Annotated in this window: 50 protein-coding genes, 3 tRNA genes and 7 pseudogenes (1 of these 60 running past the window's edge); 39 read left to right on the forward strand and 21 right to left on the reverse strand. The window is 65.9% G+C overall.

Annotation, left to right across the window (positions count from 1 at the left end; translation table 11 throughout):
- Positions 1-226 precede the first annotated feature (226 nt).
- The 11 genes from dnaA (at position 227) to O159_RS13535 (ending at position 12,521) form a co-directional block, all read left to right on the forward strand.
- Positions 227-1,642, forward strand: a complete 1,416-nt coding sequence (gene dnaA / locus O159_RS00005) for a chromosomal replication initiator protein DnaA (RefSeq protein WP_043993383.1) — start codon at positions 227-229, stop codon at positions 1,640-1,642.
- A gap of 437 nt (positions 1,643-2,079) precedes the next feature.
- Positions 2,080-3,225, forward strand: a complete 1,146-nt coding sequence (dnaN, locus tag O159_RS00010) for a DNA polymerase III subunit beta (RefSeq protein WP_021753733.1) — start codon at positions 2,080-2,082, stop codon at positions 3,223-3,225.
- 37 nt (positions 3,226-3,262) lie between these two features.
- The gene (gene gnd, locus O159_RS00015; protein WP_021753734.1) at positions 3,263-4,150 is read left to right on the forward strand and encodes a phosphogluconate dehydrogenase (NAD(+)-dependent, decarboxylating); all 888 of its coding nucleotides are present in this window, start codon (positions 3,263-3,265) and stop codon (positions 4,148-4,150) included.
- 6 nt (positions 4,151-4,156) lie between these two features.
- A complete protein-coding gene (recF, locus tag O159_RS00020) occupies positions 4,157-5,317 on the forward strand; it encodes a DNA replication/repair protein RecF (protein WP_021753735.1) in 1,161 nt (386 codons plus the stop codon).
- Positions 5,314-5,790, forward strand: coding sequence for a DUF721 domain-containing protein (locus tag O159_RS00025; protein WP_021753736.1), 477 nt, complete (start codon positions 5,314-5,316; stop codon positions 5,788-5,790). The genes recF and O159_RS00025 overlap by 4 nt, the downstream gene beginning before the upstream one ends.
- A 123-nt stretch (positions 5,791-5,913) precedes the next feature.
- Positions 5,914-7,911: a DNA topoisomerase (ATP-hydrolyzing) subunit B gene (gene gyrB / locus O159_RS00030; RefSeq protein WP_021753737.1), complete on the forward strand. Its 1,998-nt coding sequence runs from the start codon at positions 5,914-5,916 to the stop codon at positions 7,909-7,911.
- A gap of 43 nt (positions 7,912-7,954) precedes the next feature.
- On the forward strand, positions 7,955-10,531 hold the full coding sequence (gyrA, locus tag O159_RS00035) for a DNA gyrase subunit A (RefSeq protein ID WP_021753738.1): 2,577 nt from the start codon (positions 7,955-7,957) through the stop codon (positions 10,529-10,531).
- The gene (locus O159_RS00040) at positions 10,521-10,934 is read left to right on the forward strand and encodes a DUF3566 domain-containing protein (RefSeq protein WP_021753739.1); all 414 of its coding nucleotides are present in this window, start codon (positions 10,521-10,523) and stop codon (positions 10,932-10,934) included. The genes gyrA and O159_RS00040 overlap by 11 nt, the downstream gene beginning before the upstream one ends.
- A 57-nt stretch (positions 10,935-10,991) precedes the next feature.
- Positions 10,992-11,068 (forward strand) — tRNA-Ile (locus tag O159_RS00045).
- 12 nt (positions 11,069-11,080) lie between these two features.
- Positions 11,081-11,153: transfer RNA gene (locus O159_RS00050), tRNA-Ala, on the forward strand.
- A gap of 129 nt (positions 11,154-11,282) precedes the next feature.
- Complete coding sequence (locus O159_RS13535; protein WP_081689766.1) at positions 11,283-12,521, forward strand: DNA cytosine methyltransferase; 1,239 nt, start codon at positions 11,283-11,285, stop codon at positions 12,519-12,521.
- Here the strand turns inward: O159_RS13535 and O159_RS00060 are convergent.
- Positions 12,518-13,516: pseudogene (locus O159_RS00060) on the reverse strand (IS481 family transposase). The gene O159_RS13535 and the pseudogene O159_RS00060 overlap by 4 nt on opposite strands.
- 125 nt (positions 13,517-13,641) lie before the next feature.
- Here O159_RS00060 and O159_RS00065 point away from each other — a divergent pair.
- The gene (locus tag O159_RS00065) at positions 13,642-14,703 is read left to right on the forward strand and encodes a restriction endonuclease (protein ID WP_144267480.1); all 1,062 of its coding nucleotides are present in this window, start codon (positions 13,642-13,644) and stop codon (positions 14,701-14,703) included.
- 51 nt (positions 14,704-14,754) lie between these two features.
- Here O159_RS00065 and O159_RS13540 read toward each other — a convergent pair.
- Positions 14,755-15,619: pseudogene (locus O159_RS13540) on the reverse strand (Fpg/Nei family DNA glycosylase).
- Positions 15,620-15,668: 49 nt separating this feature from the next.
- On the opposite strand from O159_RS13540, the gene O159_RS00075 reads away from it, so the two are divergent.
- Positions 15,669-16,091 carry an NUDIX hydrolase gene (locus O159_RS00075; protein ID WP_021753746.1) on the forward strand — a complete coding sequence of 141 codons (423 nt, stop codon included), beginning with the start codon at positions 15,669-15,671 and terminating at the stop codon, positions 16,089-16,091.
- Between the two features lie 80 nt (positions 16,092-16,171).
- On the opposite strand, the gene O159_RS00080 is transcribed toward O159_RS00075, so the two are convergent.
- The gene (locus O159_RS00080) at positions 16,172-16,729 is read right to left on the reverse strand and encodes a hypothetical protein (RefSeq protein WP_021753747.1); all 558 of its coding nucleotides are present in this window, start codon (positions 16,727-16,729) and stop codon (positions 16,172-16,174) included.
- A gap of 121 nt (positions 16,730-16,850) precedes the next feature.
- Between O159_RS00080 and O159_RS00085 the strand changes: the two genes are divergently transcribed.
- Together O159_RS00085 and O159_RS00090 are read left to right on the forward strand one after the other, a co-directional pair.
- Positions 16,851-17,390, forward strand: a complete 540-nt coding sequence (locus tag O159_RS00085) for a peptidylprolyl isomerase (protein WP_021753748.1) — start codon at positions 16,851-16,853, stop codon at positions 17,388-17,390.
- 23 nt (positions 17,391-17,413) lie between these two features.
- On the forward strand, positions 17,414-18,271 hold the full coding sequence (locus tag O159_RS00090) for a rhomboid family intramembrane serine protease (protein WP_043993385.1): 858 nt from the start codon (positions 17,414-17,416) through the stop codon (positions 18,269-18,271).
- A 98-nt stretch (positions 18,272-18,369) separates the two neighbouring features.
- On the opposite strand, the pseudogene O159_RS13545 reads toward O159_RS00090, so the two are convergent.
- Positions 18,370-19,228, reverse strand: a pseudogene (locus tag O159_RS13545) (IS5 family transposase).
- Positions 19,229-19,392: 164 nt separating this feature from the next.
- Positions 19,393-19,653 carry a cell division protein CrgA gene (locus tag O159_RS00100; protein WP_021753751.1) on the reverse strand — a complete coding sequence of 87 codons (261 nt, stop codon included), beginning with the start codon at positions 19,651-19,653 and terminating at the stop codon, positions 19,393-19,395.
- A gap of 107 nt (positions 19,654-19,760) precedes the next feature.
- Between O159_RS00100 and O159_RS00105 the strand changes: the two genes are divergently transcribed.
- Genes O159_RS00105 through O159_RS00115 form a run of 3 tightly spaced genes read left to right on the forward strand, consistent with a single transcriptional unit; the run spans position 19,761 to position 21,377 of the window.
- Positions 19,761-20,579: a class E sortase gene (locus O159_RS00105; protein WP_236609501.1), complete on the forward strand. Its 819-nt coding sequence runs from the start codon at positions 19,761-19,763 to the stop codon at positions 20,577-20,579.
- A 4-nt stretch (positions 20,580-20,583) separates the two neighbouring features.
- Positions 20,584-20,742 carry a hypothetical protein gene (locus O159_RS14785; RefSeq protein WP_043993386.1) on the forward strand — a complete coding sequence of 53 codons (159 nt, stop codon included), beginning with the start codon at positions 20,584-20,586 and terminating at the stop codon, positions 20,740-20,742.
- Entirely contained in the window at positions 20,739-21,377 is a 639-nt protein-coding gene (locus O159_RS00115; RefSeq protein WP_021753753.1) for an anthranilate synthase component II, read from the forward strand. Before O159_RS14785 ends, O159_RS00115 begins: the two co-directional genes overlap by 4 nt.
- Positions 21,378-21,403: 26 nt before the next feature.
- Here O159_RS00115 and pknB read toward each other — a convergent pair whose 3' ends face one another.
- The 7 genes from pknB to O159_RS00150 form a co-directional block, all read right to left on the reverse strand.
- Complete coding sequence (pknB, locus tag O159_RS00120) at positions 21,404-23,101, reverse strand: Stk1 family PASTA domain-containing Ser/Thr kinase (RefSeq protein ID WP_144267482.1); 1,698 nt, start codon at positions 23,099-23,101, stop codon at positions 21,404-21,406.
- Positions 23,102-23,173: 72 nt separating this feature from the next.
- Complete coding sequence (locus tag O159_RS00125; RefSeq protein ID WP_043993387.1) at positions 23,174-24,889, reverse strand: serine/threonine protein kinase; 1,716 nt, start codon at positions 24,887-24,889, stop codon at positions 23,174-23,176.
- Entirely contained in the window at positions 24,886-26,340 is a 1,455-nt protein-coding gene (locus O159_RS00130) for a peptidoglycan D,D-transpeptidase FtsI family protein (protein WP_021753756.1), read from the reverse strand. The genes O159_RS00125 and O159_RS00130 overlap by 4 nt, the downstream gene beginning before the upstream one ends.
- A gap of 1 nt (position 26,341) precedes the next feature.
- The gene (locus tag O159_RS00135) at positions 26,342-27,736 is read right to left on the reverse strand and encodes an FtsW/RodA/SpoVE family cell cycle protein (RefSeq protein WP_043993388.1); all 1,395 of its coding nucleotides are present in this window, start codon (positions 27,734-27,736) and stop codon (positions 26,342-26,344) included.
- Positions 27,723-28,967 (reverse strand): PP2C family protein-serine/threonine phosphatase, encoded by a 1,245-nt coding sequence (locus O159_RS00140; protein WP_021753758.1) that lies wholly within the window; start codon positions 28,965-28,967, stop codon positions 27,723-27,725. The genes O159_RS00135 and O159_RS00140 overlap by 14 nt, the downstream gene beginning before the upstream one ends.
- A gap of 3 nt (positions 28,968-28,970) precedes the next feature.
- Positions 28,971-29,525, reverse strand: coding sequence for an FHA domain-containing protein FhaB/FipA (locus O159_RS00145; RefSeq protein ID WP_021753759.1), 555 nt, complete (start codon positions 29,523-29,525; stop codon positions 28,971-28,973).
- Positions 29,522-30,238, reverse strand: coding sequence for an FhaA domain-containing protein (locus O159_RS00150; RefSeq protein WP_021753760.1), 717 nt, complete (start codon positions 30,236-30,238; stop codon positions 29,522-29,524). The genes O159_RS00145 and O159_RS00150 overlap by 4 nt, the downstream gene beginning before the upstream one ends.
- Before the next feature lie 152 nt (positions 30,239-30,390).
- Here O159_RS00150 and O159_RS00155 point away from each other — a divergent pair.
- Together O159_RS00155 and O159_RS00160 are read left to right on the forward strand one after the other, a co-directional pair.
- Positions 30,391-30,474, forward strand: a tRNA-Leu gene (locus O159_RS00155).
- Between the two features lie 497 nt (positions 30,475-30,971).
- Complete coding sequence (locus O159_RS00160; protein WP_021753761.1) at positions 30,972-31,187, forward strand: hypothetical protein; 216 nt, start codon at positions 30,972-30,974, stop codon at positions 31,185-31,187.
- Positions 31,188-31,205: 18 nt separating this feature from the next.
- On the opposite strand, the gene O159_RS00165 is transcribed toward O159_RS00160, so the two are convergent.
- The gene (locus tag O159_RS00165) at positions 31,206-31,643 is read right to left on the reverse strand and encodes a MarR family winged helix-turn-helix transcriptional regulator (RefSeq protein WP_081689908.1); all 438 of its coding nucleotides are present in this window, start codon (positions 31,641-31,643) and stop codon (positions 31,206-31,208) included.
- A gap of 74 nt (positions 31,644-31,717) precedes the next feature.
- On the opposite strand from O159_RS00165, the gene O159_RS16115 reads away from it, so the two are divergent.
- From O159_RS16115 to O159_RS16650, 3 genes and pseudogenes are all read left to right on the forward strand, one after another.
- A complete protein-coding gene (locus O159_RS16115; protein ID WP_144267484.1) occupies positions 31,718-32,698 on the forward strand; it encodes a glycoside hydrolase family 10 protein in 981 nt (326 codons plus the stop codon).
- Complete coding sequence (locus tag O159_RS00175; protein WP_269078396.1) at positions 32,592-33,464, forward strand: glycoside hydrolase family 10 protein; 873 nt, start codon at positions 32,592-32,594, stop codon at positions 33,462-33,464. Before O159_RS16115 ends, O159_RS00175 begins: the two co-directional genes overlap by 107 nt.
- 142 nt (positions 33,465-33,606) lie before the next feature.
- Positions 33,607-33,723: pseudogene (locus O159_RS16650) on the forward strand (hypothetical protein); the annotation flags it as partial.
- Here the strand turns inward: O159_RS16650 and O159_RS00180 are convergent.
- A pseudogene (locus O159_RS00180) lies at positions 33,684-34,406 on the reverse strand (shikimate 5-dehydrogenase). The pseudogenes O159_RS16650 and O159_RS00180 overlap by 40 nt on opposite strands.
- Before the next feature lie 154 nt (positions 34,407-34,560).
- On the opposite strand from O159_RS00180, the gene O159_RS00185 reads away from it, so the two are divergent.
- The 4 genes from O159_RS00185 (at position 34,561) to O159_RS00200 (ending at position 39,990) form a co-directional block, all read left to right on the forward strand.
- A complete protein-coding gene (locus O159_RS00185) occupies positions 34,561-35,751 on the forward strand; it encodes an ROK family transcriptional regulator (protein ID WP_043993391.1) in 1,191 nt (396 codons plus the stop codon).
- Between the two features lie 200 nt (positions 35,752-35,951).
- Complete coding sequence (gene mmsA, locus O159_RS00190; RefSeq protein WP_021753765.1) at positions 35,952-37,499, forward strand: multiple monosaccharide ABC transporter ATP-binding protein; 1,548 nt, start codon at positions 35,952-35,954, stop codon at positions 37,497-37,499.
- 2 nt (positions 37,500-37,501) lie between these two features.
- Complete coding sequence (gene mmsB, locus O159_RS00195; RefSeq protein WP_021753766.1) at positions 37,502-38,851, forward strand: multiple monosaccharide ABC transporter permease; 1,350 nt, start codon at positions 37,502-37,504, stop codon at positions 38,849-38,851.
- A gap of 44 nt (positions 38,852-38,895) precedes the next feature.
- On the forward strand, positions 38,896-39,990 hold the full coding sequence (locus tag O159_RS00200) for a substrate-binding domain-containing protein (protein ID WP_021753767.1): 1,095 nt from the start codon (positions 38,896-38,898) through the stop codon (positions 39,988-39,990).
- A gap of 269 nt (positions 39,991-40,259) precedes the next feature.
- Here the strand turns inward: O159_RS00200 and O159_RS00205 are convergent, their stop codons facing one another.
- Positions 40,260-40,910: a GntR family transcriptional regulator gene (locus O159_RS00205; RefSeq protein ID WP_021753768.1), complete on the reverse strand. Its 651-nt coding sequence runs from the start codon at positions 40,908-40,910 to the stop codon at positions 40,260-40,262.
- Between the two features lie 145 nt (positions 40,911-41,055).
- Here O159_RS00205 and O159_RS12960 point away from each other — a divergent pair, with 145 nt between their 5' ends.
- Positions 41,056-41,490 carry a GntR family transcriptional regulator gene (locus O159_RS12960; protein ID WP_021753769.1) on the forward strand — a complete coding sequence of 145 codons (435 nt, stop codon included), beginning with the start codon at positions 41,056-41,058 and terminating at the stop codon, positions 41,488-41,490.
- 213 nt (positions 41,491-41,703) lie between these two features.
- On the opposite strand, the gene O159_RS00215 is transcribed toward O159_RS12960, so the two are convergent.
- From O159_RS00215 to O159_RS00225, 3 genes are all read right to left on the reverse strand, one after another.
- Positions 41,704-42,198, reverse strand: a complete 495-nt coding sequence (locus tag O159_RS00215; RefSeq protein WP_043993392.1) for a DUF6328 family protein — start codon at positions 42,196-42,198, stop codon at positions 41,704-41,706.
- A 125-nt stretch (positions 42,199-42,323) separates the two neighbouring features.
- Entirely contained in the window at positions 42,324-43,505 is a 1,182-nt protein-coding gene (locus O159_RS00220; protein WP_021753771.1) for a MarP family serine protease, read from the reverse strand.
- 85 nt (positions 43,506-43,590) lie between these two features.
- Complete coding sequence (locus tag O159_RS00225; RefSeq protein WP_021753772.1) at positions 43,591-43,995, reverse strand: copper resistance CopC family protein; 405 nt, start codon at positions 43,993-43,995, stop codon at positions 43,591-43,593.
- Positions 43,996-44,104: 109 nt separating this feature from the next.
- Between O159_RS00225 and O159_RS00230 the strand changes: the two genes are divergently transcribed.
- From O159_RS00230 to O159_RS13555, 10 genes and pseudogenes are all read left to right on the forward strand, one after another.
- Positions 44,105-45,343, forward strand: coding sequence for an ROK family protein (locus O159_RS00230; RefSeq protein WP_021753773.1), 1,239 nt, complete (start codon positions 44,105-44,107; stop codon positions 45,341-45,343).
- 154 nt (positions 45,344-45,497) lie between these two features.
- Positions 45,498-46,685 (forward strand): extracellular solute-binding protein, encoded by a 1,188-nt coding sequence (locus tag O159_RS00235; protein WP_330216827.1) that lies wholly within the window; start codon positions 45,498-45,500, stop codon positions 46,683-46,685.
- On the forward strand, positions 46,682-46,855 hold the full coding sequence (locus O159_RS16385) for a hypothetical protein (RefSeq protein ID WP_330216828.1): 174 nt from the start codon (positions 46,682-46,684) through the stop codon (positions 46,853-46,855). The genes O159_RS00235 and O159_RS16385 overlap by 4 nt, the downstream gene beginning before the upstream one ends.
- Before the next feature lie 2 nt (positions 46,856-46,857).
- Positions 46,858-47,178, forward strand: coding sequence for a hypothetical protein (locus tag O159_RS16655; protein WP_407929751.1), 321 nt, complete (start codon positions 46,858-46,860; stop codon positions 47,176-47,178).
- Complete coding sequence (locus O159_RS00240; RefSeq protein ID WP_021753774.1) at positions 47,121-47,837, forward strand: carbohydrate ABC transporter permease; 717 nt, start codon at positions 47,121-47,123, stop codon at positions 47,835-47,837. The genes O159_RS16655 and O159_RS00240 overlap by 58 nt, the downstream gene beginning before the upstream one ends.
- Positions 47,834-48,670 (forward strand): annotated as a pseudogene (locus tag O159_RS00245) (carbohydrate ABC transporter permease). Before O159_RS00240 ends, O159_RS00245 begins: the two are co-directional and overlap by 4 nt.
- A gap of 26 nt (positions 48,671-48,696) precedes the next feature.
- Positions 48,697-51,679, forward strand: a pseudogene (locus tag O159_RS00250) (alpha-mannosidase).
- 163 nt (positions 51,680-51,842) lie between these two features.
- Positions 51,843-52,469: a response regulator gene (locus O159_RS00255; RefSeq protein ID WP_236609502.1), complete on the forward strand. Its 627-nt coding sequence runs from the start codon at positions 51,843-51,845 to the stop codon at positions 52,467-52,469.
- Positions 52,466-54,154 (forward strand): sensor histidine kinase, encoded by a 1,689-nt coding sequence (locus O159_RS00260; RefSeq protein ID WP_043993393.1) that lies wholly within the window; start codon positions 52,466-52,468, stop codon positions 54,152-54,154. Before O159_RS00255 ends, O159_RS00260 begins: the two co-directional genes overlap by 4 nt.
- Before the next feature lie 53 nt (positions 54,155-54,207).
- Positions 54,208-55,482, forward strand: coding sequence for a hypothetical protein (locus O159_RS13555; RefSeq protein ID WP_236609503.1), 1,275 nt, complete (start codon positions 54,208-54,210; stop codon positions 55,480-55,482).
- Between the two features lie 9 nt (positions 55,483-55,491).
- Here O159_RS13555 and O159_RS00270 read toward each other — a convergent pair whose 3' ends face one another.
- From O159_RS00270 to O159_RS00280, 3 genes are read right to left on the reverse strand one after another with little or no spacing between them, the layout of a single operon-like run.
- Entirely contained in the window at positions 55,492-56,535 is a 1,044-nt protein-coding gene (locus tag O159_RS00270) for a YihY/virulence factor BrkB family protein (RefSeq protein WP_021753780.1), read from the reverse strand.
- On the reverse strand, positions 56,525-56,731 hold the full coding sequence (locus O159_RS15350) for a hypothetical protein (RefSeq protein WP_021753781.1): 207 nt from the start codon (positions 56,729-56,731) through the stop codon (positions 56,525-56,527). The genes O159_RS00270 and O159_RS15350 overlap by 11 nt, the downstream gene beginning before the upstream one ends.
- Positions 56,728-57,177, reverse strand: coding sequence for a phage holin family protein (locus O159_RS00280; RefSeq protein WP_021753782.1), 450 nt, complete (start codon positions 57,175-57,177; stop codon positions 56,728-56,730). The genes O159_RS15350 and O159_RS00280 overlap by 4 nt, the downstream gene beginning before the upstream one ends.
- Positions 57,178-57,280: 103 nt before the next feature.
- Here O159_RS00280 and O159_RS00285 point away from each other — a divergent pair, with 103 nt between their 5' ends.
- Positions 57,281-57,671, forward strand: the 5' portion of a protein-coding gene (locus tag O159_RS00285) for a universal stress protein (RefSeq protein ID WP_021753783.1). 134 nt of this gene lie beyond the right edge of the window; only the first 391 of its 525 coding nucleotides appear in the window; its start codon is at positions 57,281-57,283; its stop codon lies off the right edge, out of view.

Raw genomic sequence — 57,671 nt, forward strand, 5'->3', positions numbered from 1 at the left:
CGAATTTGATCCTCAACCTGTGGACAAGTTACCGTGAGGACCGAAGTTATCCCCAGCCCAACCCAAAAAGGGCGCAGATCGCTCCGGTATCTGCACACGCAGCAGTGGATAACTCTGTGAATAATCATCAGCGGCATCCGTGCCTCAACCGACGCGAGTTCTCCGAGGCCCGGCTCTCGCTCCCGTCGGGGGTGACGGTATCCACACGACACGAAGACGGGGAACGATGGCAGGCGGCGAAGAGTCCATTTCTGCGGCATGGCAGAGCGTGCTCGACAAGCTCGAGACCGATGACCGCATCACCCCGCAGCTGCACGGATTCCTGAGCCTGGTCGAACCCAAAGGCATCATGGCCGGCACCTTCTACCTGGAGGTGCCGAACGAGTTCACGCGGGGGATGATCGAGCAGCGCAGCCGGGTCCCCCTCCTCAATGCGATCGGCACGCTCGACAACACTCTCTCCGTCACGACGTTCGCGATCGTCGTCAACCCGGAGATCCAGCAGGAATTGCTCTCCACGATCGGCGAACCTGAGCCAGCGCTGGCCCCCTACCTGGATGCAGCGGCCCTCGCCGTCGCACCACCGGCCGAGACCCCACTCCGGAACGGCGACACCCGTCTCAACTCCAAATACAGCTTCGACAACTTCGTCATCGGGCAGTCGAACCGCTTCGCCCACGCCGCCGCCGTGGCCGTAGCGGAGGCGCCGGCGAAAGCGTACAACCCACTGTTCATCTACGGGGACTCGGGCCTCGGCAAAACCCACCTCCTCCACGCGATCGGTCACTACGCGATGAGCCTGTACCCGGGCATCCGCGTGCGATACGTGTCGAGCGAGGAGTTCACGAACGACTTCATCAACTCCATCGCCAACAACCGGGGATCGTCTTTTCAGGCTCGATACCGCAACATCGACATCTTGCTGATCGATGACATCCAGTTCCTGCAACGGGCGGTGGAAACACAGGAAGCGTTCTTCCACACGTTCAACACACTGCACGATCACAACAAGCAGGTCGTGATCACGAGCGATCTGCCTCCGAAGCATCTGACGGGTTTCGAGGACAGAATGCGGTCTCGCTTCGAGTGGGGGCTGATCACCGATGTCCAGGTTCCGGACCTCGAGACGCGCATCGCGATCCTGAGGAAAAAAGCCCAGAGCGAGAAGATCCAGGTTCCGGACGACATCCTGGAGTTCATGGCCTCGAAGGTCTCGAGCAACATCCGGGAACTGGAGGGGACGCTCATCCGCGTCACCGCGTTCGCGAGCCTGAACCGGACGCCGGTCGATATGCCTCTCGTGCAGACGGTCCTGAAAGACCTGATCACGCTCGACGACGACAATGTGATCGCACCGACCGACATCATCACCAACACCGCGGAGTACTTCAAGCTCACCGTGGACGATCTGTACGGTTCCAGCCGTTCGCAGGCGGTCGCGACGGCGCGGCAGATCGCGATGTATCTGTGCCGCGAGCTGACCAATCTGTCGCTTCCCAAGATCGGTCAGCTCTTCGGAGGACGGGACCACACAACAGTGATGTACGCGAACAAGAAGATCAGCGAACTCATGAAAGAGCGACGCTCGATCTACAACCAAGTGACCGAGCTCACCAGCAGGATCAAGCAGAACCATCGCTGAGAGAAGCAGTCACTGCTCCGCAGCCGACAGACCGGTACGCCGAGTCGAGTTATCCACAGATCCATCCACAGAGTGGGGACAGCCCGTTATTAACATCTGGGGATAACTTGTGGAAAAGTTCCGGAAAGTCGTCCGATTAATGGGGACGGATTCGGGGGAGCTGTGAGGAGAACGCCTCGTGTGCTCGGACACCGCGGCATTGTGAACAGGCGGATTCCCCAGGCTATCAACACCTCACATCCTTGTTGTTCCCTGTGCTGGCCTGGAATCTCCAGAGTTATCCACAGTTTCCACAGCGGTTAAGAACATTAATCGTTAACTCTTCTCTTAAGCCCCAGGCGATAATCTCAAGGCCCGAGAGAATCACAACCTCCCGGTCTGAGCCCAGGGGCTAGGATTTGTGTCGTTCGTATCCACTTCGCCAGCAGGGAGAGTTCGTGAAGTTCCAAGCCAACCGGGATGTGTTCAGCGAGGCCGTCTCCTTCGCTGTGAAACTTCTCCCGCAGCGCACGACTTTGCCCATCCTCAGCGGAGTGCTCATCGAGACCACGGAAAACGGACTCCAGCTCTCATCGTTCGACTATGAGGTCTCAGCCCAGACCGAGATCGCGGCCGAAGTGGAGGAACCGGGTCGAGTCCTCGTCTCCGGCCGGCTGCTCGCGGAAATCGCGGCCAAACTTCCGAACGCGCCCGTCCAGTTCTCGACGGAAGCGTCGAAGATCACCGTGAAGGCCGGTTCGGCGAATTTCACGCTGCTTTCCATGCCTGTGGAGGAATACCCGAGCATTCCCGATGTCAGCGGCGAAGCCGGACTCGTGCCAGCAGAGGAATTCGCCGAGGCGGTCGCCCAGGTCGGCGTGGCCGCATCCCGGGACGACGTGACACCGGTGATCACCGGTGTTCAGCTCGAAGTGGGCGACAACACCCTCGGGCTCGTGGCGACCGACCGCTACCGTGTGGCTGTCCGGGAGATCGACTGGGACAACGGCACGACGTCAGGCGAGGCCAAGACCGCGCTGGTTCCGGCACGGACGCTCACCGAGATCGGCAAGACGTTCGGGCACTCGGGCACCGTCTCGATTGCGATCACCAATCGCGACGATCGCGAACTCATCGCGTTCACGGCTGAGAGGAAGACGGTCACCTCGCTCCTCATCAAGGGCAATTTCCCTCCGGTCCGCCGGCTCTTCCCCGACCAGGTCGACAACCACGCGGTGATGAACACCGCCGAGCTGATGGAAGCCACCCGACGCGTCTCACTGGTCCTCGAACGGGAAGCCGCGCTCCGCTACACCTTCACCGCCGATGGACTCACGCTGGAGGCGATCGGTTCCGAACAAGCCCAGGCATCGGAGAGCATCGATGCTCTTCTCACAGGACAGGAGACGATGGTTTCGCTGAAGCCGCAGTTCTTGCTCGACGGTCTCGGCGCCGTGCATTCGGAGTTCGTGCGCATCTCCTTCACGAAGACCGAGAATCCCAACAAGCCGGGTCCGGTTCTCATCACGAGCCAGACCTCGAAAGACCAAGCGGGGGCAGACTCCTACAAGTACCTGCTCCAGCCCAACCTGCTCCTGCGATAGGACCCGGTTCCGCATCCACGAGAGAAGAAAGACAATCATGCATATCGGTCTCATCGGTCTCGGACGCATGGGCAACAACATGCGCGCCCGTCTGGAGAAGAAGGGCATCGAGGTCACCGGGTACGACACCAACCCCGCGGTTTCCGATGTCGCTACGCTGGCCGATCTGGTCGCCGCGCTGCCCGCGCCCCGCACGGTGTGGGTGATGGTTCCGGCCGGCCAGATCACCGATTCCGTCATCTCTGACCTCGAGCCCCTGCTGGAGAAAGGCGATCTCGTTATCGACGGCGGCAACTCGAAGTTCACCGAAGACTTCGCACACGCCGCGCTGCTCGCGCCGAAGGGCGTGGATTTCATGGATGCCGGGGTCTCGGGCGGGATCTGGGGGCTGGAGAACGGCTACGGTCTGATGGTCGGCGGTTCCAAAGAACAGATCGAGCGTGTCATGCCGGTTTTCGACGCTCTGCGTCCGGAGGGTCCGCGCGATGAGGGCTTCGTCCACGTCGGGGAGGTCGGTGCGGGGCACTACGCCAAGATGGTCCACAACGGGATCGAGTACGCACTCATGCAGGCGTACGCCGAGGGGTACGAGCTGCTCGATACCCGCAAGGACATCATCAAGGACGTCACCGGCACGTTCAAGGCATGGCAGCGTGGCACGGTCGTGCGCTCCTGGCTCCTCGACCTGCTGGTCCGCGCTCTCGAAGAGGACCCGGAGTTCGAGCACATCGAGGGTTTCGTGCAGGATTCGGGCGAAGGTCGCTGGACCATCGAAGAGGCTCTGAACAACGCTGTCCCCGTTCCCACGATCAGCGCGTCGATCTTCGCTCGGTTCGTCTCGCGTCAGGATGACTCGCCCGCGATGAAGGCCGTCGCCGCGCTGCGCAACCAGTTCGGCGGGCACGCTGTGAAGGCCGTGGACTAACCCTCCTTGAGAGTTACGTACCTCTCCCTGACCGACTTCCGCAACTATCGCACCGCGGAGGTTCCTTTCGCGGCCGGTGCGAATCTGTTCGTCGGCCGCAATGGCCAGGGAAAGACCAACCTGGTCGAGTCGCTCGGCTACCTGAGCGCTCTCGGATCGCATCGGGTGTCGAGCGAACAGGCCATGATCCGCCAAGGGGCTAAGTCCGCCATTGTCCGGGTGCGCATCCAGCACGACGGGCGGGAGCTTCTGGTCGAGGTGCAGCTAAACCGCGGGGCGGCCAATCGTGCTCAGGCCAATCGTGCCGCGATCAAGCCGCGGGAGCTACCGCGGTACTTTTCGAGCGTGTTGTTCGCTCCGGAGGATCTGGCGCTCGTTCGTGGGGAACCCGGTGTCCGCCGGCGCTTTCTGGACCAGCTCCTCATCCAGCGGAATCCGCGTTTGTCAGCGGTGATCGCCGAATACGAGCGGGTGCTGAAACAGCGGAACACTCTGCTGAAGTCGGCGCGCGCGTCCCGTGTCCGTGAGGATCAGCTGGGCACTCTCGACATCTGGGACGATCGGCTCCTGACACTCGGCGCGGAACTCATCACTGCGCGACTCGATCTCGTGGCTCGACTCAGTGATCCCCTTGTCGCGGCGTATCGGTCCGTCGCCGGAGACGACCATCATCCCCGGCTGCTGCCCCAGCTGACCATCCGCGGCGCACGCGTCGAAGACGAGGAGGATGACGACTCCGTCGCCGACATAACCTCCGTAGCTGGCGATACGACCGAGGTGTTCCGTCAGGCTCTCGCCGGTGTGCGCCGCAAAGAGCTCGAGCGCGGTCTCACACTGGTCGGGCCGCACCGCGACGATGTACTCTTCGAGCTGAACGGACTCCCGGCCAAAGGCTATGCGAGCCATGGTGAGTCCTGGTCGTTCGCTCTCGCGCTCAAACTCGCGTCGGCCGAGCTTCTCCGCCGGGAGTCGGTGACAGGCGATCCCGTGCTGATCTTGGACGATGTTTTCGCCGAACTCGATCGGGCCCGTCGCCGGATGCTCGCAACCGCCGTCGCCGGTTACGAGCAGGTGCTCATCACGGCGGCCGTGTACGAGGATGTGCCGGCCGAGCTCGCCGCGCACACCGTCCGCATCGAGGCGGGCGCCATCGTGGAGCCGTCATGAGCGAGGCTTCCAGCGTCTACCTCCGGATGAAAGCGCTCTTCACCGGAACCGTCTCACGATCGCGCCGCAGGCGGGAGGCCGAAGCGGACTCCGCAGCGACTAAGCCGTTCGGAGCCGGCCGGGACCCGCGCGGCCTCGGGGAGGTCGTGGACTCGCTCGCTTCGCAAATGGGCTGGACGAGCGCGCTCGCCAAGTCCGACCTCATGGCGGGCTGGGTGGAGCTCGCCGGTGAGGAGAACGCGAAGCACTCGTATCCGGAGGGGATCACCGATGGCGCCCTCGTCATCCGCTGCGAGACGACGGCCTGGGCCACACAGCTCGGCATGCTGCGAACCGAACTCCTGAGGAAGGCCGCAGAGCGCTTCCCCGATGCGGACATCCAGACGATCCATCTTCGCGGTCCCCACGCCCCCTCGTGGAATCACGGCTCCAGGTCGATTCCAGGGCGCGGTCCGCGCGATACTTACGGCTGAGTGCATAAAAGAAGTCGTCCGAGCGAAGAAAACGCGTCAGACGGGCGATTTCGGGCAATTACTTCCGACATGCTTGGTAGAATGGACAGTCACTGTTGAGTGCGGTCAGGAGCCTAATTTCATATGACGATGGAACCGAACAGGGCCGAGGCGGAACACGACTACGGCGCGAATGAGATCCAGGTCCTCGAAGGTCTCGAAGCCGTCCGCAAGCGACCCGGTATGTACATCGGTTCCACCGGCCCCCGCGGTCTTCACCATCTGGTCTACGAGATCGTCGACAATTCCGTCGATGAGGCTCTCGCCGGTCACGCTGACAACATCGAGGTGACGATCCTGCCGGACGGCGCGGTCCGTGTCTTCGACAATGGACGCGGAATCCCGGTGGACGAGCATCCGGTGCAGAAGAAGTCGACCGTAGAGGTCGTGCTCACTATCCTGCACGCCGGAGGCAAGTTCGGCGGTGGCGGCTATGCCGTCTCCGGCGGGCTCCACGGCGTCGGAAGCTCCGTGGTGAACGCGCTGTCGACACGGCTGGACGTCGAGGTCCGTCGGCAGGGACATGTCTGGCGGCAGAGCTACCGCAATGGTGTTCCGCAGGCGCCGCTCGAACAGGGGGAGGAGACGGAAGCGACCGGAACGACCATCGTCTTCTGGCCGAGCCCGGAGACATTCGAGACCGTCGAGTTCGACTACGACACACTCCGCACCCGCTTTCAGCAGATGGCGTTCCTCAACAAGGGCCTCCGTATCGCGATCACCGATCAGCGCACGGCACTGGGGAGCCTCGAGGGACAGGTGGACGAGGAATCCGAACCCCGGGGCGAGGTGTTCCTCTACGAGAAGGGCCTGACCGACTACGTTCATTACCTCAACGCCGCGAAGAAGGCGGAGGTCGTGCATGACGAGATCATCTCGTTCGAGCTGGAGGACACCGATCGCAAGATCGCTCTCGAAGTCGCCATGCAGTGGACGACGAGCTACAACGAGTCTGTTTTCACCTATGCGAACACGATCAACACCCACGAGGGCGGCACGCACGAAGAAGGCTTCCGCGCCGCGCTCACCACGCTCGTGAACCGGTATGCCCGCGAGAAGAACATCCTCAAAGACAAAGATGACAACCTCTCCGGCGACGATGTTCGCGAGGGCCTGACCGCCGTCATCTCGGTGAAGCTCTCCGAACCGCAGTTCGAGGGGCAGACCAAGACCAAGCTCGGTAACACCGAGGCGAAGGCTTTCGTGCAGAAAGTGGTCGGCGATCAGCTCGCCGACTGGTTCGACCGCAACCCGAACCAGGCCAAAGAGATCATCCGCAAGGCGCTTCAGGCTGCGACCGCGCGCATCGTCGCGCGCAAAGCCCGCGAGACCGCCCGACGCAAAGGTCTGCTGGAAAGCGGCGGGATGCCGGGCAAGCTCAAAGATTGCCAGTCCAAGGACCCGACACTGTCGGAGATCTTCATCGTCGAGGGCGATTCGGCCGGCGGTTCGGCTGTGCAGGGCAGGAACCCGGAGACACAGGCCATCCTCCCCCTCCGCGGCAAGATCCTGAACGTGGAGAAAGCCCGCCTCGACCGCGCGCTCGCGAACAATGAAGTACAGGCGATGATCACGGCCTTCGGCGCCGGTATCGGCGAAGACTTCGACCCGGAGAAGGCGCGCTATCACAAGATCGTGCTGATGGCTGACGCCGATGTGGACGGTCAGCACATCACGACCCTGCTGCTCACCCTACTGTTCCGCTACATGCGCCCGCTCATCGAACTCGGGTATGTGTATCTCGCCCAGCCGCCGCTCTACCGGCTCAAGTGGTCGAACGCCGACGACGAGTACGTTTACTCCGATCGCGAACGCGACGCCTTCCTCGCCGAGGGCCTCGCCGCAGGCAAGCGCATCCCGAAAGACAACGGCGTGCAACGATACAAGGGTCTGGGCGAGATGGACTACAAGGAGCTGTGGGAGACCACCATGAACCCGGAGACCCGCACGCTGCTCCAGGTCACGCTCGACGACGCAGCCGCGGTCGACGAAATCTTCACCACGCTGATGGGCGAGGATGTCGAGTCCCGCCGTTCGTTCATCCAGAAGAACGCGAAGGATGTGCGGTTCCTTGACATCTGACCAATCAGCATCTGATGAGACGGGACTCGCGGGAGAGAACATCGTGACCGACGAAGAGAACGCCGGCGCCGCTTTCGGCATCCACGGCAAGATCGACCAGGTCGACCTGCAATCGGAGATGCAGCGCTCGTACCTCGACTACGCCATGAGCGTGATCATCGGCCGCGCGCTGCCGGAGGTCCGAGACGGGCTGAAGCCGGTTCATCGACGCGTGATCTACGCCATGTTCGACGGTGGATACCGGCCCGACAAGGCGTTCTCGAAGTGCGCGCGCGTCGTGGGCGATGTGATGGGGCAGTTCCACCCGCACGGCGACTCCGCGATCTATGACGCCCTCGTGCGGCTGGTGCAGCCGTGGAGCCTCCGCTATCCGCTCGCGCTCGGTCAGGGCAACTTCGGCTCACCGGGCAATGACGGCGCGGCCGCCCCTCGGTACACCGAGACCAAGATGGCCCCGCTCGCCCTGGAGATGGTCAGGGACATCGACGAGGACACCGTCGACTTCCAGGACAACTACGACGGTCGCACGCAAGAGCCTTCGGTGCTCCCCAGCCGCTTCCCGAACCTGCTGGTCAACGGCTCGGTCGGCATCGCGGTCGGCATGGCCACCAACATCCCGCCGCACAACCTCCGCGAGGTCGCCGAGGGCGCGCTCTGGCATCTCGCCCACCCGGAGGCTTCCCGCGAGGAGCTCCTGGAGGAGCTGATCAAGCGGATCAAGGGACCGGATTTCCCGACCGGCGCTCAGATCCTCGGCGTCAAGGGCATTCAGGACACCTACCGCACCGGCCGCGGCTCCATCACGATGCGGGCCGTCGTGAGCATCGAGGAGATCCAGGGCCGGGTGTGCCTGGTCGTCACGGAACTCCCTTACCAGGTCAACCCGGACAACCTCGCGATCAAGATCGCCGAGCTCGTGAAGGACGGCCGTGTCGGCGGAATCGCGGACATCCGCGACGAGACCTCCGGCCGCACCGGTCAGCGCCTGGTCATCGTGCTCAAGCGAGACGCTGTAGCCAAGGTCGTGCTGAACAACCTCTACAAGCACACCCAGCTGCAGGAGAATTTCGGCGCGAACATGCTGGCGATCGTGGACAATGTTCCGCGTACGCTTGCGATCGACGGCTTTATCACCGCATGGGTGGACCACCAGATCGAGGTCATCGTCCGCCGCACCCGCTTCCGGCTGCGCAAGGCGGAAGAGCGGGCGCATATCCTGCGGGGTTATCTCAAGGCGCTCGATGCGCTGGATGAGGTGATCGCCCTCATCCGCCGGTCGGCGACCGTGGACGAAGCACGCGAAGGGCTGAAGTCGCTCCTGGAGGTGGATGACATCCAGGCCGACGCGATCCTGGCGATGCAGTTGCGCCGCCTAGCCGCGCTCGAACGCCAGAAGATCATCGACGAGCACGGCGAGATCGAGCGTCAGATCATCGAGTTTAAGGCGATTTTGGCGGATTCTAACCGTCAGCGCTCCATCGTCAGCGAGGAGCTGACCGAGATCGTCGACCGCTTCGGCGACGACCGCCGCACCGAGATCATGCTCGGCTTCGACGGCGACATGAGCATCGAAGATCTGATCCCCGAAGAGGAGATGGTCCTCACCGTCACCCGCGGCGGATACATCAAACGCACGCGAAGCGACAACTACCGCTCCCAGCATCGTGGCGGGAAGGGCGTCAAAGGCGCGCAGCTGCGCGGTGAGGATGTGGTCGACCACTTCTTCGTCACCACAACGCACCACTGGCTCCTCTTCTTCACGAACAAGGGCCGTGTCTACCGTGCGAAAGCCTACGAAGTCCAGGAGGCCGGCCGCGACGCGAAGGGCCAGCACGTCGCCAACCTGCTCGCGTTGCAGCCGGACGAGGAGATCGCGGAGATTCTGGACATCCGCGATTACGAGGCCGCCCAGTATCTCGTGCTCGCCACCCGGGATGGACTGATCAAGAAGACGGCGCTCCGCGAGTACGACACCAACCGCTCCGGTGGCATCATCGCGATCAAGCTGCGTGACGAGGACGAACTCGTCTCCGCGCTGCTGGTGCAGGAGGATTCCGACCTTCTGCTCGTCTCCCGCAAGGGCATGTCGATCCGGTTCACCGCGACCGATGAGGCGATGCGACCGATGGGGCGCTCGACCTCCGGTGTGATCGGGATGCACTTCCGCGGCGGCGACAGTCTGCTGGATGCGTCGGTCGTCTCCGACGAGGGGTACGTCTTCGTGGTCACTGAAGGCGGCTATGCGAAGCGCACCGCCGCCGACCAGTACCGCCTCCAGAACCGTGGCGGACTCGGTATCAAGGTCGCCAAGCTGAGCGACGATCGGGGAGATCTGGTGGGCTCCCTCATCGTGGAGGAAGACGACGAGGTCCTTGTGGTTCTTGCTAGTGGCAAAGTGGTACGCTCTGCCGTGGCCGAGGTACCCGCCAAGGGCCGCGACACGATGGGTGTCGTCTTTGCGCGCTTCGCTGAGACCGACAAGATCATCGCTTTGGCGAAAAACACCGAACGCAACCTCGATTCCCAGGTAACTGATGCAGACTCGTCTGCCGACACGGAAACGGTCACCGGGGAGGACGCTGGTGACGGCGGGAAGGAAGAAACCGTAGATGAGCAGTAGCGTCGCCGAGAAGCTCGCGAAGAAGTCGTCGCGACGACCCGCATCCGCCAAGCAGGTGCGGCTCAAGCTCGTTTACATCGATTTCTGGTCGACCGTGAAGCTCTCCTTCCTCGCCGGGATCTGTCTGGCGATCATCGCGATCGTCGGGACGTTCCTCATTTGGACCGTGCTCGACCGTACGGGGATCTTCGACCAGATCAACAGCCTGGTGAAGGACGTCTCCGGCGCGGGTGGCGGAGACCTGCGCTCCGTTCTCGGTCTGGGGCAGATGATGGGCTTTGCGTTCGTCGTGGCCATCCTGGACGTCGTCGTGGTCACAGCCCTCGGTGCCGTGTTCGCCCTCCTCTACAACCTGTCGGTGAAGATCACCGGCGGGCTCCTCGTGGGCTTCACCAACAACTGATCGGCGCGATTTCGTGCCGACGGGCATTTCGGGTATTCTCTTGTCTGTTGCTCATTCGGGGATATAGCTCAGGCGGTTAGAGCGCTTCGCTGATAACGAAGAGGTCCGAGGTTCAAGTCCTCGTATCCCCACCATTCACCATTCCCGGGGCCTTAGCTCAGTTGGTAGAGCGCCTGCTTTGCAAGCAGGATGTCAGGAGTTCGAATCTCCTAGGCTCCACACTTGTTCTCTTTCGGGCGCCCATAAATATGTCGCGCTCCTTCTTCCTGCCTCGAACCGTGTCAGAGACACTGGGCAATGGCCCCGGTAGACCCGGGATCGAGAGACCTCCCTCGATAGACTCAAGCCATGTCCACCGTCTCACCCTTTTCATCTGAGACAGCAGTTCCCCTCCGGTCGGTCGATTTGTTCTCCGGTGCCGGGGGCTTGACCTATGGGCTGACCAGCAGAGGCTTCGATGTATGCCTGGGCTCTGATGTGTGGAAGCCTGCGGCCGAGACGTATCGGGCGAATTTTCCGGGCCACACCTTCGCAGAGGCGGATGTGCGCGACCTCTCGGCTGCAGACCTGATCGCTGCCAGCGGCGGTACGCAACCCGATCTCGTCGCAGGCGGGCCACCCTGCCAGGGTTTCTCTTCGGCAGGGGCACGCTCTATGAACGACGAGCGCAACACATTAGTGGGATGGTACTCACGGTTGGCCGCTGAGGTTCGGCCGCCCGCTATTGTCTTTGAGAATGTCGAAGGATTCCTCACAGCCTCGGAAGGAAAATACGTCGTCGATCTGCTCGACCCACTCATTGAGGCAGGCTATGTCATACGCCTTGAGAAGCTCAATGTGGCTAACTTCGGCGTTCCTCAGCTGCGTAAGCGCGTGCTCGTTATCGCTGCGCTCGGGCGCGTTCCACAGCAAATGCTACCGACGAACAGCGCGTTAGGCGCTCCCGGTGCCTGGAGGGTGGGCCATGGTCTCCCTCCCACTGTGACTGCTGCGGAAGCGCTTGCGAAAGTCTCCACGAGTCGGAGTGATCCCTTGGCTGTCGTCCGAGAGCCCGGTGAGCTTGAGCTGGCTCGAATTCGAGCCCTTGAGCAGGGTAAGACGATGCGCGATCTTCCCGAACATTTGCAGCATCGGAGTTGGGCAGCGCGGGCAAACCGTCGTGTTCGCGATGGGATGCCAACGGAGCGTCGTGGTGGCGCCCCCATCGGTCTGCGTCGATTGCGAGCGGATGAGCCCTCCAAGGGGATCACAGGTGCTGCAATGCGAGAGTTCGTCTATCCCTCAAGGGATCGGACACTCACGCTCCGTGAGGCGGCGGCGCTTCAGACTTTCCCCGACGCGTTCAGGTTCATCGGTACAAAAGCGGATGTGGCCACGATGATCGGCAATGCGATCCCTCCGAAGTTTGCTGCGGAACTGGCCTCAGCAGTGCAGGCTACAGTGGCACAGCCTTTGGATTCCTTAGATCCCGGAATCATCGACTTTCGAAGCACGAACGCTGAAGCGATGAGCCCAGCGCTCGCCCCTGTCGTCAAAATGGTTGACCAGCGTTACAGGGTCGCAAAGTCCGCGCTCGCACTCTTCTAGGTGTGTTTCTCAGGGACGTTGGTCAATCTGCTGATGGGTGGCTGGCTGCCGATGGCGGTGTGGGGCCTGTGGTGATTGTAGGAGTGCAGCCAGGCCGGGAGTGCGTTGCGGCGGGCTGATTCGGAGTTGTAGTGCCGGGCGTATGCCCAGCCGTCGGCGAGGGTGCGGTGGAAGCGTTCGATCTTGCCGTTCGTCTGCGGATGGTAGGGCCGGGTGCGTTTCGGTTGGATGCTGAGCTCGGCGCAAGCGTCGCGCCAGGCGTATGAGCGGTATGCGGAGCCGTTGTCGGAGAGCACCTGTTCGACGGTGACGCCACGGCTGGCGAACCAGCCGACCGCTCGACGCAGAACAGCGATTGCAGTGGCGGCGGTTTCGTCGTCGTGGATCTCGGCGTAAGCGACACGGGAGTGATCGTCGATGACGGTATGAACGAACGCTGTGCCGGTGATCATGTCGCCGGTGATCCCGTGTTTCCCGGTCCGCTTCGCGGTGATGGCCTTGTTCCGCTCTCCCTGGAGACGTCCGACGTAGCGCCAGCCGCCACCGTCGGGGATGTTGCCGAGTTTCTTGATGTCGACGTGGATCATCGATCCGGGATGCTCGTGCTCGTAGCGGCGGGCGGGTTCGCCGGTGCGGACGTCGACGTGGCTGGGCCGATTGATCCGGCACCGGGAGAGGACCGTGTGAACGGTCGAGGCGGGCATGCCGAGCTGGGCGCCGATACCGACTGGTCCCAGCCGCTTCTTCCACCGCAGATGCACGACCTTGCGGACCAGTCTTCGCGGGGTCTTGTTCGGGCTGTGATGCGGCCGTGACGAACGGTCCAGCATTCCCGCCTCGCCCATCTCCACGTAACGACGAGCCCATCGGTCCGCGGTGCGTCAGGACACTCGGAAGTAGGTCGCCGCCGCAGCAACGGACCAGCCGTCGTCGACGACTTGGCGGGCCAGGCGGAGGCATTCGCGAGGAGTCAAAGCAGCATTAGCGTGGGTCACGAGGACCTCCTAAGTCATCGAGTGCAGGGAAACTAGACAGCCCCACTCTCGACCGGGAGGTCCTCACCCATCTATCGCGTCACACCTCAACCAACTGCCCTGAGCAGCACACCTAGGACAGAACCATGGCTTTGACAACGGCACAATCAGCCGCATACACCATGCTGCGTCAGACGTCATCGTCGGGGCAAGCGGTCTCCCTGTCGGAGGACGCAGTTCGAGGATTGATCTTTATCGCTGCGTCCGAATTGGGGCTTGGGGATGTGGTTGACATCCCTCGTGCGGGGGTGCCGAACTTATACGATCCAGAGTTCACTGCGGACTTCGCATTGGACGGTGAAGATCCGCGTGTGCTCTTCGAGCGCGTCATTCGCGCAAACCCTGAGGCGGAGACGTTTATCGCTTGCGCTGCCGCTATCCACAAGGCACGCTTGAAATATCAGCGCGTTCTGTCCAGTCAGCCCCTCGATTCGATGGATCAAGTCGCCCCGAGAGGCCTCCTCCAGTACGGTCAGATGACACCGCACTCGCTGGCGACAATGCTCGTGTGGCGAAAATGGCTTTATGATTTGGACAATAGAGCTGCGCAAGAAACGGGATACCTCTTCGAGCCCGTCATTGCCGGGGCAATTGGCGGTGTCCCCTATTCGGCAGCGAAGAGTCCGGTGCGACGGGAATCCGGCAAGGGAGGCCGCCAGGTCGACAGCCTCAAGGAGCGACGCGCATACGAGATCAAGTTGCGAATGACGATCGCGGCAAGCGGCCAGGGCCGCTGGGGCGAAGAACTGCTGTTTCCCACCGAAGCGAGAATGTCGGGATATGTTCCTGTCCTTGTCGTTCTCGATCCCACTCCGAATCCAAAGCTCGACGAGTTGGTCCGTGCTTTCACGTCCAATGGTGGCGAAGCCTATCTTGGCGATGAAGCGTGGAACCACCTCAAGACCGAGGCAGGGCCAGAGATGGCTGTCTTCTTGGAGAGGTACATACGCGAGCCACTCGATGACATCTATCGCGCGCTCGATGGTGGCCCGCTGCCTGCTCTGTCGCTCACAGACAGAGGAAATGACATCGATATTGCGGTGGGCCGGTCCGTGATCACGATTCGCAGAGACAAAGCCGAGATTTCGTCTGAAAGCCTCGACGCCATCCCGGATGAAGGCGGCGATTTCCTTCCGGGGGTCGACTGAGAGGCCGCCAAATGACGTGCTGGGCATCGTGTTGCGGTTCCTGGTGGACTCTTACTTGAGCAGCCGGGAGAGCACGCGATCCGCCAGTGGTTTTGCCGCTGGTCTGACAGGTCGGGCAGTACTGCAGCGTGGAGTCTGCGAAAATCACCTCGCGGATGGTGTCTCCGCAGACGGGACAGGGTTGGCCCGTTCGCCCGTGAACACGGAGGCCGGACTTCTTCTCGGTCTTGAGTTCCGAGGCGGCGAGGCCGTCAGCACGGGCGAGCGCCTCCCGGAGCGTCGATTGGACGGCGGCATAGAGCCGATCGAGTTCGTCATCGGTCAGAGCGGCGGGCTTGAAGGGGGACATCTTCGCGACATGCAGGATCTCGTCGGAGTAGGCGTTGCCGATTCCGGCGATGAGGCTCTGGTTGCGGAGGACGCCTTTGATCTGGGCACGACCCTGTTCGGCGAGGATGGCGGCGAAAACGTCCCGTGTGAATGCGGGGTCGAGCGGATCGGGTCCGAGCCGGGCGATGCCGGGGACCTCGGCGGGATTGCGGACCACGGAGATAGACAGGCTCTTCTTGGTGCCGGCCTCTGTGATGTCGAGTCCGCTCCCGTCCTCCAACACCAGGCGGGCCGCCAGCGGTCCCTTCGACGGTCGGCCGGTGGGTGCTGGCGGCGGACCCTGACGCCAGCGGACCCAGCCCGCGCGGGCGAGGTGGATGACGAGGTGTAGTTCCCCCGCCGCGATGTCGAGGAACTTACCGTGACGTGAGACGCCGGTGATCGTGGCATCGTGAAGAGCATCAGGTGAGGGATCGAATGTTTTCAGAGCGGCGAACGCGACGACACTGAGCCGATCTATCACATGCCCGCTCAGCCGCTTCTCAAGGTCGGCGGCGAGGGCTGTGACTTCCGGCAGTTCGGGCACGTGCCCATCCTGCCTCCATTCACGGAGATCCGGCAGTAGTGTGACCAGAGTGGATATCAGGATCGCTGCCTATAGCGTCATCGTGGACGGGGACCGTATTCTGCTCGCCCACTGGAACGAGCGCGGCCGATCGGGGTGGACGCTCCCCGGTGGCGGCATCGAACCGGGTGAGGACCCGGTGGACGCTGTGGTGCGCGAGATCGCAGAGGAGACCGGCTTCGAGGCCGAAACGGAGGAACTCCTCGGCCTCGACTCCAAGGTCATCCCGGCCGAGGAGCGGTTCGCACTGCGCTCAGGACCCCTCCACGCGCTCCGGATCGTCTACCGGGCCAGGGTGATCGGCGGCATCCTCACCAACGAAGTCGGCGGTTCCACCGATGAAGCGGCGTGGTTTCCGCTCGACGGCATACCGAGCCACCGCGTCGACCTGGTCGACGCAGCTCTCAGCATGGCCGGGCTGACCCGCGGATGACTGCGTAGCGCCCGGTCGCCGGCGCACCGTGAGCGGTTTCCTTCCGAAAGGGCTGGCGAGGCCGGCGCAGACGCCGCACTCTACTCGGAGACCGGCGGTGTGGTGGGCTCCTCATCGGAGACCCAGAGTTCGTCGTCGGCACGGAATGTCTGCCAGACCGCGTAGAGGAGCCCGGCCGCGGCGATCACACCGAGGCCGACCGCGATGATGGTGCCGCCGTCGGGGCCGGACCTCTGTTTCGCGACCGAAGTGCGGCGGGTGAGCTCCCTGCCGGCCCTTTTGATGTCGCCGGCGAAAGCGGCCGAGCGAGCCGCTCGGGCGTGGTCCACGACCGAGAGCGCGGTGCCGACCGCGGTGCCGACCGCGGGGATGACATCGCCCACGATGCGGTCACGGGCGATGCCGATGTAGCGGTTGGCGCTCGCGCGGGTAGACTCCGCCGCGGGACGCACATAGCTGTCGTAGCCGTCACGGACGCGCGGCGCGATCTCCTCGCGGGTGTAGTGGGCGGCCTGCTTCTTGGCCTCGCTGGCGAGAGCGTTCGCGCTCGACAGCACCTCTTGCTGACGACCCCACAGCTCCTCGGCGCTTCTGCGCAGTCGCTTGAGCTCCTTCTTGCGCTTCCGTGTCAGGCTCATCCTGGACCTCCATTGCGTCGGTGGCGAACTGACTCCATCTTGCCACCGAAAGCCCTGGGGATGGTCCGAGAGCCCGGACCGGGCCCCGGGCTTCCACAGGCCCTGTGCAAGAATTGATGCCATGTCTAAGCACACCGCTGTCGCCACGCTCCACACTAACTACGGAGATATCAAGGTCAACCTCTTCGGCAACCACGTTCCGAAGACGGTCGGGAACTTCGCGGGGCTGGCGACCGGTGAGATCGAGTGGACGCATCCGGCCACGGGCGAGAAGACGAACACTCCGCTTTACGACGGCGTGATCTTCCACCGAATCATCCCCGGCTTCATGATCCAGGGCGGCGACCCGCTCGGACAGGGCATCGGTGGGCCGGGCTACCAGTTCGACGACGAGATCAACCCGGAACTCGACTTCACCCAGCCCTACATGCTCGCCATGGCCAACGCAGGAAGCCCGGGGGGACGCGGCACCAATGGCTCGCAGTTCTTCATCACCGTCGGTCCGACGACGTGGCTGCAGGGCAAACACTCCATCTTCGGCGAGGTCGCGGACGACGCTTCGCGCAAGGTCGTGGACAAGCTCGCCGAGGTCCCGACCGATGCCGGTGACCGCCCGCTCGATGACGTCGTCATCGAGTCGGTCGAGATCGAGCAGGTCTGAGAGCGGACAGGCGGAGCTGAACGATGTCTCAGCCCGTCGGCGTGCCGGTGAGCACCTGCTACCGGCATCCCGATCGTGTGAGCTATGTGCTCTGCCAGCGGTGCGGACGGACGATCTGCGGGGAGTGTCAGACGCCGGCCGCCGTCGGCGTCGTGTGCCCCGAGTGCATGGCCCAGCAGCGCGCCACAGCACCGCGTACGAAACCAGCCTGGCTCACCCGGGCGACCGCGCCGGGCGCCCCGGTCGTCACCTACGCGATCATCGCCGTCTGCGTGGTGGTGTTCCTCTTGCAGAATGCGCCGATCGTCGGCGGGCAGATCATGAACGCACTGGTCTATGCGGGTGCGTACTCCTACCCGTCCGGTTCGCTGTCGCCGCTGATCGCGTTCGAGCCGTGGCGGATGCTCACGTCGCTCTTCGCGCACGCGAACCTCATCCACTTGGCGCTGAACATGTACACGCTGTGGGTCTTCGGGATGGTCCTCGAGCCGATGCTCGGCCGGCTGCGCTACGCCGCGCTCTTCCTCATCGCCGGTTTCGCGGGTTCGCTGGCTGTCCTGCTGATCACTCCTCCCGGTCAGGAGGTGCTCGGCGCCTCTGGCGCGATCTTCGGGATGTTCGGGGCGTTCTTCATCATTCAGCGGCGGCTGGGGGGCAACGCGACGCAGATTCTTGTGCTGGTCGCCATCAACTTGGCGGTCGGCTTCATCCCCGGTCTCAACATCTCTTGGCAGGCACACGTCGGCGGATTCATCGGCGGCCTGCTGCTCGGACTGATCTACGTCGAGACGCGGAAGCCGAGCGGCCGGCGCTGGCAGCTGCCGATCACCGTTCTGCTCTGCGCGCTGCTCATCGTGGTCAGCCTGCTGCATTTCTTCTAAGCGAGCGGGTTCCCACAAACGTGGATAAGTTATCCACAGCCTTATTAACAGTGGGGATAATTACACGGTTGTAACTCTCCACAGGCTTAGAGGTGGTTTCAGTAGTCGTTTTTGGTGAGTTTGCGGGCGCTGGTGATCGCGATTGCTAGAGCGACGAGCGCCGTGATCGTTGAGGCGGTGCGGTCGTAGCGAGTGGCGAGTTTCCGGAAGGCGAGGATCCAGGCCATGGTGCGTTCGACTACCCAACAGTGTTTACCCAGTCACTGTTTGGAGTCGACTCCGATTCGTGCGATGCGTGCCTTGATCCCACGACAACGCAGGTAACAGCGGACGCGGCGGTTGTCGTAAGCCTTATCGGCGTGGAAGATAACCGGGCGGCGTCTGGGCCGACCGCGGCCGACGCCCTTGATCGCGGTGATGTTGTCTAACACAGGTTCCACGAGCATGGAGTCGTGTCGGTTGGCGCCGGAGATCTCCACATGCAGCGGGAGTCCGTTGCGGTCGGTCAGGACATGGTACTTGGTGCCCCGTTTCCCACGATCCGTGGGGTTAGGTCCAGTGAGATCGCCCCCCTTTTCGCCCGGACACTTACGGAGTCCAGGCAGGTTCTTGACCAGTCGATCATGCCAGCCTGGCCGAGTTCGTCGAGCATGATCTTCCGCAGTGCATCCCACGCGCCCGCTTCGGACCATTCACGCAGACGCCGCCAACAAGTGACCCCGGACCCATACCCCAACTCGGGCGGGAGCTTCTCCACGGGATCCCCGTCAGCAGCACGAACACGATCCCAGCGAACACCTTCCGGTCAGGAACCCGAGGCTGCCCAGCCCGCCCATTGACCACAGGCGGCCGAGGCGGAATCAACGGCTCCAGCCGCTCCCACAACATATCCGTAATGAACCGATCCTCAGCAAGCGTCGACACTCGACCAGCATCCCCGCTAACCAGCCACAACAACCACCGCCACGCCGACTACTGAAACCACCTCTTATTAACAGTGGGGAGAACGAGTTCCCCTGGCTCTTAACAGTGTGGATGAGCGCTGTGAATAATTGGCTGGAACCGGTGAGAGCCCGGTCGATCTCGCGGATCGACCGGGCTCTCACCGGCAGCGGAGGCGGCTAGCGCCACCGAGTGGTCATGAGGAAGCCGATGAAGGCGATGCCGAAACCGACGAGGATGTTCCACGGCCCCAGCGCGGGAACCGGGTACTGGTTCTGACTCACGTAGAAGACGATGATCCAGACCAGGCCGAGCAGCATGAAGCCGAACATGACAGGCTTGAACCAGACCGGGTTGGGCGCTTCTTCGCCGGAGGCCAGCGAACTGCGCTCGGGGCGGGCGGAGCGCTCGAGCTTTGTCTTCGACTTGCTGCGTGCCATAGCACACAAGTGTAGCGGGACCGGTCTGAGGGTTTGCTAGTCCGATCGACTGCTGTTCCCGGGGAATACCCGGCTTGCAGACCCCCGGGCATCGTAGAATTTGCTATATGACCACTCCGACCGAGCCCGAACCCGAGCTGCGACGGCCGCGCGGCGGCCGAGCGAGCAGAAGGTCCATGCCGGAGAAGACCCGCCCCGCGCCTCGAATCACCTTCCTCGGGGTCATGGGCGAGATGCTGATCACGGCCGGTGTCCTCGTCGGGCTCTTTCTCGGCTGGCAGCTCTGGTTCAACAATCTGGTCATGGCGGGCAAGCAGACATCGGCAGCGGCCGACCAGAGCCAGCAATGGATCAACGATGCGCTCACGGCCCCAGCGCCCACCTCGACGCCCTCGGAGGACGGAACCATCACCCCGCCTGTGATGACGAAACCGGCGGACTACGAGACCTTCGCGGTGCTCTACATCCCGAGGCTCGGTGTCGAGTGGAAGCGGAGCATTCGCCAGACCGTCGACGTGCAGCGAGTGCTCAACAGCTACACGGCCGGTGTCGGGCACTACGCGGACACGCAGATGCCGGGCGAGATCGGCAACTTCGCCGTCGCAGGGCACGACTCGGGATGGGGCAACGCCTTCATCGACCTGTCGAAGCTGCAGATCGGCGACCGGATCTATGTGCAGACGAAAGACGGCTGGTACACGTATGTGTTCCGCAATTTCGAGTATGTCCAGCCGTCGGCCATCCAGGTGATCGCTGCGGTTCCACGGCATCCCGAGGTGGAGCCGGTGGAGCGGCTGATGACCATCACGACCTGCAACCCGCCCTTCCACGCGGGGGAACGCTTGATCGCATACAACGTGTTCGAGAGTTTCGCTCCCGCTCAAGACATTCCGACTGAGATCGTGGCAGCGGTGAACGGAGGCTGAAAAAATGTATGGAGCTCTCTGGCGCATCCTGCCCGGGCCGATCTGGCTGCGTGTTCTGGTTCTGCTCGTCCTGATGGCGGCGGTGCTTTTCTGCCTTGTGATGTGGGTCTTCCCCTGGGTGGATTCGCTTCTGGGCCCTCAGGAAGGTACCGTGGGGCCGTGACTCGTGTTCTCGTCATCGACAACTACGACAGCTTCGTATACACACTGAATGGCTACCTGCTTGAGCTCGGTGCCGAGACAGATGTTGTCCGCAACGACGACATCCCTGTAGAAAGCCTCACGGCCCGGCTGGCCGAGTACGACGCTGTGCTCGTCTCACCCGGCCCGGGCAAACCCTCGGACGCCGGTGTGTCCATTCCGGCTGTGACAGCAGCCTTCGAGAGCGGGCAGCCGCTGCTCGGCGTCTGCCTCGGACACCAGGCCATCGCGGAGGCCTTCGGTGGCGTCGTCACCAACGCAGAAGAGCTGATGCACGGCAAGACCTCGTTGGTCGAGCACGACAGCAGCACTCTCTTCGACGGGGTCCCCCAGCCTTTCACAGCGACGCGCTATCACTCTCTGGCGGTCGTGGACGGCACCCTTCCCGAGGAGCTCGTTGTCACCGCGCGCACGCTGGGCGGTGTCATCATGGCACTGCAGCACCGGACCGCGGCGATCTACGGGGTGCAGTTCCACCCGGAGTCGGTGCTCACCGAGGGCGGCTACCGAATGCTGGGCAATTGGCTAGAGGTGGCCGGGCTCACCGGCGGGGCGGGACAGCGCGTTCGCTCAACCCGCGCGTCAAGCACAGCTTGACACACCCGTTCCGCTGAGCCCTCCGCTCAGCTTCCGGTGCAGTAGGTCAGTTCGACCGTGGTGCCCTGAGGAACGTCGCCAGGAGTCACGGACTGGGTGCGCACCATCGGCGCGCCCTTGTCCTGCGGGCAACTGGGGTCGGCCTTCGGTTGCGCCGTGAGCCCCAGCTGCTGCAAGACGCCGGTGGCTGCCGATATCGACTGACCGGTGAGATCGGTCAGAGTGACTTTGCCGCTGGAGACCGTGAGCGCGATGGAGTCACCCTCGTGCGCGGAGCCGCCCGCGGCCGGAGTGGACGACAGGACGATGTTCGCGCCGATCGTTGCCGAGCTCTCGGTCGTCGTCGGACCGAGAGCGAGCCCGGCGGCTTCGAGGGCGGCTTTCGCCGCATCCACCGTCATGTTGTGAACATCGGGTACGGTCACCGTCTTCTTGCCGGAGGAAACGAAGAGATTGATGGTGTCGCCGGTGGCCACGACGATGCCGGGGGCAGGATCTGTGCGCATGATCTGGCCCTCGGGATAGGTGGAACTCGTCTCGGTCGTCTGTGTCCACTTCAGCCGGAGGCCCTCGAGCTGCTTGGTGGCGGCGTCGAGCGTCTGGCCGGTGAGGCTCGGCACCTCGCGGGAGGTCTCGGGCATGGTCACACTCGGTGCGAGGCGGAGCACCCACGCGAGCACGGCGACGATGACCACCGCCATGACCGCGACGCCCGCCCAGATCCAGATGACCGGGGGACGGCGCTGCGTCCTGGTCATCGTCTGGTCCTCCGCCAGCTGGCGAAATGCCGCCTCCGGGCCGGAGACCGCGCTCGGCGGGGCGCCGAACAGTGTCTTGGAGAATTTGTCGGTCTCTTTTTGGTGCGGGACACGGCCGGCGACGGCCTCTTCGAGATGGGTGCGGAACTCCGCAACGGTCTGGAAACGATCGAAGCGGTCTTTGGCGAGGGAGTGCGCCACCACGGCATCCATCGCCGGTGACACCTTGGGATTGATCGTGCTTGGGTCGACGGCGGTCTCGCTCACATGCTGGTAAGCGACCGCCACCGGGGTATCGCCGCGGAACGGCGGTCGACCGGTCAGCATCTCGAACAGCACGACACCGGTCGAGTAGAGGTCGGTGCGTGCGTCCACGGACTCGCCCTTGGCCTGCTCGGGCGAGAAGTAGCTCGCGGTTCCGAGCACGGCGGTCGTCTGGGCGACTGTCGCCGAGGAGTCGCTGATCGCGCGGGCGATGCCGAAGTCCATGACTTTGACCTGCCCGGACTTGGCGATCATCACGTTGCCAGGCTTGATGTCGCGGTGTACGACGCCGGCGCGGTGCGAGTACTCGAGGGCCGTGAGGATGCCCTCGGTGATCCGGACAGTCTCTTCGGTCTCGAGTGTGCCGGCTTTGATGAGGTCCTTCAGGAGCACGCCGTCGACGTACTCCATGACGATGAAGGGCAGCTGCGCTTCGTGGCCGTCGGCCTCGCGGACGGTCTCCTCGCCGGCGTCGAAGACCCGGACGATCGTCGGGTGCGCCATACGCGCCGCTGCCTGGGCCTCCTGCCGGAACCGCGTGCGGAACGACGGGTCGGTTGCCAGCGACGGTTTGAGGAGCTTGATGGCGACCGTGCGGCCGAGGCGGGTGTCCGTTCCCCGGTGGACGTCCGACATCCCACCACGCCCGATGAGTTCGCCCACCTGATATCGGCCTGCGAGCAGGCGGCTATCTGGGCTCAAAGCGAACTCCTTCCGGCGGGTGGCTCTGGCTAGTTTAGCGGGCTGATTCTGGGCAACTCCCTCGTGTGGGGGTCAGGGGGACGACGGCGGATTGACCGGTCCGGTGGCGGGGAGCACCTTGTAGTCCGCCGCTGCCGACTGCGCCGATTCGACCGACTCGCCCTGGTTGCAGAAGATGGTGTAGGTCAGCGAGTAGTCACCGGCGCTGCTGGGCGACCAGGTGAACTTGGTGTCGTTCACCGGCGTCTGCTTCTGGCCGTTGATGTAGAGCGCGCGACCTATGAGGTTCTGCCCGGCCGGGCATATCGCGGAGCCGAACGAGACCACGATCTGCGAGTTTGCCGTGCCCTGGCCCGACGGCGGATGGACGGTGACGCTGTCGCCCGGAGTCGGGATCGGGGTGACCGGCCCATAGACCTTCACCGTGACCGTAGTGCCCTTCGGAACCGGGCCCGTCGGGTTCACGGAGTAGACCGTGCTCACTTTCGAGCTGTCGGTTGCGGCGCTGCCGGTCTGGACGTCGGTCACCATGCCGAGAGTGTCGAGCCTTTGGCGTGCCTGGTCGGCGGTCAGGCCGACGAAATCCCCCTCGGCGATCTGAGCCGTCGTACTGGTCGGGGTGGTCGTCGCCACCGGCGTCGGTGTTGTGGACGGGGCCGATTGGGTCGTGCTGGTCGAGGCCGCCGGGGTTTTGCCGTTCGGCTGAACGAGCAGTGCGATGATCGTGCCGATCAGGACGAGCACGAGCAGAGCGATGAGCGCGATGAGCGGCCACGTCCAGGGACTGCGCTTCTTTTCTTCCGCCTCCTCGTCTGTCGTTTGCTCTCCGGCGCTCTGACCGGCGGCGGAAGGCAGGATGGCCGTCGCCTGGGTCGCCGCGCCGCCTGGCGAGGTCATGAGCACGGTCGCGGTGTCGGTCGCGGCGGCCGCGCCGAGGATCGCGGGGACCGAGGCGGCGGCGGCACGCACATCCCCCCTCCGCAGCGCCTGGGCGGCGCGGGCGAGGTGCGCGGCGGAAGAGGGGCGATCGGCGGGGTTCTTCGCGATGCAAGTGAAGACGAGGTTGCGGACCGGCTCGGCCACGATGGCGGGGAGCTCCGGCGGAGCCTCGTTGATCTGGGCCATCGCGATCGCGACCTGCGACTCGCCGGTGAACGGTCGCCGGCCGGCGAGGCACTCGTACGCGACGATGCCGAGCGAGTAGATGTCGGTCGTCGGTGAGGCCGGATGGCCCGACGCCTGCTCGGGCGAGAGGTACTGGACCGTCCCCATCACCTGACCGGTCGCGGTGAGCGGCACCTGGTCGGCGATGCGCGCGATGCCGAAGTCGGTGATCTTCACCCGGCCGTCCGGCGTGATCAGCAGGTTGCCCGGCTTGATGTCGCGGTGAACGAGACCGGCGGTGTGCGCCGCATGCAGCGCGGCGGCGGTCTGCGCGACGATGTCGAGCGTGCGGTCGGTGCTGAGGATGTGCTCGCATTCCAGGATCGTCGAGAGCGCTTCCCCGGGCACGAGCTCCATCACGAGGTAGGCGCTGCCCTCTTCTTCGCCGTAGTCGTAGACGTTCGCGATGCCTTCGTGGTTGACAAGCGCAGCGTGACGGGCCTCGGCGCGGAAACGCTCGAGGAAGCCCGGGTCGCCGAGGTACTCGTCTTTGAGGATCTTGATCGCCACCGTGCGGCCGATGACGAGATCGGTGGCCTGCCAGACCTCGCCCATCCCACCGATCGCGATCCGCGACTGCAGCTCGTATCGTCCTACGAAGGTGAGCCCTGCTGTGGGTCTCATTTATTCAGCACCGCCTCTAGTACTTTCTTCGCGATCGGCGCGGCAATCTGGTTGCCTGTGCCGCTCTGACCACGTCCACCGCCATTTTCCACGACAACTGCCACAGCGAATCGAGGGTCATCGGCCGGCGCGAATCCGGTGAACCACAGCGTGTACGGGTCGTTCACCCCGTTCTGCGCCGTTCCCGTCTTCCCGCCGACTTGAACCCCGTCTATTCTTGCATTGCTTGCCACACCACGATCAACGCCGTCCACCATCATTTGCTTGATCGTGTCAGCGGTCGACTGACTCATCGGCTGAGAGAACTCCTTCGCCTGAAAGCTCTCGATCGTCTGTAGGTCGGCCGAGCGGATCGAGTCCACCAGGTTCGGGGTCATGAGCTTTCCGCCGTTCGCGACCGCGGCGGAGACCATCGCCATCTGCAGCGGGGTCGCCTGGTCGTCCATCTGCCCGAACGAGCCCAGAGCGCGCTGCGCCGGGTCCGTGTACAGCGGGTAGGTGCTCTTCTCCACCGGGATGGGGATGCTCAGCGACTGGTTGAAGCCGAACTTGTCGGCCTGGTCCTTGATGACCTGTGGTTTCAGCTGCATTCCGAGCTCCGCGAACGGGATGTTGCAGGAGAGGATCTGAGCGGTCGCGATCGACACGGTATCGCCCGGGCCGCAAGTGGAGAGCGAGTCGTTCTTGACGATCGTCGGCGAGCCGGGCAGCTGGAGCGACGCGAGGTTGGGCAGCTGGCTGTTCTCGGTGTAGTCGCCGCTGCCGAAGGCCGCAGCGCTCATGACGGGTTTGAACGTCGAGCCCGGCGGGTTGAGATCGCCGCCGATGGTCCGGTTGATGAGCGGATCGCCCGAGGCTTCGATCAGGCGCTGGTAGGTGGCGTTGACGGCTTCGGTGTCATGGCCGGCGAGCGTGTTCGGGTCGTAGTTCGGCTTCGAGACCATCGCGAGGATGCGGCCGGTCTTCGGCTCCAGGAGCACCACGGCGCCCTGCTGGTCGCCGAGCGCATCCCACGCGGCCTGCTGCGCCACCGGGTCGATCGTCGTCTCCACACTGGCGCCCTGAGGGTTCTTGCCGGTGAGGACGGCGTTGATGCGGTCGAAGAACTGCGAGTTCGAGGTGCCGCTCAGCTTGTCGTCCAGAGCGCCCTCGAGCCCGGTCGCTTCGCCGTTGAGCGGGTAGAACCCGGTGACGGCGGAGTAGAGCGGGCCGTTCGAGTAGACGCGCTGCCATTTGTACATATCGGTCGAAGGGACGGACTGGGCGATCGGCTGGCCGGCGACGAGGATGGCGCCGCGCTGGGCCGCGTAGCTGTCGTTCCGCGCGCGGGTGTTGCGTGCGTCCGCGGCCAGCGCATCCGTCTGGAACACCTGGATGATGGAGGTCGACACCAGCAGGGCGAGGAACATCGCCAGCACGACCGTGCTGACGCGTTTGATCTCGCGGTTCATCTCAGCTCACCACCAGTCGGGGTTGGTTGCGGACGGTGTCGGAGAGCCGCAGAAGCAGAGCGACGATGATCCAGTTCGCGACGAGCGAGGAGCCGCCCGCCGCCAGGAGCGGTGTGGTCAGACCGGTCAGCGGGATCACGCGGGTCACGCCGCCGATCACGATGAAGCACTGCAGCGCGACCGTGAAAGAGAGCCCGACGGCGAGGAGCTTGCCGAAATCGTCCTGTCCGGCGAACCCGATGCGCAAACCGCGGGCGACGAAGACGAGGTAGAGCGCGAAGATGGCGAAGAGACCGGCCAGGCCGAGCTCCTCGCCGAGGCTCGCGATGATGTAGTCGCTGCGGGCGACCGGCGTGACCCACGGCTGGCCCTGGCCGAGTCCAGTGCCGATGAGGCCGCCGTGCGCCAGTCCGAACAGTCCCTGAACCAGCTGGTACGAACCGCCGTCCTCCTGGTACACGCGCTGCGAGAAGGGGATCAGCCAGTTCTCGAAGCGGTCGTGGACGTAGACGAGAACCTGGCTCGCGACGAAGGCGCCGCCGACGATGAGCAGCAGGCCGAGGAGGACCCAGCTGATCCGCGAGGTCGCAACGTACAGCATCACGAGGAAGAGGCCGAAGATCAGCAGACCGGTGCCCAGGTCGCGCTGGAAGACGATGACGGCCACCGACATCAGCCAGACGATCATGATGGGGCCGAGGTCTCGGGCGCGCGGGAAGCGGATTCCGAGCGCCTTCTTGCCGACCGCCGAGAGCGAGTCGCGTGCCTGCACGAGGTAGCCCGCGAAGAACACGGCGAGGCAGAGCTTCGCGATCTCTCCGGGCTGGAAGCTGAACGGCCCGATCCCGATCCAGACGCGCGCGCCGTAGATCTCCTTGCCGATGCCGGGAAGCATGGGCAGAAGGAGCAGCACCAGCGCGGCGAATCCGAAGATGTAGGTGTAGCGCTGTAGCACGCGGTGGTTCCGGATGACGACGATGACTGCGATGGCGCAGACGATGGCGATCCCGGCCCAGGCGATCTGCTTGATACCGTCCGCGTTCCAGCCGGTCACCTTGAAGTGGATGTCGATGCGGTAGATCTCCGCGATACCGATTCCTGTGAGCACTGACGCGATCGGGAGGAGGAACGGGTCCGCTTGCGGCGCGACGAAGCGCAGGGCGATGTGCATCCCGATCACGATCGCGGACAGGCCGGCGCCGAAGTAGACCAGCGTGAGGTCGATGTGGCCCAGTGAGCCGAGCTGGACCAGCACGATCGCCGCGGCATTGATTCCACAGGCGATGATCAGGAGGAAAAGTTCCAGGTTGCGCTGCTTCGCTGGCAGGCGCAACCGTTTGACCGGACCGGTGTCCGGTCTGGCCCGGCGGCGCTCGCCCACGCTACTGCCGGACATCGCTCAGCCTGTCCACGATGGTCTGCGCCGCGGCGAGGTCGGTGGCGTTGATGGTTTGCTGCACGAGCTGCTTGTCGTAGACGGGGAGGTCGCTGACGGGAACATCCGATTCCTTGTAGACATGCGAGAGCACGATCGGGCCGAGGTTCTGCTGCACGCCCTGGAAGATGGCGACATTGCCCGAGGACGACTCACCGACGAAATAGCGGGACTGGGTCCACTGGTAGCTGACGAGCACGGCGACAGCGATGGCGACGAGGAGCGCGGCCAGCCCGATCCTCCAGGTCAGCCGCCGCCGGCGGAAGCGGCGGGCGTCTTCCTCGATGAGTTCGTCGAGGTAGCCCTCCGATTCCGACTCGAAGTGGGTGGGGCCGGTGGCCGGGCGGATGGGGTGGATGCGCAGGGTGGGCAGCCGTGAAGCGCGGGTGACCGGTCTGGGCTCGCCGAACTGCAACGGCGCGGCGGCGGAACCCACGGTGATCGGGTCCTTCACGACATCCCCGCGGGAGACATCGCCGATGTCGAGGACGACGGCGGTGACATTGTCGGGGGCGCCGGCGTCCAGGCTCTGCTTCAGGAGCTTGTCGGCCACCTGCTTCGGGCCGTCTTTGGCGGCGAGTGCCGCTTGGAGGTCGTCGTGCTTGACGACGCCGCTGAGCCCATCGGAGCAGATCAGCCATCGATCGCCGGGTTGCGTCTCCAGAGTCCAGGTGTCGATCTCGGGAGAGGCGTCCACATCGCCGAGCACGCGCATCAGAACGGAACGGCGAGGATGGACCATCGCCTCCTCTTCGGTGATGCGGCCGCTGTCTACGAGACGCTGCACGAACGTGTGGTCGGTGGAGACCTGCTTGAGCTCTCCCGCGCGGAAGAGATAGATGCGGGAATCGCCGATGTGCGCGAGCGCGATCTGGTCGCCGACACGGATCATCGCGCTCACCGTCGTGCCCATCCCGGTCAGCTCGGGGTGTTCGAACACGGTCTCGGCGAGGAGCGAGTTCGCGGCGATCAGCGCGGATTGCAGCGCGAACTCCGCCTCCGACGCGCTCGCGTAGTCCCTGTCGGCCTCGCGGATGCGGCCGACCGCGATCGCGCTGGCGACATCGCCGCCGGCGTGGCCGCCCATCCCGTCGGCGACGACGAAGAGGTCCCGCCCCGCATAGCCGGAATCCTGGTTGTTCGAGCGGATCTTCCCGACGTGGGAGACAGCCGCTGCCCTGTTCGCAGCCACGGCCTACCGTCGCAGCTCGAATGTGGTCGTCCCGATCTTGATCGGGGTGTCGAGCGGGACCTGGGTCGGGACGGTCACGCGGCGGCCGTCGAGGAATGTGCCGTTGGTGGAGTCGAGGTCCTGGATCATCCACTCGTCGTTCCACAACAGCAGGCGGGAGTGGTGGGTCGAGGTGTAGTCGTCTCGGATCACGAGACCGGACTCGTTCGAGCGGCCGATGGTGATCGGATCGCGGCCGAGGGCGAGCTCGGTGCCCGCGCGCGGGCCCGAGGAGATCACGAGCCGGTGGGCGGTCTGAACGCTCGCTTTCGTGCCGCCCGCCGTGTTGGCGCCGGCGGGAAGAGTGGAGACGGGCGCGTGCTGCAGGACCGGCCCGGTGGGTTCGGCCACGCCGGCGGGCGCCGCAGCGGGGAACGCCGCCTGCGCCTCGGGGAGCTTCCGAACGCGCTGGCCGAACAGGTCGGTGCGCAGTGCGTAGACGATGCCGAAGACGCACAGCCAGAGCAGCAGCAGAAAGCCGAACCGGAGCACGAGGAGGGTGAGCTCGGACGGGTTCACGATGGCCCCCAGAAGTTGTCGCGGGCAGCGCCGCCGCTGCTTGCGGGCGCGGCCTGCGGCAGCACGCGGAACACGATCCGGGTCCGGCCGATGGCGATGACCGAGTCGGGGTCGAGGATGGCCTTCCCGACCGGCTCCCCGTTCAGTTTCGAGCCGTTCGTGGAACCGAGATCCTCCACCTGGGCGCGGTTGCCATCCCAGGTGATCATGACGTGTTTGCGGGAGATGCTAGTGTCGTCGACCGTGATGTCGGCTTCGCTGCCGCGGCCGACCACCGTGCGGGCGTGTGTCAGCGGGTAGTGTCGGCCGTTCACATCCAGCACGGGTGTCCAGGCGATTTCGCTCTTGACATTCTCAGAGTCGACTTCCAGCATCCCGACTGCGATGTCCGGATCCTCCCGCAGCTCGATCGAGAGCCCCCCGGCAAACTGGTAGCGCTGGGCGGCGGCGTGCTTCTGCGCGAACGAGACCAGCTCGTCGGTCAGCGCAATGCCCATCGAGCGCATCCGCTTGTGATCGGCGGGCGACATTCTGAGCACGAACCGGTTGGGTGCGAGCACCCGATCGCGGGAGACCACAGCGGCCCGGGTGTCCAGCTCCTTGCGGAGCGCGCTGGTGAGCTCCACCGGCTGCAGCCCAGAGCGGAATGTCTTCGCGAACGCGCCATTGACGGCGCGCTCAAGCCCCCGCTCGAAGTTGTCCAGTATGCCCACAGTCTCCCGCTCCCGGCTTGCCAGCTACATGCATGTTAGTCGGAACGAATGGAAAGGCACCTCATCCCGGCTGGCTATTGACGGAAGATGCTTCGCAGAGGGGGATCGCGATTCGTAGTCGGAGACCTCACCGTGTTACAGTCTCCTGGTTCGCGCGAGTGGCGGAATTGGCAGACGCGCTGGCTTCAGGTGCCAGTGCCCGCGAGGGCGTGGGGGTTCAAGTCCCCCCTCGCGCACGGAAAGCGGAAGACCCCCGAGATGATCGGGGGTCTTCTTCGTTTCGGCCCCGAGTAAGGGGCGATCGCGGTGGGGAAACGATCGGTGCGAGAATCGGCAGCTAGAAGAGCGCGGCCAGCGCACGCAGCTCGTCGGCGAAGACCAGCGGAACGACCAGGTCCAGCAGGCCGCCGATCCCCGCCGTGAGCAGTGCGGCGCCGGCCGCGATGACGATGAGTGCCGCGAACAGCCGCAGATAAGCGTTCCCGAGGGTCTTCTCCCGCAGGACCGCGAGTACCTCTCGCGCCCGAGCCTTCCGCCGCCCCCGTGAGCGGAAGCATGTGATCCAGCGTGGTCATCGTTTCACCCCTTTACTGTCTGGCCGACATGCCCAGTCCATCGGACGGCGCTTCGCCGGACATCGGGCTACAGGCGGGGATCGCGTCATCCGTGGGGATGAGCCGGGCTCGGGCGCGCTGCGCTAGATTCGTTAGTACACTAACGAATAGGGGCGACCATGAGCGGACGGTTCGCGGCCTGGTACGCGCGGTGGAATGAGAAGCTCATCCGCATCGCCGGGCCGGCTCAGCTCGGGGCGGGCCGGCCCGAGGGGCCGGACGTGCGATCGGTGGCATCCCCATACCCGATGTGCGGCAACCCGATGTCGGAGCACACGGTTTTGCGCCCGGGCGGCCAGCGCGACGCGACCCGGCTGGTGTGTCCCGCAGCCTGAGGGCGGGGAGGCGAGCGATCAGTCGGCGCGCACCGCGGCCGCGACGAGGGCGTTCAGACCCTCTCGGAGCGATTCCAGCTCGCTCATCGGAAGCCTCAGGCGTTCCACGATGCGCGGCGGGATCGTCTTCGCTTCGGCTCGCAATGCGCGTCCCTCGGGCGTGAGTGTCACGTCGAGTGTCCGCTCATCGCTCACTCTGCGCTTGCGCACAATGTAGCCGGTGGATTCCAGGCGCTTCAGAAGGGGGGAGAGTGTCGCGGGTTCCAGCTGGAGAGTGGCGCTGAGGTCCTTGACCGAGCGCGGATCGCGCTCCCACAGAGCGAGCATGACGAGGTACTGCGGGTGTGTCAGAGAGAGTGGCGCCAGCATCGGACGGTAGAGCGCGATGACGCTGCGTGTGGCCACGGCGAGACCGAAACAGACTTGGTTCTCCAGGGCGAGCAGGTCATCGGACACGACAGCCATCCTACGCCGCCGCGTACGTGCGGGTTTGTTTGCTGCCCAAGCGATATGAATGATAGTTTCACATTATGCATTTGACATGGAAGTCATTTTCATCCCTTGCCGTCGCAACCGGGCTCATCCTCATTGCGTCGGCCATTCCCGCCTCGGCCGATCCTGCGACGACCGGCTTCACCAAATGGGTCAAGACCGCAGACGGCTACGGCTACGACCCTGCACAGCCCGTGTACTACACCAAGGACTCCAAGGAACAGATTCAGATTCCGACGGAGTACACATCGAAGGAACGCGATTTCCGTTCGTCGTGGGTGGCCACGGTCAACCAGCTGAACGTGCCCCTGCCGAAGAGCGAGTCCGATTTCAAAACGAACTACCAGGGCATCCTGGATCGTTTTGAGAACGACGGCCTCAACGCGATGATCTTCCAGGTGAGCCCCGCTCTGGACGCCTGGTACCGCTCGGAGCTGAGGCCGTGGTCGCAGTTCCTCAGCGGCAAGCAGGGCGTCGACCCGGGCTATGATCCGCTCGAATGGATGGTCGAGCAGACCCACGCGTGCGGCATGGAGTATCACGCCTGGCTCAACCCTTACCACGTGACCACCGTTTCGGTGAAATCGGCTGCGGCCCAGCTTGGCCTGACCGAGGCGCAAGCAGCGTCTCTCTCCGCGAGCGAGGCCATCGCCGCGTTCGCCGACGCGGGGCTGCTGGCGCGCGACAACTTCGCCGTGAAGAACCCCGAACTGGTGCAGCTGTTCGCCGGAACGCTCTTCCTCGACCCCGGCGAGCCGGAAGCGCAGCAGCATGTCATCGCGACGGTGCGCGAGCTGGCTGAGAACTACGACATCGATGCCATCCACATCGACGACTACTTCTATACCCTATCGCGACGCGACCTACTACGGCGACCTCGGCGAGGACCGCGCCACCTTCGAGAAGTACGGCATCCCCGCCGGCTACCCCGACACGCCCGAGAGCATCGCGCAGTGGCGGCGCGACAACATCACGAGCCTCGTCTCCGGCATCCACCGCACGCTCGGCGAGCACAATGAGGCGACCGGCAAAGCCGTCCAGTTCGGTGTGAGCCCGTTCGGGATCTGGGAGCACAAAGCGCACGACCCGCGCGGCTCGGACACACCCACGAGCTCGTCGTCCACGTACTCGAAGCAGGTCTACGCGGACACTCTCGGCTGGGTGAAGGCCGGCATCCTCGACTACATCGTTCCGCAGATCTACTGGAGCTTCGACCAGCCCGCGGCGCCGTACGGTGAGATCGCGCGCTGGTGGAACAACGCCGTCGAGGGCACGAATGTGCGGCTCTACATCGGTCAAGCGAACTACAAGTACACGCTGTTCGGGCCCAAGGAGGTCGCTTGGACCAACCCGGACGAGGTCCCGAACCAGCTTCTCTTCAACCAGACTCTGAAGAACGTCAGCGGTTCCGTGATGTTCAGCTACCGCGACATCGTGCCGGGGTCGACCGCGGGCCTCACCGGGACCGCTCTCACATCCATGGAGGCCAAGAACCGTTCGATCGAGCGGATCTTCGGTGAGATGTACGCTCAGCGCGCCCTGACGCCGGCCGATCCGACCAAGGCGGACGCCGGACTCAAGGCGCCGACCGGTGTCGCGTTGAACGGCAGTGTGGTGAGCTGGAGCGACGGGTCGACGGGTGTGACGCGCGCGTTCGCCGTGTACCGGGACGGTCTGCTTCAGCGTGTCTCGTCTACACGAACGGCGACGCGGACTACTCGTTCGAGCTGGGCGGCGCACGCTCCGCTGGCACGGTCTCCGTCGCCGCGCTCGACCATGCGATGAATGAGACAGCTCGTGTCTCGCCGGCCGCCGAGGTCGTCACGCCCCCGGCCCCCGAGACGATCGAGCCCCCGGCCACGACGGGGACTCGCAGAACTCCGCCGTCACGAGCGCGGCGGGACGCACCGGAAACCTTGCCGAAACGGGCTCCGATGTCGTGCCGAGCATGCTGATCGCGGCGGTTCTGCTGACCGCCGGGGGAGTGGCTCTGCTGCGCCGCCGCTACTCGGCGCGCGAGAACTCGGAGGCGCGAACGATCTGATCGGGCGTCAACGTGACGCCGGTATAGCGCTCGAACTGCCGCGCCGCCTGCAACGCGATCACTTCCGCTCCTGTGATCAGCGACTTGCCGTCGGTGCGGCTCGCTGTGATCAGAGGTGTCTCCGCGGGGAAGGCGACGACGTCGAACACGGTATCGGCGCGCCGGATGTGCGTCTCGCTGAAAGCGACGGCGTCTTCGTCGGCACCGCGCATCCCGAGCGGTGTGACGTTCACGATGACATCGAACTCGGCGGCTGGTTCCCCCGCCACCCAGCGGTAGCCGTACCTGCTGGCCAGAGCCAGCCCGGCCTGCTCGTTCCGGGCGAAGACGGTCAGATCGTCGAAGCCGCTCCCGCGGAAGGCCGCGACGACTGCTTTGGCCATGCCGCCGGAGCCGCGGACGAGCACGCGCTTGGCAGTGTCCACGCGGTGCTCGGCCAGCAGTTGCGCGACCGCTTCGTAGTCGGTGTTGGAGGCCGAGAGCAGGCCGTCCTCGTTGAGGACGGTGTTGACCGACTCGATTTCGAGCGCGGACGGCGCCTTCGAGGTCGTCGGTCGTGAACGCCTTGTAGACGATGTTGAGGCCCAACTCGTCGTACAGGAAATTGTGGAACCGTGTGCCGATGTTGCTGGGACGTCCGGAGAGAGATGCAGACCTGCATGTCCTTAGTTCAGGATGGGCATGCCGATATTCTCGCAGGCGCTCGCCCGCTCGGCTCGGCCCGGCGAAAACGCGCAGTGAAAGCACTGTCTTTCGACGATTCAGGGACAGCGCGGAGTGCGACCGGTTGCGTTCACAGCTTGACGACAGCTGGGGGCATGGCTCACTCTTGATCTTATGACTGCCACTCAGGGGTTTCTCCCGCGTGGCGCACGCAATCCCGGGTCGCAGGGCGCGCTGAGGCACTTGAACCAGGAGCGGCTCGTCGAGTTCCTCCTGTCCAATGGCCCCTTCACCCAGGCAGAGCTGGCGCGCGGGACGGGCCTGTCCACCGCTACTGTCTCGAACATCGTCCGCGACTTGGTTGCGAAAGGCGTCGTCGGCACCTCGCCGGTCACCTCCTCTGGCCGCCGGGCGCTGCTCGTGCAGCTGACCGACACCGGCGATATCGCGGTCGGCATCGACTTCGGCCGCCGGCACGTCCGCATCGCCCTCTGCACCCTCGGCTACAAGGTCCTCGCGGAAGAGGCGCTGGCGCTCCCGCTTGGCTACGACGTCGGCTGGGCCCTCGCCGAAGCGGCCCGGCTCCTCGACCGGATGCTCGCCGACGGGTGTCACGATCGTCAGTCCGTCCTCGCGGTCGGCGTCGGCATCCCTGGTCCGATCGACCGCCGAACCGGGACCGTGCTGCAGGGCGCGATCCTCCCCGAGTGGGTCGGCGTGAACCGCCGGGACCTCGAAGACGTCCTTCGCTTCCCCGTCGTCGTGGACAACGACGCGAACTTGGGTGCGCTCGCCGAAGTCACCTGGGGTGCGAACCGCGGCGTCCGCAATCTCGTTTTCGTGAAGATCGGCTCGGGCATCGGTGCCGGCCTCATCCTGAACGGGACGCCATACTACGGTTTTCTCGGAATCACGGGGGAGCTCGGCCACACCCCCGTCGTCGAGCAGGGTCTCATCTGCCGGTGCGGCAACCGCGGCTGCCTGGAGACGATCGCCTCCACGACGGTGATGATCGAGTCGCTGAGCCGTGGCCTCGGCGCGCCGGTCAGCACCGCTGACATTCTGCGTCGTGGCCTCGAGCGGGACCCGGCGGTGCTCCGGGTCGTCGGGGACGCCGGTATCGCGATCGGCAAGGCGATCGGCAATGTGTCCAACATGATCAATCCCGAACTCATCCTCATCGGCGGGCCCTTGGTCGGACTCGGAGAAGCCCTCCTCGAACCCATCCGCCGCGGCAGCAAGCACAACGCCTTCCCCGTCATCGCCAGCACTACGCAGCTCCGGATCTCCTCTCTCGGCGACCGCGCGGAGTCCCTCGGGGCCGCCGCCCTCGTCATCCAGGGCGCCCTCGTCGACACTCCGTGACGGCCGCGGAGGCGGGTGGGGCCGAATGCCTTCCCTGCGGGCGCGGGCGGAGGGGTGGCTGAGGCTCGGCGAGGGCGCGGGTTGTTATCGATCCGTTGTCTCTACTGTTTGACGATAAGGCCGGATGTTTAGTTTACTACTAAAGCGCATCTATGCATGTAAAAGCGCAGAACAAGAACGAATTACATCGAGGAGCGACGATGCCGTCGAACGCAGTGATCCTGCAGATGCGCGCCATCACCAAGGAATTTCCGGGGGTGAAAGCTCTGGATGATGTCTCCCTGACCGTCCACGCCGAAGAGATCCACGCGATCTGCGGCGAGAACGGTGCGGGCAAGTCCACGCTGATGAAGGTCCTCTCCGGCGTCTACCCGTTCGGAACCTACAGCGGCGACATCGTCTACCAGAACGAGATTATGCGCTTCAAGGACATCAAATCCTCGGAGCAGCAGGGCATCGTGATCATCCACCAGGAGCTCGCGCTGATCCCCGAACTCTCGATCACCGAGAACATCTTCCTCGGCAACGAGCCGGTCCGCTTCGGCGTCATCGACTGGCGTGAGGCCAAATCGCGCGCCGTCGAACTGCTCGCCCGCGTCGGCCTGAGCGACGACCCCGACACGCAAATCAAGAACATCGGCGTCGGCAAGCAGCAACTCGTGGAGATCGCCAAGGCGCTCAACAAGCACGTCAAACTGCTCATCCTGGACGAGCCGACCGCCGCCCTGAACGAAGCGGAGTCGGCTCACCTGCTCGACCTGATCGTCGGCCTGAAGCACAAGGGCGTCAGCTCCATCATCATCAGCCACAAGCTCAACGAGATCGAGAAAGTCGCCGACCAGATCACGATCATCCGCGACGGCCGCGCGATCGAGACCCTCGACGTGAAAGCGGACGGCGTGGACGAGGACCGCATCATCCGCGGCATGGTCGGCCGCTCGCTCGAGAGCCGCTTCCCGGACCGCACCCCCGACATGGGCGAGGTTCTCTTCGAGGTCCGCAACTGGGTCGTTCAGCATCCCCAGGTCCCCGAGCGTCTGGTCGTGAAGAACTCCAGCTTCACTGTCCGCCGCGGCGAGATCGTCGGCTTCGCGGGACTCATGGGCGCCGGTCGCACTGAACTCGCGATGAGCGTCTTCGGCCGCTCCTACGGCACCTTCGTCTCCGGTGAGCTCTACAAGGACGGCAAACAGATTCAGGTTCGCACCGTCTCCGAAGCCATCGACAACGGTCTCGCCTACGTGAGCGAGGACCGCAAAGTGCTCGGCCTCAACCTCCTGGACGACATCAAACAGTCGATCGTCTCCGCGAAGCTCAAGAAGATCGCCACGCGCGGTGTCGTGGACGACCAGCGGGAGTACGCGGTCGCGGAGGAGTACCGCAAGAGTCTCCGCATCAAAACACCGGATGTCGATCGCGGCGTCGCGACCCTCTCCGGCGGCAACCAGCAGAAGGTCGTCCTGGCCAAGTGGATGTTCACCGACCCGGACATCCTGATCCTGGACGAGCCCACGCGCGGCATCGACGTCGGCGCCAAATACGAGATCTACGCGATCATCCAGCAACTGGCCGCTCAGGGCAAAGGCGTCATCGTCATCTCTTCCGAACTTCCCGAGCTGCTCGGAATCTCCGACCGCATCTACACGATCTTCGAGGGGCAGATCACCGACGAGCTCCCGATTCTCGAGGCGACGCCCGAGGCCCTCCTGAAAAGCATGACATCCGCCAAGAAGAAGGCAACCCGATAACCATGAGCACACAGATCCCCGTGAAGAAGAAGGCGGGCGGTATCCGCGACCTGGGCAAGATGTTCGGCGGTGGACAGTCGACCGGACGGCAGTTCGGCATCCTGGGCGCGCTCGTCGTCATCGTCATCCTCTTCCAGATCCTGACCGACGGGAAGACGCTCGACCCGGTCAACCTCATCAACCTGGTCAACCAGAACGCATACGTTCTGATCCTGGCGATCGGCATGGTCATGGTGATCATCGCCGGGCACATCGACCTGTCGGTGGGCTCGGTCGCGGCGGTCGTCGGCATCGTCGTGGCCAAGGCGATGACCGAGTGGCAGGTACCGTGGCCTCTCGCCATCCTGCTCGGCCTCGTCATCGGCGTGATCATCGGCGCGTGGCAGGGCTGGTGGGTGGCTTACGTCGGCGTGCCCGCGTTCATCGTGACGCTGGCCGGCATGCTGATCTTCCGCGGCCTGAACCAGCTGATCGGCAGCGCGAACACCATCCCGGTGCCGGACGGTTTCACCTTCATCGGCGGCGGCTTCCTCCCCGAGTGGGGACCGGATACCGGCTACAACAACTCCACGCTGCTGCTCGGCTTGATCATCGCCGTCGTCATCGTGCTGCTTGAGATCCGCACCCGCCGCACGCAGACCAAGATGGGCTCCGACAAGGCCCCGCTCTGGGTGAGCACGTTCAAGGTCATCGTGCTGGACGCCCTGGTCGTCTACTTCACCTTCCTCTTCGCGGGAGGTCGCGTCGGCACCTCGTTCCCGGTCTCCGGCATCATCCTGGGCGTCCTGATCATCGTCTACTCGTTCGTCACGCGCAGCACGATCTTCGGCCGGCACATCTACGCGGTCGGCGGCAACTCGCACGCTGCGGAACTGTCGGGTGTGAAGATCAAGCGCGTCAACTTCTTCGTGATGATGAACATGTCGGTGCTTGCCGCGCTCGCCGGAATGATCGCCGTCGCCCGCTCGGTCTCCTCCGGCCCGCAGGACGGTCTCGGCTGGGAGCTCGACGCCATCGCCGCTGTGTTCATCGGCGGCGCTGCGGTCTCCGGCGGCATCGGAACCGTCGCCGGTTCCATCGTCGGCGGTCTGGTCATCGCGGTCTTGAACAACGGCCTCCAGCTGCTCGGCGTCACGAGCGACTGGGTGCAGGTCATCAAGGGCCTCGTGCTGCTGATCGCGGTCGGTGTCGACGTCTACTCGAACCGCCGTGGCGGTCCGTCGCTCATCGGACGGCTTTTCGGCGGCGGCCATCGGCGCGAGTCTGCGACGGACGCTGCCGGCATCGACCAGCCTGCCGTCCTCCCGACCTCCAGCGCCGCCGAAGAATCGTCGCGGTCGCTCACGAACTGATCCACCTCCCCCTGCACCACATCCACAGAGAGAAAGAGAAGAGAATGCACAAGATCGCACTCGCGACAGTGGCCGCTGCCGCTGCCGCTGCGCTCGTCCTGTCGGGCTGCTCCAGCCGCGATGGTTCGTCCGGCTCGTCCACGGCGTCCGGCTTCGACAAGGGCGCGACCATCGGCGTCGCCCTCCCGACCAAGACGTCGGAGAACTGGGTGCTCGCCGGCGACCTGTTCACCAACGGCCTCAAGGACGCGGGCTTCAAGGGCGATGTGCAGTACGCCGGCGCGTCCGGCGCTGTCGCCGATCAGCAGTCGCAGATCCAGTCGATGATCACCAACGGCGCCAAGGTCATCATCATCGGCTCCGTCGACGGCGGCCAGCTCGCTGCGCAGGCCAAGGCGGCCCACGACGCGGGCGCCATGGTCATCGCGTACGACCGCCTCATCCTCAACACGAAAGACGTCGACTACTACGTCGCCTACGACAACGAGAAGGTCGGCGAGCTGCAGGGTCAGGCCCTGCTCGACGGCATGAAGAAGCGCTTCCCGGACAAGACCAAGTACAACATCGAGCTGTTCTCCGGCTCGCCGGACGACGCCAACTCGAAGGTCTTCTTCGACGGCGCCATGAAGATCCTCCAGCCGAAGATCGACGATGGCACGCTGACTGTGGTCTCCAAGCAGACCGACATCAAGCAGACCGCCACCCAGGGCTGGCTGCCGGCCAACGCGCAGACCCGCATGGACAACCTGCTCGCGGCCAACTACGCGTCCACCGAGCTCGACGGCGTCCTGTCGCCGAACGACACTCTGGCCCGCGCCATCATCACGTCGGTGAAGGGCGCTGGCAAGCCGGTCCCGGTCGTCACCGGTCAGGACTCGGAGGCCGAGTCGGTCAAGTCCATCATGGAGGGCGAACAGTACTCGACCATCAACAAGGACACCCGCAACCTGGTCAAGCAGGCCATCGCGATGGTCTCCGAGCTGCAGCAGGGCAAGAAGCCCGAGACGAACGACGACAAGTCATACAACAACGGCGTCAAGGTCGTCCCGGCTTACTTGCTGAAGCCGGTCATCGTCACCAAGGAGAACGCGGCCGAGGCGTACGCCAACGACCCGACTCTGGAGCCGCTGACCAAATAAGGCGGCATCCACCGGTAGAGGCCGGGCTCCGTTCAACGGGCCCGGCTTCTCTCGTTCTCCTGGAAAGAGACGTTGTCCTCCTAGAAAGAGCGCGCCCGTACGTCGAGAGGGCCGGAGCGGTGTCCCCACCCGCTCCGGCCTTCTCCTTTGTGATCCCCCGGATCGGTCCCCCCGGCCGAGTCTTACTTCAGTGTAGGGAACCATCCGGCCGGCCGGCATCCGGGCTGCCACGGATTAAGTCACCGTGACAGCCCTTACCGGCTGTCCGGTCAGAGGCGGTGCAGCATGCCGCTCAGCCGGGTCACGTAGTCCTCGATCAGGAGGCCGGCGGCGCGGCCATCGCGGGCGGTGGTGGCCACGCGCAGCTTCGAGGTGAATTCCCTCAGCGAGTTCGGGTCCAGGCTGCCCCGGAGCTTGCGCGCCACGCGGCGCACCTGTGGGATGACGACCGTGAGCGCGCGTAGCCGCACCTCGTTCCCCTCGATGCGCGCGAACGCGACGACCAGGTGCTCGAACACGGCGGCGAAGGTGAGCAGGTCCTCGGTCTCCGCGGCCTCCACCAGGTTCGCCTCCATCTCGGCGATGAGCGCGTCGGCGTCGGCGTCCCAGTCCGGGATGCCGCGCAGCGCGGCGCCGGCCCACAGATCGCCCGCGACCTCGACCGCTGCGAGGACCCCCTCGATGTCGAACCGTGCGACGTTCGTGTAACGGTTGCGTTCCATCTCCACGAGGCCCTGTTCCGCGAGCCGGTCGAGCGCGTGACGGATGGGGGTCCGGGAGATGCCGAGCCACTCGACGAGGTCGGGGTTGCGCAGACGCTCGCCCGGTTCGAGCGTGCCGTCCATGATGGCTGCCTCGATGCGGACGTACGCTTCCTCCGAAAGAGAGATCCGGGCGACATGGTCGGTGGGCATCGGCATTTCGTTTCCTCCTCGGAATGATCCGGGTTGTGACGGAGAAGACCCTCCTGTAAACTAAACATATATTAGATCAAGAACTTTCTAGGATCAGATTGGTTCAGATCTCGATCTGGTGACGATTCTCGGCTGTGCGAAAGAAATGCCCATGACACTCGACGACTACCCGACACTCGCCGCAGCGATGCCTGCTCTGACGACCGACCGCCGCTTGCTGCGCAACGATGTCTTCGAGATGCTGCTGGAGCGCATCATGAACGGCTCGTTCGCGCCGGGGGAGCGGCTCAAAGACGCCGAGCTCACCGCGTGGCTGCGGGTCTCCCGCACGCCGGTTCGCGAGGCGCTCAGCCGTCTCGCCGTCGTCGGTCTCATCAAGACCGCGCCCAACCGTTTCACGGTTGTGGCACCGATGGTCGATGCCGAGATCGTCGGCGCGATCGCCGTTCTCCGCCGGATCTACCCGGACGCGGTGGCAGAGGCTCTGGAGACCGCCGGCGACGATGCCGAACTGGAACTGAGCCTGCTCGCGGGCCGGCTGGAATGGGATCTCAACGTCCCCCCGTCGAGACTTTCCAGCGGATGATGAGCGTCGTGCTTCTCTCGCTCCGCAACCAGGTGCTCGCCGAAACCGTCGAGACCGTTCATCTCCGCCTGATCCGCTACCTGTCGCTCGACCCGGCTGCGCAGGGGCTGCTCACGCGTGAGCGCGTGCTCGACTTCTCCCGGGCGCTGTGTTCCCGGGACAAAGCGGCCATCCGCGCGATTGAGTCCCTGCTGGTCGACGCCGAGCACCTGCTCACTCCGCCGGTCGCCGCTCGCGTCGCCGTCGCTGGCTGTGGACCGCGGCCGGAAAGACGACCAGGATCAAGGCGAGGAGCGCCAACACCGCCGAACCGGCCACGATCGCCCCGACGCGACCGAGGGTGATGTCGAACACGAGGAACACGACGCCCGAGGTGAGCACCGCCACGAGTCCGAGCGTGATGCGGAGCAGCTGGTTCGCGATCGCGACCGTTCGCGCCTTCTCGTGGTGGCCGAACAGCTGGCGGTGCAGGGCGACCGGTGCCAGGCCGAGGGTGGTGCATCCCGCTGCCAGCATGACGAGCACCAGGTAAAGACCGACCTGGAAAGAGTTGAGCCGGGCGAACCGGGACTGGAAGGCGATCGCGAGAAGGAAGCCCGAGATCAGCTGTGTGCCGGTCTGCGTGACGCGGAGTTCCTGCAGGATCTCGTTCCAGTTGCGGTCGGCGCGCTGCGCGGCTGACTCCGGTCGGCCGTCGGCGGGTTCGATCTCCCCGGCAGGGGTGCGTCGGACAGGGGCTGCGTCATCGTCCTATGCTGCGCTCCCGCAGCCTCGCGGCGCAACGGAGCAGGGAGAGTCCGGGGAAACGCGACAGTCCCCGGCCGGTGACGGGATCAGCCCGCCGAGCAGGCCCCTGAGCTGATCGCGACCGAGCCGACGGAGCTGAGGACGGGCCTCAGCTCGTCGAGCGTGAGGGCGTACCCGGTCTCCGGGTCCACGGTCGAGCGGGCGAAAACGACGCCGACCACGTCACCGGCGGAATCGAGCAGGGGCCCGCCGGAGTTCCCGGGACGGACCGAGCCGCGGAGCGAGTAGATCTCGCGCTCTACGATTCCGCTCTGGTAGATGTCCGTTCCGCGCGCGATGAGCTGGTCGCGCACGCGCTGCGGCGAGATGGCGAACGGTCCGGCGCCCGGGTAGCCCGCGGCGTAAGCCGCCTCGCCCGCGCCGAGGTCCTGGCCGATGTCGAGCGGCGGTGCGCTGAGGCCGGTGACGCCCAGCACCGCGAGGTCGCGCTCGGGATCGAAAGCCAGCAGCGTCGCGCGGTCGATGTCGTCGCCGTCGCGGATCACCACCGAGGCCGCGCCCGCGACCACATGCGCGTTGGTGACGACGCGGCCGGGTTGCACGACCCAGCCGCTGCCCTCCGAGTCGATGCCGCACGCGGGTTTCGAGGCGAGGACGGTCACGACAGAGCTCCGCGACTTGGCGACGGCTGCCGGGACGGAATCGCCGGGGGCCTGAACGTTCTTGATCGGCTCGGCGTCCTCGAAGACCTTCGGCAGCCCGGCGCTGGCGAGCGCGTCGTCCACCGCGCCGAGCACGCTCGAGGACGGCAGCGGGGCGATGCCGTTCAGGGTCGCGACCACCCGTGACGAGCCGGCGGCCTGCACGACGGTCGCGAGACTCGTCGCCATCGCGAAACCGGCCACCAGCCAGACGGCGACGGCCCAGGTGAGCACGCCCAGCGCACCTCCGATCAGCGAGTCCAGCCACCGGACCGGACCGTGGCGGAGCAGTTTGGCGATAAGCGCTGCCGCAGCGGTCGCGATCGCGTACACGACGGTGGCGGACACCAGGATGACGACGGCCGCCACGATGGACCGCTGCGAGACGCCGGTGAGGCCCGATGCGGCCATCCACCCGACGACCGTCGGCGCGAGCGTCAGGCCGAGCGCGAGACCGCACGCGAGACCGATCAGCGACCCGGCCGCTTTGATGGCGCCGTTGCTCAGACCGGCGATCATCGCCAGGACGGCGAGCACCAGAAGCACGACGTCCACCACGATCTCCACGGGCTCACCCTGCCCCACCAGGCTGGGGGAGCGCTGGGGTGGCGCTGGGTCGCGGCGCAGAGGCCGAAGCCCTGCCGGGGGTGGGTCAGCGCCGCTCGGCGGTGCCGCCCGCGGGAGGCTGGTAGGCGAAGGCGTAGGAGTCCGACACGGTGTGACCATCGGAGGAGACAGCCTGATAGGTGACGGTGTACCGTCCGCCGTTGCCGAGGGAGACGGGTGCGCTGATGGTCGAACCGGAGACCGTCACGCATCCCGTCTCGAAGTGCCGTGAGTCGCTGTCCGGCCCGGTGACCGTGATCAGGGTGCCGGTGCCGTCGCCGCTGAGGTCGAGCACCGGTGCGTTGAAGGTCAGCGTCACGGAGCCGATCGGTGCGGTGACCGTCGAATCGGCAGCCGGGTCGTTGGAGATCAGGTAGTCGTGCGCCGCGGCGCCCGTGACGGGCAGCACGATGAGCGCGAGGGCCGCGGCGGCGAGGAGTCGGCGGTTCATGCCAGAACCCTAGTTGATCCACTCGCAGAGAGCCCGAAGGCCATCCCCTGTGTAGGTATTCTACGAGGGATGCCCGGGCCCGCCCGAACTCCCGGACGAAGGAGGTGCTGTGCCCACAGCAGCCAATCTTCCTGCGGTCGCCGCGTTCAATGAGACCGTCGTGCTCGACGCTGTGCGCCGCTCGGCCGACGGGCTGAGCCGGGTCGAAGTCGCTGCGGCGACGGGCCTCTCCGCGCAGACCGTCACGAATGTGACGCGCCGGTTGCTCGCGCAGGGGGTCATTCGCGAGGCCGGGAAGCACAGCGAGGGCAGCCCCGGGAAGCCGCGCACCATCCTGCGTCTGGACCCGGCCGGGGCCTACGCGGTCGGTGTGCATCTCGATCCCACTGTGATCACCTGCGTCCTGCTCGATCTGGAAGGCGTGGTGGTGAGCCACCTGCGCCGCCCGTCGCCCCCGGACGGGGACGCTGTCGCGACGCTGGCGGCCACGGCGGAGGCGATCGCCGCTCTCTTGGCGACCCCGGGTGTGGACTCCGGACGCGTGATCGGTGTCGGTGTGGCCACTCCCGGCCCGATCGACACCGAGACGGGCGTCGTCGTTCGCCCGCCGCTCATCCCCGGCTGGAACGACTTCCACCTCCGCGACGAGCTGACGGCCGCCACGGGACTGCCCGCGCTGCTCGCGAAAGACGTCACGAGCGCCGCTGTCGCTGAGCGCTGGCGCGGCCCTGCTGGGGCCAGCGGTGACTACGCATTCGTGTACTACGACACCGGGGTCGGGGTCGGGGTCGGGTTCGTGCTCGGCGGCTCCGTCTACACCGGGTTCACCGATAACGCGGGCGATGTCGGGCACGCGCTGGTCGACCCCGGCGGCGCGCTCTGCACGTGCGGTCGGCGCGGCTGCTACGGCGAGTCCGTCCGGCCGTACCGGCTGGTGATGCAGGGACTGTGGGCCGGCATCCTGCCCGTTCCGCCCGGACTGGAGATCGTAGCCTGGGAGGATGCGCCCCTGGATGTCGAGACCGTCGACGCGCTGTTCACACGCCTGGCCGCCGCGGCGGAGGCGGGCGACGGGCAGGCCGCGGAGATCGTGGACCGCAGCATCCGCAGCACCGCTTTCTACCTGTCCAATCTGACCGCACTGCTCGACCTCGACCGCGTCGTCTTCGGTGGACCCTCCTGGGCTCGGGTGGAGAGCCGCTACCTCGACCAGCTGCCGCAGCGGCTCGCCGAGTTGCACATCGACACCCTGACCCATCCCACGGCCATCCTCACCAGCGCCGTGGGCGAAGATGTCGCGGCCGTCGGCGCAGCCTGCCTGGTGCTGGATGCGAACTTCGCCCCGTGAGTCGAAAGCCGGGAGAATGTTGCATTCTAAATCCCCCTCATCCGAGGGTGAGGTGAGAATTTCATTGTGGGCATTGCTCTTTAAATCAAATTGATTTACAAATTACGAAGTGTCTGCGGCGTCCCGCCGGGAGACCGTATGCAAAGGAGCATCGATGAAGCGAAACAGCTTTTTGGCGGCCGCCGTCGCCACCGTAGCACTCGTCGCGCTGGCCGGGTGTTCGCCTTCCTCCGGGGGAGGCGACGGGAAGACCATCAAGGTCGCGTTCCAAGACTTTGGATCGGACATCATCGCGAATTTCATGGGCAAGGCCAAAACGGAGTTCGAGAAGGCTAATCCCGGCACCAAGGTCACCCTTGTGCCGATCAAAGCCGCCGAGAACGACTATTACACCAAACTCTCGCTGATGAACCGCGCCGCTGCGACAGCGCCGGATGTCATGTCGGAGGACACCTTCCTCATCCGTGCCGATGCGCAAGCCGGCTACCTGGCCCCGCTCGACTCCTACGTCGGCAAATGGTCCGACTGGTCGAACTTCTACGACAACGCGAAGGCCGCCGGCAAGGGCGACGACGGCAAGGTGTACGGCATCCCCACCGGGACCGACACCCGCGGGCTCTGGTACAACAAGCAGATCTTCGAGAAGGCGGGCATCGCGACGCCGTGGGAGCCCAAGAGCTGGGACGACGTTCTCAGCGCGGCGAAGAAGATCAAGGCGGCAGACCCGGGCGTCATCCCGCTCAATATCTTCTCCGGCAAGGCCGCCGGCGAGGCGAGCTCGATGCAGGGCTTCGAGATGCTGCTGTACGGCGCGAGCGAGAAGGGGCTCTACGACGACAAATCGGGCAAGTGGATCACCGGCTCCAGGGCGTTCACGGAGGCGTTGGACGTGATCAAGGAGGTCTACCAGGGCGGTCTCGGCCCAGGCCCCGAGATCACAAGCGACACGAACTACCAGAACACGATCAACAACCAGCTCGTGCCGCAGGGCAAGCTGGCGATCAACCTCGACGGCTCGTGGGCCTCGAACGCCTGGCTGCCGACAGGCGCGACGCCGTGGGCGGACTGGTCGAAGGTGATGGGCACGGCGCCCATGCCGACGATGGACGTGCAGGACCCGGGCAAGATCAGCCTCTCCGGCGGCTGGACATTCTCGATGGGCGCCAAGAGCGCGGCGAAGGACACGGCCTGGAAGTTCATCACCTTCGTCACCGACAAAGAACGGTCGCTCGAGTACAACATCAACACGGCCGGCATCCCGGTGCGGAAGGATGTCGCCGCCGACCAGAAGACAAGGACTCCAACCCGACGTCCGAGTTCTTCTCCTCGCTGGTGGCCGTGACGAAGTTCCGGCCCGCGACGCCGGACTATCCGAAGATCTCGAACGGCATCCAGGTGGCGATGGAGTCCGTGATGACCGGGCAGTCCTCATCGGCCGAGGCCGCGAAAGTCTACGACGACACCGTCGTCGGGATCGTCGGCGAGGGCAAGACGGAGAAAGCGGCTCAGTAACCGTGACCCCCACTCTTGATGCGACCGCGCGCGGCCGGACCCACCCGGTCCGGCCGCCGCGCGGGCGGTCGAAGGAACGTTCGCGCGCCCACGCCCGCCGCGCCCACGCCCGGACTGTCCCCCTGGTGCCCGCCATCGGCCTGTTGGCGGTCTTCCTGCTCGGGCCCATCCTCTTCTCTTTCTACGGCTCGTTCACGAATATGTCGCTCACCGGCTCCGCGGCCGCGTCGAGCGAGTGGGTGGGGCTGCAGAACTACATCGACCTGTGCAGAACTACATCGACCTGTTCAAGAGCCCCGACTTCCCGGTCTCGGTCTGGCTGACCCTCGTCTTCCTCCTCGGCTCGGCTGTCATCGGCCAGAACGTGGTGGGGATGGCGCTGGCGCTGCTCATGCGCTCCGGCAGCCGCTGGGTGAGCGTTCTCGTCTCGACCTTCGTCGTGGGAGCGTGGGTGCTGCCGGAGATCGTGGCGGCGTTCGCGTCCTACGCGTTCTTCAGCCAGCACGGCACGCTCAACGCCATCCTCGCCGTGTTCGGGATCACCGGGCCGTCGTGGCTGTTCGCCTTCCCGATGCTCTCGATCATCCTGGCGAACACCTGGCGCGGGACCGCGTTCTCGATGCTGGTCTACTCAGCGGCGCTGCAGGAGGTGCCGCCGGAGATCACCGAGGCCGCCGAGGTCGACGGAGCGAGCGGCGTCAAGCGGTTCTTCCTCGTCACGCTGCCGATGATCCGGCGGAGCATCTCGACCAACCTGATGCTCATCACCCTGCAGACGCTCTCGGTCTTCACGCTCATCTATGTGATGACCGGCGGCGGTCCGGGCAACAAGAGCATGACCCTGCCGGTGCTCGCCTACCAGAAGGCGTTCAAGTTCTCCGAGCTCCGCTATGGCACGGCGATCGCGACCATCCTGCTGCTCGTCGGCGCTGCCTTCGCGATCGTGTACGTGCGTGCGCTCAAGACGGAGGCGGACTCGTGAAACTCTCCTCGCCCAACGGCATCGCCCTGAAGTGGACGGCCAATGTCCTGCTCCTGCTCCTCGGCATCGTGTTCGTGCTGCCGCTCGTCTGGGTCGTGCTCGCTTCGTTCGACGGCGCTGCGACGCTCTCGGTCGGCTGGCCGAAAGAGTGGACGCTGGAGAACTTCCACAAGGTGCTCACGCCCGAGCTGGCTTTCTTGCCGCTGTGGAACAGCCTCCTGCTCTCCGCGGGGTGCGCGATCGCCACGGTGGTCGTCGCCATCCTCGCGGCCTATCCGCTGTCGCGCTACCCCACCCGGTTCAACCGCCCGTTCCTCTATGTCATCCTGTTCGGGACCAGCCTGCCGATCACGGCGATGATGGTGCCGGTCTACAGCCTCTTCGTGTCGCTCAGCCTGATCGACTCGCTGGGCGGGACCATCCTGTTCATGGCGGCCTCGTCCCTTCCGATAGCGATCTGGATGACGAAGAACTTCGTCGACTCGGTGCCGATCTCCCTGGAGGAGGCGGCCTGGGTGGATGGCGCGTCCAGCATGAAGACGCTGTGGACAGTCGTCGTCCCCCTGGTGCGCCCCGGCATCGCCGTCGTGTTCATCTACGTTTTCGTGGCGGCGTGAGGCAACTTCTTCGTGCCCTTCGTGCTGTTGCTGAGCCCGGAGAACCAGCCGGCCGCGGTGAGCATCTTCACCTTCTTCGGCCAGTACGGCGCGGTGGCCTACGGCCAGCTCGCCGCTTATTCGCTCATCTACTCCGTTCCCGTCATCGCCCTCTATGTCATCGTCTCCCGCGCGCTCGGCGGCTCGTCCGTGCTCGCGGGGGCGGTGAAGGGCTGACCGCTCCCCCGAAAAGGAGTCTTCTCTTGTACCAGCACAACCAGCTCGCAGAGATGCGGGTCGATCGTTTCGTGCGCGAGCGTCTGACGCCCGCTCTCGAGCGCGCGGCCGTTCCGGTGACCGTCGAGGCGTGGGAGGCGCCGGATGAGCCGGTGCCGTTCGCAGAGGCCGCGGCGGCCGAGTTCACGCCGTTCGCCATCGGCCGTCCGTGGGGCCGTCCGTGGGGCACGGTGTGGTTCCGGGTCACCGGGACGGTTCCGGCCGAGTGGGAGGCCGCGGCAGAGGATGTCGAACTGGTCGTGGACCTCGGGTTCACGGCGGGGCAGGCCGGTTTCCAGGCGGAGGGCCTGGTCTGGGCGACCGACGGGGCGATCCTCAAGGCGCTCGAGCCCTACAACTCTTATGTTCGGCTCCGCGTCGCTCCCGGCGAGTCCTTCGAGCTGTTCATCGAAGCGGCGGCCAACCCGGATGTCGGCTCCGACTGGTCCTTTCGGCCCACCCTGGTCGGCCGCAAGTCCACCGCGCCGCAGGAGCCGATCTACACGCTCCGGCGAGTGGATGTCGTGCATCGCGACCGCGAGGTGTGGGAGCTGGTGCAGGACTTCTCCACGGCGCGGGAGCTCGCCGCGGTTCTCCCCGAGACCTCCCCGCGCCGGGCAGCTCTGTTCGCTGCGCTGGAGGATGCGGTGGAGGCCGTCGATCCGTTCGCGGTCGCGAGCACCGCATCCCGTGGCCGCGCGGCGCTCGCCGGGGTGCTGGCCTCGCCCGCGGCGGCGACCGCCCACAGGGTGTTCGCCGTTGGGCACGCCCACATCGACTCGGCGTGGCTGTGGCCGGTGCGCGAGACGATCCGCAAGTGCGCGCGGACGTTCTCGAATGTGCTCGATCTGATGGACCAGGACCCGGACTTCGTGTTCGCCTGCTCGTCCGCTCAGCAGTTCGAGTGGATGCAGCGGTTCTACCCTGAGCTCTTCGAGCGCATCCGCCGCCGCGTCGCCGAGGGCCGGTTCGTCCCCGTGGGCGGCATGTGGGTGGAGTCGGACACGAACCTCCCCGGCTCGGAGGCGATGGCCCGTCAGTTCGTGGAGGGCAAGCGTTTCTTCCAGGAGCAGCTCGGCGTCGAGTCGCTGGAGGTCTGGCTGCCCGACTCGTTCGGCTACTCGGGCGCGCTGCCGCAGATCGCGCGCGCTGCCGGGATGGAGAGCTTCCTCACGCAGAAGATCTCGTGGAACGAGGTGAACAGGTTCCCGTACCACACCTTCCAGTGGGAGGGCATCGACGGGACGCGGATCTTCACGCACTTTCCGCCGGTGGACACCTACAACTCCATTCTCTCGGGCGCGGAGCTGGCGCACGCCGAGCGGAACTTCGCGGACAAGGGCCGCGCGAACACGTCGCTGGTCCCCTTCGGCTTCGGCGACGGCGACGGTGGGCCGACTCGCGAGATGGTCGGCTGCGAAACGCGCCGCCGACCTCGAGGGCTCCCCGCGCGTCCGCGTGGCCTCGCCGGCCGACTTCTTCGCGGCTGCGCGCGCCGAGTTCGATCCGGCGCCGGTGTGGGCGGGCGAGCTGTACCTCGAATTCCACCGCGGGACGTACACTTCGCAGGCGCGCACCAAACAGGGCAACCGGCGAAGCGAGGCGCTGCTGCACGAAGCCGAGCTGTGGGCGGCGACGGCCGCGGTTCGGACCGGGGCCGAGTACCCGGCGGAGGAACTGCGGGAGGCGTGGCGGACGGTGCTTTTGCAGCAGTTCCACGACATCCTGCCCGGTTCCTCGATCGGCTGGGTTCACGATCAGGCTGTCGAGAACTACGCGCTGGTCGCACGCTTGCTGGAGGGGATCATCGACAGCTCGTTCTCGGCGCTGGGCGGCGGCGCACCGGCCGTCGTGGTCAACGCAGCGCCCTTCGCGGTGGACGGAGTGCCCGCCGGCGGGGCCGGCGTGCCGGTCCGCGGCCAGGACGCCCGCCTCGAACGGGACGGCGGCGGCTTCCGGCTGATCAACGACCGCATCGCGGTGACGGTGGACGCCGACGGCCTCATCCCCTCGATCGTGGAGGCGGCGACCGGCCGCGAGGTCCTGCCACCCGGGTCGCGCGCCAATCTGCTCCAGCTCTTCCGGGACACCCCCGTCCAGTGGGACGCCTGGGATGTCGATATCGAGTACCGTCTCTCCAGCGAGGACCTCACGGCGCTGGAGTCGATGGAGATCGCCGCCCAGACTCCGGAGGCCGTTTCCCTCCGGCTGACCCGTCGTTTCGGCTCCTCGACGGTCGTGCAGACGCTCACCCTCGCGGCGGGATCGCCCGCGCTCGACATCGAGACGCGCATCGACTGGCGCGAGCGGCAGCGGATGCTGAAGCTCGCCTTCCCCGTGGACGTCCACACGACCTCCGCCCGCTCCGAGATCCAGTTCGGCCACCTCGAACGCCCCACCCACACCAATACGAGCTGGGATGTCGCCCGGTTCGAGACGAGCGCGCACCGCTGGGTGCATGTCGGCGAGAGCGGTTTCGGGGTCGGCGTCGCGAACGACGCCACCTACGGCCACGACATCACCCGCCATGAGCGCGAGGGCGGCGGCACGTACTCTCTGGTGCGGCAGACACTGCTGCGTGCTCCGGTCTTCCCCGACCCGGAGGCCGACCAGGGCGAGCACACCCTGCGCAGCGCGATCGTCGTCGGAGGGGTGCAGGCCGCCATCGAGCAGGGCTACCGGCTGAACCTCCCGCCGCGCCGGGCGACCGCCGAGGTGGAGCCGCTGGTGGCCTCGACTTCGCCCGCCGCGGTGATCGAGACGGTCAAACTGGCCGAGGACGGTTCGGGGGATGTCATCGTGCGTCTCTACGAGTCCTGCGGAGCCCGCGCGACGACGACGGTCGCGGCGGGATTCCCGCACCGGGGGATTCAGCGCACCGATCTGCTCGAACGCGAGCTGGGCGCCGCGGAGGCGACGTTCACCCTCCGTCCTTTCGAACTCGTCACCCTGCGTTTCAGCCGCGGGTGACCTGCCCCCGCCCCGGGTCGCGCCACGTCCGGGGCGGGCCGCCTGCGCACGATCCCGTTGCGCTCGCCGACCCGAAAAGGGTCGACGGCGGAGGCAGCGCGTTTCCCCCATCCGGGCTAGTGTGGCGAGCGTGGCGGCGGAAATATGGCGTAGGAGAGTGCTGGTGGTGGAGGACCATGCCCTGATGCGCTCGCTCGTCGCCGACGCCTTCCGTCAGCGCGGCTTCGAGGCGTCCTCGTTCGGCTCCGCCGCCGAAGCGCTCGCCTCCGCCGACGAGTTCGACCCGGACCTTCTCGTGACCGACATCGATCTCAGGGCGCGGCCCAACGGCGTCGAGTTGGCGACCATTCTCCGAGCGCGAGCGCCGCACATCGCTGTCCTGTTCCTCTCCAACCTGTCGCGCGAGGTCGCCGCCGCGGCGGAGAGGGGCACGGTCGAGGGAGCCTCGTTCGTCAACAAGGCCGCGATCGACTCCGTCGACGAGCTGGTGGATGCGGCCGACGCGGTTCTCGCGGACCGTCCGGTCTCGCGCGTCGAGCCGCGCACCGGCGCGCAGGCCGCCCTCCTCCGGCTCAGCCCCGCTCAGCTGGAGACCACACGGCTGCTCGCAGCGGGTCTGAGCAACGCGGAGATCGCCCGCCGCCGCGGTGTCTCGGTGCGCGCCGTGGAGAAGAGCGTGGAGCGCGTCTTCCAGACGCTCGGACTGTCCGCCGGCGAGCGCACCGCCCCCCGCGTCGCCGCCGCCACTCTGTACACGCTGACCTTCGGGGACGCCGGCAGCGGCCTATGAGAATACTCGGCGCTGTGCGTGCCCGCCGGCTCGTCGCCCGGGCGACAGGCCCCGCTGCGATCACCTGGTGGACCTGGCTGGTCACCGTGCCCTTCGCGCTGACCGTCATGTCCGGGTTCCAGTACGTCACCGGCGACGCTTGGGCCGTCACGGCTGTGGCGTCGCTGGTCCATGCGGTCGTGGGGGCGCTGCTGCTCGCGGGGCACGCCGTGCTGCGGGTGACCCGTGGCCGGGTGCGCGTCCTGGCCGTCTTCCTGATCTTCGCGGCGATCGGAGTGTTGCGGCCGCTCCTCTTCCTCGTGTCTGGGACGGTGCTCGACATCGACGTGCAGCCCGGGAATCTGCAGGGCCGCATCCTGATCAGCAGCGTCATGACCGTCACGCTTTTCACGCTGATCGCCGTGGTCGTCGATCTGGTGCGCGACCACCTGGGCGTCTACCGGCGTCTGCGCGCTGCTCAGCGGGCATCGGCGATGGATGCGGAGCGCGCTTCCGAGCGTTTCCGCGAGTTGCGTCACTCGGCGGTGGACGCGGTGCTCGACCGTTTGCAGGAGGCGGCTGACGCGGCGGAGCAAGGCGGCATCAGCCCTCCCGATGCGGCGCGGCTGCTGCGCGGCCTCGCCGAGCAGGTCGTCCGGCCGGCGAGCCACCGGCTCTACGACAGTGCGGAGCCGCCGCCGGCGGTGGGAGAAGGAGAAGTCCGGGTGCGCCGCCGCGATTGGGGCGCTTCCGTGCTCGGGCACCTGCACGCCGCTCCGCCGTTCCTGCTCGCGCTCGTTTACACGGCGTTGGTCACGCCGTTCGGACTGCAACTGTTCGGGCCGGTGTCCGCTCTTCTGCTCGCGACGGGGCTGGTGGCGGTGTGGGCGGGCAACGTCCTGCTCGCCCGCCTGGTCGAGGCGACCGCGCCGGCGCTGCGGATCGTCGTGCTGCTGTTCGGCTACCTGGCGATCGGGACGCTGCTCGTGGCCACGACGATGCTGGTCGTGCGGGGCGTCGGCGCTCACCCGCGGCTCGTCTGGTTCGAGGCGGGGACGTACGGGATCTTCGGCCTCGGGGTCTCGCTCGTCGCTTCGCTCTCGTCCCGCATCCGGCAGGATCAGGGCGAGCTGGAGGCAGCCGTGCAGGCCAAAGTCGCGACGGCCGCCGAGCTGCGCGCCGCCTACGATCACGAGCGGTCCACGCTGGCGCGGCTGCTGCACTCCGGCGTGCAGGCGGAGCTGATCGCTGCGGCGCTCGCGCTCGGGACCAGTGACGGAGAGGACGCCTCCGGCGAGCTGCGCGCCGTGGTCGAACGCATTCGCGCCGAACTGCTCGTGCCGCGTCCGGAGCCGGACCCCGCCGAGCGGATCTCCGCGCTGGTGGAGAGCTGGGGGTCGGCCATCTCCCTGCGGGTGGATATCGGCGCGGAGGTCTGGGATCGGCTGCGCGAGTCGGTGCGGGCGGAGACTGTGGTCGATGCGATTTCGGAGGGCTTGGCGAACGCTGTGCGGCACGGGGACGGAACCCCCGTCACCCTGGAGGTCCGACCGCAGGGGCGGGCCGGTGTCGCTGTGGTCGTCACCTCCGGGGGCGCGCTCACGGCGGCGGGGCCGGGGATCGGACTCCGTCAGCTCGAGGAGCACGGCGAGGTCGCGCTCCTCGAAGAGGCGGGGCGCGTTGAGCTGGCGGTCACCATCCCCTAGCCTTGCGCCGTCGCTGCTTGTCGTATCAGCCGTACCCGGCCCGGACTGCATGCGTGAGCATCGGTATTTTCTTCTTATCGGAATCCAGCGATCCGACACCACGGGGATGGGCGCTTCTGCGTGACCCGAACATGTGCGAAGCGCCCTTCACCGGCTTCTCCGATCCGGACGCATTCGTCTGCGTGGAGGCAATGCCCAGGCGGAATGCGGTAGAAAGGGATGCGACGCACTCTGCTTCGCACGGTGCGTCGCTTCGAATCGTCCCCAGGAAGCCGATTGCCCCAGTCGCCGGAATCTCTGCGGCCTCGCCGCGATCTTCGCGGACCCGTGAGGGTGGATGTCGGCCAGCGGAATCCCCTGATCGCCGCCCCGGCGACCCCCGCCGTCGCCCCCGCGGCTCCCGAGCCGTTCAGCCGTCGCAGCGCACGGGCCGCCGAGCGCGCCAAGGAAAGCGGCCTCCCCGTTCGGGAGCGCCTCGTCGCGACGCTGTCGTCCGCCGCCGCGACAGCAGCCGCTGCGCGACCCTCCCGCAAAGCTGCCCGTGCGGTCGGCCGCAGCGTCTCCGTGCGTCGCAACCGGCTCATCCCCTTTCGCGAACCCGCCGCTGGAGCTCCAACACTGTCGTCGTCCTCGCTCTGGCCGCGTTCTTCGGAACCGCCGCGCTGCCCGCCTACGCCACGACCGGCGAAGGCTCGGCCATCGGCGCGGCGCGCACCGCGCAGACGCTCGCCGGCGGCGACACGGCTGCGCAGCTCGTCTCCCGCGACACCCTCGGCATCTCGGAGGCCCCGCAGGCGCTGACCTCCACCACGAACAGCACTGTCTCGCCGAGCGTCCAGGCGCTCGCCGTTCAGCTCATGGGCGCTGTGGCCTCCGGTCGTCTGGTCGGCTCGACGCCGAACCACCTCCCGGAGATCGCGAACCTCGCCGAGGGCAAGACCGTGCCCGGCTGCGGTGTCGACTACCGTGTGCTCCAGACGATCTCCATCGCGCTCGACCACTTCGCTCAGGTGGGCGTCAGCGACATCAACCGTCGCTGCACCGGTCAGATCGAGGGTGCGGGAACCGAGTCCGCCCACTACACGGATGGCGGCGGCCACGCCCTCGACTTCTACCTCCTCAACGGCTCGCCGCTGACCGGCGGCGATGCGAAGTCCATCCAGCTCATCAAAATCCTGGACCCGCTGGTCCCCGCCGGAACCGGCCTCGGCCAGATCGAGTGCCGTCCGTCGCTCCGCCTCGATTCCTTCCAGCCGTTCAGTGACTCCTGCAATCACCTGCACATCGACTTCCTCAAGGCTCAGGGCGCGACCCTCCGCTACGGGTAGCGGTTCCCCTCAGCCGTCCGCGTCGGAGGGGGCCGGCCCGGTTGCGCCGCCGCCGCGGTTGCGCCGCCGGATCTCGCGGGCGGCGAGGATCTCACCGGCCTCGGCGTCCCGTGCCTTCGCGATCACCGCGTCGGACTTCAGCGGCAGGAGAAGCCGACGCTCCGCTTCCTCGCCCGCGATCAGTTGGCGCGCGCGCTCGATCTCCGAGTCGAGTTCGGCGCCGAGGAGGAGGGCGACGTTGGCGATCCAGATCCACAGCAGGAACACGATGACGCCGGCGAGCGCGCCGTAGGTTTTGTCGTAGCTGCCGATGTTCGCGACGTAGAAAGCGAACAGGACCGAGGCGACGCCGAGCAGGACGATCGCTGTGAACGACCCCGCGGTCACCCAGCGGAACCCGGGCCGCTTCACGTTCGGCGTCGCCGAGTAGAGCAGGGCGACCAACGCGACCAGGGCGACGGCCACGACCGGCCAGCGCAGGATCTCCCATGCGGTCTGCGCCGCATCGCCCAGCCCGATCGCCCCGCCGATCGTGCCGGCGATCGGACCGGACACCACGAGCACGACGGCCACGACCGCCACCAGTGCCACCGCCGCGACCGTCACACCGAGCTGGACTGGCCGCAGCACGAACGCCGAGCGGCCCTCCTCGACGCCGTAGACCCGGTTGAGCGCGCGGCCGAGGCCGCCGACGTACCCGGACGCCGACCAGAGGGCGCCCACGATGCCGAGGGCCAGACCCCAGCCGGTCGCCGGCGAGGTGGAGAGCGCTTCGATCGGACCGCGAGCGATATCCAGCATCCCGGGCGCCAGCTGGTCGGCCATCCCGAACAGCGCGTCGATCCCGGTCTTGCTCTGTCCGACCAGACCCAGGACGCTGACCAGTGCGATGAGCGCCGGGAAGAGCGCCAGAACGCCGAAGTAGGTGAGGCCCGCGGCGAGATCGGCGCAGGTGTCCCGGCCGAACGAGCGCAGGGTGCGCTTCAGGATGTAGCCCCAGGGCAGCCGCCCGTGTGGAACCGCGGGCCGCGACTGAGGCCGATCAGCGCTCACGCGCGATGCTCCGGTACAGCAGCGTCGCCGCTCCGCCGAGCAGCCCGGCGAACAGCACCGCAGCAACCACCGGGTGCGAGCGGATCTGCACGCGCGGGTTGAATGTCGCGAAGAGGTCATCGAGGAGACCCGCGAGTTCCTCGCGGGTCTCCTCGAGCTCCAGCTTGAGTGTGTTGATTCCCTTGGCCGGGCTCATGGACGCTCCCCTCTCAGCGCCTGCGCGTCGGCCTTCAGCTCGGAGCCGATGTCGTCTGGCACCGGCGGCAATCCGCGCTTCAGAGCAGCGCGGCCGACCAGCGCGGCGAGGGCGGCGAGCACGATCAGGATGCCCGCCACGATCAGCGCTGCCAGCCAGCCGGGAACGATGAGCGCGAAAGCGAGCACTGCTGCGGCGATGAGCACCCCGGTTGCGAAGAACACGAAGACCAGCGCGCCGACGAGAAGCCCCGCGCCGATTCCAGCGGCTTTCGCCTTCGCGGCCATCTCCGCCTTGAACAGCGCGAGTTCGGCCGAGGCGAGGCGCTTCAGCTGGTCCAGAGCGGCCTTCGTCAGCTCGGGAAGCGGGCGCAGCCCGCGTGTCGTGTACCGCCGTTCGCGGGGGAGCGGGGCTTTCCCGTCGATCGCCGTCGGTCGGTCGGTCATCTCCGGCTTCCTTCCCGTGCCCGTCTCCCCACCGCCCGACCGTACCCCAGCACCGCAACCACGGGAAGGGATCGGCCGGCCGCGTATGGTACACACTAGGGAGATGAGCGGCAAAGGCAGCGCCGGTCCCGGCGTCATCGTTGTGGCGGTCGTCCCCGGCCAGCCCGTGACGGTCCTGGAGCAGGCCGCCCGGCTCGCCGGCGACCTCGGCGTTCCGCTGGTCTGCGCGAACGTCGATCCCACCCGCTACCTCGTGCCAAACGCCGTGGACGGCACCGTTGTCGCGCTGCCGTTCGACCCGGACCTTCCCGAGGCCGGCGAAGAAGCGTTCGACGCGGAGCTGGAACAGCGCATCCGGGAGACCGTGGAGGGCCGCGGCGTTCCGTGTACCCTGCGGCAGCTCGCGGGCGACCCCGCCTGGGCGCTGGCTCGTCTCGCGGCCGAGGTGGACGCCCGCTACATCGTGGTCGGGACCCGCGAGGCCGGCCTCCGCG

The sequence above is a fragment of the Leifsonia xyli subsp. cynodontis DSM 46306 genome (assembly GCF_000470775.1).
GTDB classification, from domain to species: domain Bacteria; phylum Actinomycetota; class Actinomycetes; order Actinomycetales; family Microbacteriaceae; genus Leifsonia; species Leifsonia cynodontis.

What these genes read in the sequence shown, in the direction of transcription:
- dnaA (WP_043993383.1), top strand. Translation starts at nt 227, where the DNA reads ATGGCAGGCGGCGAAGAGTCCATTTCTGCGGCATGGCAGAGCGTGCTC.
- gnd (WP_021753734.1), top strand. Translation starts at nt 3,263, where the DNA reads ATGCATATCGGTCTCATCGGTCTCGGACGCATGGGCAACAACATGCGC.
- O159_RS00025 (WP_021753736.1), top strand. Translation starts at nt 5,314, where the DNA reads ATGAGCGAGGCTTCCAGCGTCTACCTCCGGATGAAAGCGCTCTTCACC.
- gyrB (WP_021753737.1), top strand. Translation starts at nt 5,914, where the DNA reads ATGACGATGGAACCGAACAGGGCCGAGGCGGAACACGACTACGGCGCG.
- O159_RS00040 (WP_021753739.1), top strand. Translation starts at nt 10,521, where the DNA reads ATGAGCAGTAGCGTCGCCGAGAAGCTCGCGAAGAAGTCGTCGCGACGA.
- O159_RS13535 (WP_081689766.1), top strand. Translation starts at nt 11,283, where the DNA reads ATGTCCACCGTCTCACCCTTTTCATCTGAGACAGCAGTTCCCCTCCGG.
- O159_RS00065 (WP_144267480.1), top strand. Translation starts at nt 13,642, where the DNA reads ATGGCTTTGACAACGGCACAATCAGCCGCATACACCATGCTGCGTCAG.
- O159_RS00080 (WP_021753747.1), bottom strand. Translation starts at nt 16,729, where the DNA reads ATGAGCCTGACACGGAAGCGCAAGAAGGAGCTCAAGCGACTGCGCAGA.
- O159_RS00085 (WP_021753748.1), top strand. Translation starts at nt 16,851, where the DNA reads ATGTCTAAGCACACCGCTGTCGCCACGCTCCACACTAACTACGGAGAT.
- O159_RS00090 (WP_043993385.1), top strand. Translation starts at nt 17,414, where the DNA reads ATGTCTCAGCCCGTCGGCGTGCCGGTGAGCACCTGCTACCGGCATCCC.
- O159_RS00100 (WP_021753751.1), bottom strand. Translation starts at nt 19,653, where the DNA reads ATGGCACGCAGCAAGTCGAAGACAAAGCTCGAGCGCTCCGCCCGCCCC.
- O159_RS00105 (WP_236609501.1), top strand. Translation starts at nt 19,761, where the DNA reads ATGACCACTCCGACCGAGCCCGAACCCGAGCTGCGACGGCCGCGCGGC.
- O159_RS14785 (WP_043993386.1), top strand. Translation starts at nt 20,584, where the DNA reads ATGTATGGAGCTCTCTGGCGCATCCTGCCCGGGCCGATCTGGCTGCGT.
- O159_RS00125 (WP_043993387.1), bottom strand. Translation starts at nt 24,889, where the DNA reads ATGAGACCCACAGCAGGGCTCACCTTCGTAGGACGATACGAGCTGCAG.
- O159_RS00130 (WP_021753756.1), bottom strand. Translation starts at nt 26,340, where the DNA reads ATGAACCGCGAGATCAAACGCGTCAGCACGGTCGTGCTGGCGATGTTC.
- O159_RS00135 (WP_043993388.1), bottom strand. Translation starts at nt 27,736, where the DNA reads ATGTCCGGCAGTAGCGTGGGCGAGCGCCGCCGGGCCAGACCGGACACC.
- O159_RS00160 (WP_021753761.1), top strand. Translation starts at nt 30,972, where the DNA reads ATGAGCGGACGGTTCGCGGCCTGGTACGCGCGGTGGAATGAGAAGCTC.
- O159_RS16115 (WP_144267484.1), top strand. Translation starts at nt 31,718, where the DNA reads ATGCATTTGACATGGAAGTCATTTTCATCCCTTGCCGTCGCAACCGGG.
- O159_RS00185 (WP_043993391.1), top strand. Translation starts at nt 34,561, where the DNA reads ATGACTGCCACTCAGGGGTTTCTCCCGCGTGGCGCACGCAATCCCGGG.
- mmsA (WP_021753765.1), top strand. Translation starts at nt 35,952, where the DNA reads ATGCCGTCGAACGCAGTGATCCTGCAGATGCGCGCCATCACCAAGGAA.
- mmsB (WP_021753766.1), top strand. Translation starts at nt 37,502, where the DNA reads ATGAGCACACAGATCCCCGTGAAGAAGAAGGCGGGCGGTATCCGCGAC.
- O159_RS00200 (WP_021753767.1), top strand. Translation starts at nt 38,896, where the DNA reads ATGCACAAGATCGCACTCGCGACAGTGGCCGCTGCCGCTGCCGCTGCG.
- O159_RS00205 (WP_021753768.1), bottom strand. Translation starts at nt 40,910, where the DNA reads ATGCCGATGCCCACCGACCATGTCGCCCGGATCTCTCTTTCGGAGGAA.
- O159_RS12960 (WP_021753769.1), top strand. Translation starts at nt 41,056, where the DNA reads ATGACACTCGACGACTACCCGACACTCGCCGCAGCGATGCCTGCTCTG.
- O159_RS00225 (WP_021753772.1), bottom strand. Translation starts at nt 43,995, where the DNA reads ATGAACCGCCGACTCCTCGCCGCCGCGGCCCTCGCGCTCATCGTGCTG.
- O159_RS00235 (WP_330216827.1), top strand. Translation starts at nt 45,498, where the DNA reads ATGAAGCGAAACAGCTTTTTGGCGGCCGCCGTCGCCACCGTAGCACTC.
- O159_RS00260 (WP_043993393.1), top strand. Translation starts at nt 52,466, where the DNA reads ATGAGAATACTCGGCGCTGTGCGTGCCCGCCGGCTCGTCGCCCGGGCG.
- O159_RS15350 (WP_021753781.1), bottom strand. Translation starts at nt 56,731, where the DNA reads ATGAGCCCGGCCAAGGGAATCAACACACTCAAGCTGGAGCTCGAGGAG.
- O159_RS00280 (WP_021753782.1), bottom strand. Translation starts at nt 57,177, where the DNA reads ATGACCGACCGACCGACGGCGATCGACGGGAAAGCCCCGCTCCCCCGC.